Source organism: Streptomyces sp. NPDC051913 (assembly GCF_044593635.1).
Taxonomy (GTDB): Bacteria; Actinomycetota; Actinomycetes; order Streptomycetales; family Streptomycetaceae; genus Streptomyces.
The window spans coordinates 166,486-221,258 of record NZ_JBIUCI010000011.1 but is presented as its reverse complement, the minus strand read 5'-3'; the positions used below and the strand labels follow the sequence as shown (position 1 = coordinate 221,258).

Genomic DNA, 54,773 nt, shown 5'->3' with positions numbered 1-54,773 from the left:
TGAACGCGTACCGCTTCTCGGTCTCCTGGTCCCGGGTGCAGCCGACCGGACGCGGCCCGGCGGTCCAGCGCGGCCTGGACTTCTACCGCAAGCTGGTCGACGAACTGCTGTCGAAGGGCATCAAGCCCGCCGTCACCCTCTATCACTGGGATCTGCCGCAGGAGCTGGAGGACGCGGGCGGCTGGCCGGAGCGGGACACGGCGTACCGGTTCGCGGAGTACGCGCAGATCGTCGGCGAGGCGCTGGGCGACCGGGTGGAGCAGTGGATCACCCTCAACGAGCCGTGGTGCAGCGCCTTCCTGGGCTACTCCTCCGGTGTCCACGCGCCCGGCCGCACCGACCCGGCGGCCTCTCTGAAGGCCGCGCACCACCTCAACCTGGCGCACGGGCTCGGCGCCTCGGCCCTGCGGGCGGCGATGCCGGCCCGCAACTCGGTCGCGGTGAGCCTCAACTCGTCCGTGGTCAGGCCGCTTTCGCAGGACCCCGCCGACCTGGCCGCCGTACGGAAGATCGACGACCTGGCCAACGGGATCTTCCACGGCCCGATCCTGCACGGGGCGTACCCGGAGTCGCTGTTCGCGGCGACGGAGCTGCTCACCGACTGGTCCTACGTCGAGGACGGCGACCTCGCGCTGATCAACCAGCCGTTGGACGCGCTGGGCCTCAACTACTACACGCCGACGCTGGTCTCGGCGGCCGACGCCGACCTGGCCGCGCCGCGCGCGGACGGCCACGGCTCCAGCGACCACTCCCCGTGGCCGGCCGCGGACGACGTCGCCTTCCACCAGACGCCGGGCGAGCGCACGGAGATGGGCTGGACGATCGACCCGACCGGCCTGCACGACCTGATCATGCGCTACACGCGCGAGGCCCCGGGTCTGCCGCTGTACGTGACGGAGAACGGCGCGGCCTACGACGACAAGCCCGACCCCGACGGCCGGGTCCACGACCCGGAGCGGATCGCCTACCTCCACGGCCATCTGCGCGCGGTCCGCCGGGCCATAGCGGAGGGCGCGGACGTCCGCGGTTACTTCCTGTGGTCCCTGATGGACAACTTCGAGTGGGCGTACGGCTACGAGAAGCGCTTCGGCGCGGTGTACGTCGACTACGCGACCCTCGCCCGTACGCCGAAGTCGAGCGCCCTGTGGTACGGGCAGGCGGCACGGACGGGGACGCTTCCGCCGGTCACCGCGGAGCTCTAGCCACCGGGATGGGGGAACGGGGAAAGGGGCGCGGCATCCGAGGGGGATGCCGCGCCCCGCTTTTCTCGTGGGGGGAGGGTCGGTTGCAGGTCAGTTGTAGGCCGCGAAGGCCTTCGAGAAGGCGTGCTCGTCCTGGACGATCGAGCTGCATGTGGCGTCGGCGTAGGTCTTGGCGCCGCCGGAGCACTGCTTGTCGCGGGTGGCGGACCACATGGAGAGCCAGCCGAGGCCCTTGGACTTCGCGAAGTTCACCAGCTGGGTGGCGTCCTCGACCTTGAAGATCTCGCTGGTGACGTCGTTGACGCCGATCATGGGCGTCACGGCGACGGCCTTCCAGGCGGCGCTGTCGCTCAGCCCCAGCACGCTCTTGACCTGGGCCTGCGTGGCCGTCGCGGCCTGCTCGGCGTAGGTGCCCATGTCGCCGCTGTAGGCGGGGCCGTAGTCCATCGCCATGATGTTGACGGTGTCGATGCCGACGCCGTTGCTCTTGGCGTTGGACAGGAGGTTCACGCCGTCCTGGGTCAGGCCCTCGGGCATGACGGGGAGGGTGAAGGAGACGTCCAGGTCCGGGTGCTGGGCCTGGAGCTTGGCTATCGCCTTGGCGCGGTTGGTGTTCGCCGTGGTGTTGGGCAGCGCGCCGCCCTCGACGTCGAAGTCGACCTTGGTGAGGTCGTAGGCGTCCACGACCTTGCCGTACGCCGTCGCCAGGGCGTCCGCCGAGGAGCAGGTCGTGGCCAGTTCGCTGCCCGCCGCGCCGCCGAAGGAGACGCGGACGTCGCCGCCCTTGGCGCGCAGGGCCCCGATCTGTGCGGCGACCGCGTCGCTCGCGAGGTCGGTGACGCCGCCCCACTTGGGGGTGCAGCCGCCGCCGTCGGTGACGAACGCGAGGTTGTAGTCCTTCACGCCGGTGGCGGTGGCGCTCGCGACCAGGTCGAAGGCCGGGTAGAGGGAGGTGTCGACGTAGGGGGCGAAGCCGGCGCTGGTGGTGGTTCCCGTGCCGGTGCTCTGCGAGGGGTCGGCCGTGGCGGTCGGGGTGGGAGTGGGGGTTGCCGTGGCGGTGGGCTTGCTGGTCGCCGTCGGGGAGGGGGAGGCCGTCGCCGTCCCCGTGGGGCGGCCGGTCGGTTCCGGGGTGGCGGTGGCGTCCGTGGAGCAGGTGGTGCCGTCGATGCGACAGCCGGTCGGGGCGCCGGTGCCGTTGACGACGAAGCCGACGGTGACGGACTCGCCGGCGGCCAGACCGTCGGTGTCCCACTTGGCCGAGGTCACGGTGATGTGCTGTCCGCTCGCGCTCGACTCGGCGTTCCACAGCGAGCTCAGCTTGGCGCCCGAGGGCAGGTCGAACTCCAGCTTCCAGTCCGTCCTGGCCGCGCCGCTGTTGTTCGTCACCACGTACTGGGCGGTGTATCCCGTCGACCAGTCACTGGTCTTCGTGTACGCGGCGCCGACCCCGGCGGCCTGGGCGGTGCCGGTGAGCAGGATCGCGCCGCCACCGACCACGGCCGTGGCGACGGCCCCGGCGATCACCTTGTTTCTGCCGCTCACCTTGCGCCGGTGCGTGCTCATGGCGTGCCTGCCTTCGTTGTTCGGGGGTGTGGTGCGGCAGCACGCTAGCGAGCCGGAAACGGGCAAAGCGCCTGATCCGGGCGACGGTTGGCGATCTTAGGGTGCGCTTAAGGAAGGGATCGGGGACGGTTAAAGGTCGAGACCAATCGTCCGGTACGACGCCGTCGCACCCGGTGCCCCCGGCGCTCGGGCACCCGCCCGTCCAACTGGATCCAGATCCGCACCTCGGTGCCGCCCAGCACGGACGACCCGATCCGTACGTCTCCGCCGGTCTCCTCCGCGAGCCGGCGCACGATGTCCAGGCCCAGCCCGGTCGACCCCGCGCTCCCCGAGCCCCGCCCGCGGGCCATCGCGGCCTCGGGGTCCAGGATGCCGGGCCCCGCGTCGGAGACCAGCACGATCACCGCGTCCTCGCCGTTGTGCACGTCGACCGCGAAGGCGGTGCCCTCGGGGGTGTGCCGGAAGACGTTGCCGAGCAGGGCGTCCAGTGCGGCGGCCAGATCGGCGCGGGCCACGGGTATGCGCACCGGCCGCTCCACCCCGGCCACCCGCACCTTGCGCCCCTCGTCCTCGGCCAGCGCCGACCAGAACGCCATCCGCTCGCGCACCACTTCGGCGGCGTCGCACCCGGCGCCGGGCCCGGCGGCCGCGGTCTGCGGCTTGGCCTCCCGCGCGGTCCGGATGATCGTGTCGACCTCCCGCTCCAGCTGGGCGACCGCGGCCCGGGTCTGCTCGGCGGCGGGCCCGTCCCCGAGCGAGGCGGCGTTGAGCCGCAGCACGGTGAGCGGCGTACGGAGACGATGCGACAGGTCGGCCGCCAACTCCCGCTCGTTGGCCAGCAGTTGAACGACCTGATCGGCCATGGAGTTGAACGCGACCGCGGCCAGCCGCAGTTCGTCGGGCCCTTCCTCGGGCACCCGCGCGCCCAGCTTCCCCTCCCCCAGCTCGTGCGCGCCCTCGACCAGCTTCTGCGCGGGCTGCACCATCCGTACGCCCAGCCGGTCGGCGACCGCGACCGAGCCGACGATCAGCGCGACGCCGACCCCGGCGAGCACCGCCCACGCCGTGGCCACCCCGTTGCTGACCTCGGCCTCGGGGACGTACACCTCGACGACCGCGATCTCGCCGGAGCTCAGCGCGACGGGCTGGAGCAGCGTGGAGCCGCCCGGCACCTCGGTGGTGGAGGCGCGGCCGAGTCTGCGCACGGTCGCCACGTCGTCGGCGGCGGCGCGCCGCCGTCCGATGTCGACGGCCTGGTCCTGGCCGCTCGCCGGTATGTGCACGGCCATCCCGTCCTCCGAGCCCGCGGAGGCGACGACCCGCTCCAGCTGGTCCCGGTCGGTGGTGATGGACAGGGCGGGGGCGACGGCGGCCGCTTCCCGTTCGGCGTTGGAGAAGGCGCGGTCCCGGGCCATCTCCTTGATGACGAGGCCGAGCGGGATCGCGAAGGCGACCACGACCATGGTGGTGACGGCCAGACAGACCTTGACGAGTGCCCACCTCACAGCGGCAGCCCCCCGCCGGGTGGCTCCAGCTTCACCCCGACGCCCCGCAGGGTGTGCAGATAGCGGGGCCTGGCCGCGGTCTCCCCCAACTTCCGGCGCAGCCAGGACAGATGGACGTCGATGGTCTGGTCGTCGCCGTAGGACTGCTGCCACACCTCGGCGAGCAGCTCCTTGCGGGGGACGACCACACCGGGGCGGCCGGCGAGGAAGGCGAGCAGGTCGAACTCGCGGCGGGTGAGGTCCAGACGGACGCCGTCCAGCTCGGCCTGGCGGCGCAGCGGATCGACGGTCAGGCCGCCCACGCGCAGCACTGACTCCGGCGCCGCCTCCCCGACGACGGCCCGGGAGCGCCGCAGGACGGCGGCCATCCGGGCGGAGAGGTGTTCCACCGAGAAGGGCTTGGTCAGATAGTCGTCCGCTCCCGCGTTCAGCAGGCGCACGATCTCCGCCTCGTCGTCCCGCGCCGTGGCGATGATCACCGGTACGTCGGTGATCCCGCGCAGCATCTTCAGCGCCTCGGACCCGTCCAGGTCGGGCAGACCGAGGTCGAGGATGACGACGTCGAAACGGAAATGGGCGACCTCGCGCAGCGCCTCCAGCGCCGTACCGACACTCCGCACCGTGTGGGCGGCGTCGGTCAGCTGCCGGATCAGCGCCGAGCGTACGAACTGGTCGTCCTCGACCACGAGCACACTTGCCATGCGCCGCACCGTACGCCATCCGGCCGAGCCGCATCCCGGCCTGTGGATAACTCCCCACGCATGCGGCTGGTGGTGCTCGTGAGGCAGTATGACCGGCGATGCGCAGAGGACTCGTACACGTACTGGCTTGGCTGCTCGCCACGGGCGCGGCGGTCACGCTGTCGTGGTGGGGTGTGCACACGGTCATGGCGGGGACGGCCTACGACCCACCGCGCGCCCTGCCCATCACGGTGGCGGAGCAGACCACGCAGGAGTCGAAGCCGCTGGCGTCGTCGACGGCCCGGCCGTCCGCGTCCCCGTCGAGGAGCACGGCGTCACGGGAGCCGTCCCCCACGCCGGCCCCCTCGAAGACCCCGACCAAGTCCCCGAGTCCCTCCCCCACCGTCTCCGGCGAGGTCAAGAGCTACGACACCGAGGGCGGCCGGGCGGTGTTCTCGCTCGGCGAGAGCTCCGCGACGCTGGTGTCGGCGACGCCGGCCGCGGGCTGGTCGATGCAGGTGTGGAAGACGGAGACGTGGATCCGGGTGGAGTTCGCCTCCGGCGCGGACCGGGTGTCGGTGTTCTGCACCTGGCACGACAGCGCGCCGCGGGTGGACGTCGGGACGTACTAGCGACGTCCCTAGCGGAACACCGAGGGCGGTGGCGCGGGCGAGGCGATGGCCGACGCGTCCGTGACGGGGGTAGCTCCGCCGGTGAAGTCCAGGAGGGCGCGGCCGTGTTCGACCCGGCCCGGGTGGGGGTCGCCGGCCGCCCTGCGGGTCAGTTCGGCGATCGGGAGCGGGGTGTCGGAGGCGACGAGGACGGCGTTGCCGAAGCGTTTGGCGCGCAGGACCGTCGGGTCGGCGATCAGGGCGAGGTGCTCGAAGCGGGCGGCGGCGGTGGCGATCTGGCCGCGCAGATGGGCCAGCGGGGGGCCGTCGGCGAGGTTGGCGGCGTAGCAGCCGCCCGGCTTGAGGGCCCTGCGGACCTCGTCCAGGAACTCGGTCGAGGTCAGGTGGGCCGGGGTGCGCGCCCCGCTGAACACATCGGCGATGACCAGGTCGGCCCAGCCGTCGAGCACCTTGCCGAGCCCCTCGCGGGCGTCGGTGGAGCGCACCCGGATCCGGGCGTTCGGGTCCAACGGCAGTTCCCGGCGGACCAGTTGGACGAGGGCCGCGTCCCGCTCGACGACCTGCTGGGTGGAGCGGGGCCGGGTCGCGGCGGTGTACCGGGCGAGGGTGAGGGCGCCACCGCCGAGATGCACGGCGTGCACCGGTTTGCCGGGCGGGCCGACCAGGTCGATGACATGGCCGAGGCGGCGCTGGTACTCGAAGGAGAGGTGGGCGGGGTCGCCGAGGTCGACATGCGACTGCGGTGCCCCGTCGATGAGGAGCGTCCAGGCCCGCGCGCGTTCCCGGTCGGGGATCAGCTCGGCGAGCCCGCCGTCGACGGGTTCCACGACGGCTTCGACGGAAGCGGCCGCACGCCGGGAACTACGGGACCTTGCCATGCGCCCATTGTCGCAAGCCGCACGGTGTCAGGCTCGCGCAGCCTCGCCACCGGAGGTCACTGGCAGCCGTCCGCCGCCTCGATCAGCCGGGCCGCCTCCCCCAGCGCCGCCCGCAGCACCACCGGGTCGGTGGCCAGGTCGGCCTCGCCGGGCGGCAGCAGCCAGTCCGAGCCCGCCACCGGCGGCTCGGGGTTGAGTCGCAGTCCCCGTCCGTTGGTCTCCGTACAGGTGCTGCCCGGGACGTCCCACGCGGCGGCCGTCCCCGGCGGAACCACGAAGCCGAGGGTGTCGCCCCCGTCGTCGTGCAGTACGGGCCCCACCGCCTCCCCGGCCCCCCGCCGCAGGATGTCGACCGCCTCCAGCCCCTGCCGGGTCGGCACCGTGACGAGGTCACAGCCGACCTCGGCGAGCGGCGGTTCGCTGTACTCCGTCAGCGGCGTACAGACCTCGATGCTCCGGCTGGTCTTCATCCCGGCCTCCACCACGGCACCCCTCCTTGGACGAGCGGCTCGGGAGTCGGGCGGCTCCCGGTCCATGGAGTTCAACGCACGGCGGCGTCAACGGCTACGGCGGAAGTCAGCCGCAAAGGATGGCAGTTCATGGCAGATCGTGGATGAGATATCCGGTTTGTAGCCAAACACTGCGTGGCGGGTCCGACACAGCAGGTACGTTCTTGCCCGCCGGAACCAGGGTGACGACAGTGACATACCACTCAACTCACCATGGATCCGGCATGGTTCGACGGTTCGCACGAGAGGACCCGGCCATGGCGACGTCAAAGGTGACCTCGTCCCAGCCCCCCAGGCCACCACGGCCGAACCTCGCGTTCCGGGAGTTGCGCGCGCAGCGCTCCCCGGCCGAGTTCGCCGCGGCGGTCCGACGGGCCGCGCGCGAGATCGGCGAGCGGGTCAGCTGCGACGCGCGCTATGTGGGCCGGGTCGAGGCGGGCGAGATCCGCTGCCCCAACTACGCGTACGAACGGGTGTTCCTGCACATGTTCCCCGGCCGCACGCTCACCGACCTGGGCTTCGCGCCCCGGGCGTCCGTACGCGGACGCGGGGCGCGCCCCACCGAGGACGCGCCCCCGGCGCACGTCACCACACCCGCGTACCCCGCGGGTGGCGCGACGGGTGAGACGTGGAGGGCACACGAGCCGTATGACACGCAGAACCCGTACGAGACGCACGACAACTACGAGGAGAGCGACGTGCTACGTCGCGCATTCATGACCGGCGGGGGCGCCACCGTGGCCGTCGCCTCAATGGGCACCATCGGGCTCGCCACGACCGCCGCGGCGGCCGAACGCCGCGTCCGGCGCCCGGGAGTCCCCGACGCGGACGCCCTGGAAGAAGCCGTACGACGGATCAGGCTGCTGGACGACCGGCACGGCGCGGACGGCCTCTACCGGCGCGCGGCGACGCCGTTGCGCGCCGCCTACGCACTGCTGGACGCGGGTGCGACCCGGCAGACCACCGCCGACCGGCTGCACTCGGGCGCCGGTGAACTCGCCATCTCCGTGGGCTGGCTGGCGCACGACTCGGGGCGGTTCGACGACGCGCGCTCGCACTACGCGGAGGCGCTCGCGACCGCGCGCATGACCGGTGACGCCGGTCTGGAGTCGCACGCCTTCTGCAACACCGCGTTCCTCGCGCGCGACGCGGGCCGGCCGCGGGAGGCGGTGCGGGCCGCGCAGGCCGCGCAGCGGGTCGGGCGTCCGCTGGGGTCCGCCCGGCTGATGTCGCTGCTCGCGCTGCGGGAGGCGGGCGGCTGGGCGGGGCTCGCCGACCGCACCGGCTGCGAACAGGCGCTGGTCCGGGCGCAGGCCCTTTTCGAGCGCGGCCCCTCGGACGCCGACCCCGAGTGGATGAGTTTCTACGGAGAGGCCGAGCTGGAGGGCCTTGAGGCGCAGTGCTGGTCGACGCTGGGCGACTGGTCGCGGGCGGCACGGCACGCGCACCGGGCGGCGCAGCTCCAGGACCCGCACTTCACCCGGAACATCGCCCTGTACACGGCCGAGCTGACGGACGACCTCGCGCGCGGGGGACGCCCCGACGAGGCCGCGGCGGCCGGGATGCGGGTGCTCGACCTGCTGGGGCAGGTGCAGTCGTCGCGGATCCAGTCGATGCTGGCGGGGACCACGCGCGTGCTGCTGCCTCATCGGCGCGCCGCCGGGGTGGGTGCGTTCCTGGAGCGGCACGCCTCCCTGCCGCGTACGGCGTAGGGACCGGGCTAGCCCGCCAGGTGGCCCGTGTCGTTCCAGCTCTCGACCGCCGGCTCCCCGTACGCCCAGCCCAGCACCGACAGGGACGTCGGGTTCAGCCTGATCCGGGCCGCGAAGTCGAGAGGCAGGCCGAGCCAGCGGGCGCCTATGGAGCGGAGCATGTGGCCGTGGGCGAAGATCAGGACGTCGCGGTCCGCCTCGCGGGCCCACGCCACCACCTCGTCCGCGCGGGCGGTGACCTCGGCGAGGGTCTCGCCCTCGGGGACGCCGTCGCGCCAGATGAGCCAGCCCGGGTTCACGGCCTGGATCTCGTCCGGGGTCATGCCCTCGTACGCGCCGTAGTGCCATTCCATGAGCGCGTCCCAGTCGCTCGCGCGCTCACCGAACCCGGCGAGTTCGCAGGTCTCCCGCGCGCGTGCCAGCGGGCTGGTGCGCACCTCGACGCCGGGGAGGCCGTCCAGCGGCGACCGGTGCAGGCGCTCGCCGAGGAGTTTCGCGCCACGCCGGCCCTCCTCCAGGAGCGGCACGTCCGTCCGGCCCGTATGTTTGCCCGCCAGGGACCATTCGGTCTGTCCGTGCCGGGCGAGCAGGATGCGCGGTGCCATGAGGTGAGAAACCTTTCGAGGAAAAAACCGGGCGGACCCCACCCATCATCGCGCACCCTGTCCGGGGGCAACCCGTCGGTCGATCTCTGCGTCCTAGAGGGCCGGGGCCCCCGCACGGGCACGAGCACATACACCGTAAAGTGGTAAGACCGGGCAACCGGACGCCGCAACGAGAAGGGGGAGGCGATCGGATGCCGCACGCCGAGACACCGGGCAGCGAGACGGCCCCGCGTACCCGGCTGCGCTGGTGGACCGAGCTGCCGCTGATCCTCCTGGTGTACGCCTGCTACTCGGCGGGCCGGCTCCTGGCCCGGGGTGATGTCACGAGCGCCGTCGACCACGGCCTGACGATCCTGCGGGTGGAGAAGTTCCTCCACATCAACGCCGAGCACCCGCTCAACCGGCTGTTCACGAGCGAGGCCTGGCTCGGCGTACCGGCCGACTTCTGGTACGCGTCGCTGCACTACCTGGTCACCCCGGCGATCCTGATCTGGCTGTTCCGGTCTCGCGCCGTGCGCTACCGCGCCGCCCGCACCTGGCTGATGACGTCCACGTTCATCGGCCTGATCGGCTTCACCCTGCTGCCCACCTGCCCGCCCCGCCTCCTCTCCGAGGGCTATGGCTTCGTCGACACGATGGCCCAGTACAGCTCGTACGGCTGGTGGGGCGGCGAGGCGAGCGCGCCCCGTGGCATGGGCGGAATGACGAACCAGTACGCGGCCATGCCGAGCCTGCATGTGGGCTGGGCGCTGTGGTGCGGGGTCATGCTGTGGCGGTACGGCGGGACGCGTATCACCAAGGCCGCCGGTGTCGCCTACCCGCTGATCACCACGATCGTGGTCATGGGCACCGCCAACCACTACTTCCTCGACGCCGTCGCGGGCGCCGCCGTCATGGGCGTCGGACTGCTGCTGGCGCCGCTCGTGCTGCGGACCGCGGACCGGGTCAGGGGGCGTGTGGCGACGGCACTCACGCCCGTCACGGCGGGCACCGGAGCCGCACAGGCCTCAATTGTCAGTGGCGGATGCCAGACTTCCGCGGGTGAGCGATTTCCACGGCAGCGCGAGTCACGGGTCGGAGCGGGAACCGAGCCGAGTGCCTCTCCCACGGACGCGGGGGACGGCGCTCCGGCAGCAGCTCGCTGAGCTGCGCGGTCCCGACGTACCGGCCAAGGCGCTGGATGCCCGCGCCCTGGCCGCCCTCGCCGCCAACCCGGGGTGCAGACGGCGCGCGATCCTCGACGGTGCCGGGGTGAACAAGGCGACGCTGGCGAGCGCGCTGGGCTCCCCTTCCGCGTTCGGCCAGTCGCAGTTCGCGCTGACCCGGGGCAACGCCTTCGAGGCGAAGGTCAAGGCCGACGGCGGCGCCGAACTGCTGCGACTGGTGCACGACAGGTTGGACCCGGCCGCCGAACCCCCCGCCCACGCGCGTGTGCCCGACCTCACCGCGATCGGCCCCGAGGGCCGTACCGCCCGCACCGCGCTGGCCCTGCGCGAGGCCGGCGAGGCGCGCGGCGAGTGGACACTGCTCGACCACCCGATGCTCGCCCTGGACGTCGCGGGCTCCCCCGCCTTCCTGGAGCCGGACGCGGTGGTGGTGCACCCGGACGGCAGCTGGACGGTCGTCGAGATCAAGTCCTTCCCGCTGCTGGACGGCTCAGCGGACCCGGCGAAGGTGGGGGCGGCGGCCCGCCAGGCCGCGGTCTACGTGCTGGCGCTGGAGGAGGTGGCAGCGCGCATGGAACCCTCCCCCGAGGTACGCCACCGCGTCCTCCTCGTCTGCCCCAAGGACTTCTCCAACCTGCCCACCGCCTCCGCGGTCGACGTCCGCAAGCAGCGCGCGGTCACCGGCCGCCAACTGGCGCGCCTCACCCGCATCCAGGACATCGCCGACACGCTCCCCGAGGGCACCTGCTTCGACCCCGGCCGGCCCGCCGAGGAACTGACGGCCGCCGTGGAGTCGGTCCCGGCGACCTACGCGCCCGAGTGCCTGGCCGCGTGCGAGCTGGCCTTCCACTGCCGCGACCGCTCCCGCGCGGCGGGCGCGGTGACACCCCTGGGCCGGTCCGTCCGGGCCGAGCTGGGCGGCCTCACCACCGTCCCGGACGTCCTTGCGGCGGCGCGCGGGGAGGCCGGCGACCCGGAGGACCCGACCGTCGCCGCCCTGCGCAAGGCCGCCGCCCTCCGTGCGGAGGCACTGGGAGCCGCCGCATGTCGCTGATCGCCACCCTCGCCCGCCTGGAAGCCGTCAGCACCGGCCGCGCGCAGCCCGCCGCGACCGTCCGCCACCGGCATCTGGCCGACCGCCCCCTGGTCCTCGTCCCGCTCACCACCGCCGGTGAGGCCGGTGCCCCGCTCGGCGCGCTCGTCGGCACCGACCGGGACGCGCCGCGCCTGCTCGTCGTCCCGCAGCCGCGCGACCGCGACCTCAGGTTCCAGTTCCTGTCCGAGCTGGCGGACGTCGTCCTGCCGTACGTGGACACCTACGCCGAGGCGGTGGAGGCCGCCGAGCGCAGCGAGACCGACCCGGAGACCGGCAAGCGGGTCAAGGTCGAGGTCGAGCTGTGCGCGGACGCCCCGCAGCTGATCGTGCCGAGCCGCGCGGGCATCGACTTCGTACGGCTGCTCGGGCGCTCCATGCGTTTTCGCCGTACGGCCGAGCAGGATCCGGAGGCCCCGCACCCGGCGCCCCCGCGCGTGCCGTTGCTGGGCCGGTGGCTGACCCATTTCGGGGAGCGGGCCCGCGTCCCCGGCTCCTCGCTGCTGCTCGCCGCGACGGAGCTGTTGTCCCGGCACTGGGCGACCGGCCAGTCCAGCCTGGAGGACCAGCATCTGGGCGCGCTGCTGGCCTGGATCGACCCTCCGGAGGGCGCGACCGGCGCCGAGGCGGCCCTCGCGGCCGAGCTCGCCCGGGACGCCAAGGGCCAGCTGCTGCACCCGCCGGCCGGCCCGGCCACCGACCCGGCGTTCGACAACAAGCTGCTCGCCCCCGCCATCGAGCGCTACAACCGCGCGCGTACGGCGCTCGCCGCCGCCGAGGACGGCCTGGAGGCGGACGACCGGCTCGGTGAGCTGACCGCCGCCGAGCGCGCGATCAGGGACCTCGTCGAGAGCCGGACCCGCCCCACCTGGGACGCGGTGTGGCGCGGCCTGGACCTCCTGCGAGTACTGCCCGAGGGCGCGCGCGTGGAGGAGCGCTGGACCCGCGACCGCTGGTCGTTCACCTCCCACCGCGACCGCATCACCGCGGGTGAGCCCCCGCAGCCGCGCCGCGACGACGCGGTGACCGCCGCCAACAAGCTCGCCACGCGCGAGCGCGAGCAGGCCCGCCTGGAGGCGCAGGAGGCCCTCGACGACCCGCTGGTGATGGCGGGTCGACGGCTGTCCGGGGAGGCGTTCGCGGGCGAGGTGACGGATGTCGTCATGACGTACAGCGAGGGCAAGCGCCCCAGCCCGCGCCCGCTCGTGACGCTGCGCACGGACGACCGGCCGCATCTCGGGGAGCGTGTGAAGGTCTACCGCTCCCTGGGCGGCAAGCCGCAGTCGGCCGAGTTCGTGGCCCTCGACGACGAGGGCGCCCTGGTCGTGCTCCGCGTCCTCGACAAGATGGGCCGCGGCAAGGAGCCCGAGCCGGGGTCGGTCCCCGAGAAGGGCGACCGGCTCTGCTTCACCCTCTTCGAGCACGAGCAGCGGGGCGGCGCCAAGCTCCCCGACCCGGAGAACACGCCCTGGACGCACGGCGGGCCGCCCGGTGAGGCCGTCCAGGAGGCCGCCGATCCCCTGACCGCGGAGGACGTCCTGTGACCACCGTCTCCGACCTCTCCGGCCGCTTCGACCCCGGTGCGGCGGCCGGCCGGGCGACCGACGCGATCCTCCGCGACACCCTGCACGGCGACGCGCGCGGTGTCGTCGTCGACTCCCCGCCCGGCGCCGGCAAGTCCACGCTGGTCGTCCGCGCGGCCCTCGAACTGGCCGACGCCGGGCGCCCGCTGATGGTCGTCGCGCAGACCAACGCCCAGGTGGACGACCTGGTCCTGCGGCTCGCCGAGAAGAACCCCGAGCTGCCGGTGGGCCGGCTGCACAGCAGTGACGCCGACGCGTACGACAAGGCGCTGGACGACCTGCCGAACGTACGGAAGTCGGCGAAGGCGACGGACCTCGCCGGTCTCCCGGTCACGATCTCCACGGCCGCCAAGTGGGCCCACGTCAAGGTGGACGAGCCGTGGGAGCACGCGATCGTCGACGAGGCGTACCAGATGCGCTCGGACTCCCTGCTCGCCGTCGCGGGCCTGTTCCAGCGGGCGCTGTTCGTGGGCGACCCGGGCCAGCTGGACCCGTTCGCGATCGTGGGCAGCGAGCAGTGGGCGGGCCTGTCGTACGACCCCTCGGCATCGGCCGTCACGACCCTCCTCGCCCACAACCCGACCCTCCCCCAGCACCGTCTCCCGGTGTCCTGGCGGCTCCCGGCGTCCGCGGCCCCGCTGGTCTCGGCGGCGTTCTACCCGTACACCCAGTTCCGCAGCGGCACCGACCACGGCGACCGCGCCCTGTCCTTCGCGGTCCTCTCGGACGGCTCGGGCCCCGACCGGGTCATCGACGAGGCGGCGGAGTCCGGCTGGGGCCTGCTGGAGCTGCCCGCCCGGCACACCCCGCGCACGGACCCGGAGGCGGTCCGGGCGGTGGCCACGGTGGTGCGCCGTCTGCTGGACCGCGGCGGCGCGGCAACGTCGGAACGCTCCCCCGACCCCACCCCCCTCACCCCCGACCGCATCGCCGTCGGCACGGCCCACCGCGACCAGGCGGCGGCGGTCCGCGCGGCCCTCACCGACCTGGGCGTCACGGACGTCACCGTCGACACGGCGAACCGTCTCCAGGGCCGGGAGTACGACGTCACGGTCGTCCTGCACCCGCTGTCGGGCCGCCCCGACGCCACGGCGTTCCACCTGGAGACGGGCCGCCTCTGCGTCCTCGCCTCCCGCCACCGGCACGCGTGCATCGTGGTCTGCCGGGCGGGCGTGGGCGACCTCCTGGACGACTACCCGTCGACGGAGCCGGTGCAACTGGGCACGCTGGTGAAGTTCCCGGACGGTTGGGAGGCGAACCACGCGGTGCTGGCACACCTGGCGGAGCACCGGGTGACCTGGCAGCCCTGACTCACGGCGCGAGACCGGGTGACCTGGCAGCCCTGACCTGTGGGATTCCCCCGTCCTTACGGGGCCCTTGCGCGGGCGCGCGACAATGGACGATGGTCCGCTACCTACGGAGGTGGCATCAGCGACGTACGAGGAGGAGAAGACATGGCGGAGCCCACGCCGCGTCGGAACGAACCGCGGCTACGCCCCGCGCCCCTGCTCTTCGAGCCCGCGCAGGCGGCCGGCGACCCGGAGCACTTCTTCGACCTGGAGTCCATCGACGACCCCAGGGAGCTGCTGGCCCGGGCGACGGAGCTGACGCAGGCCTTCCGTGCGGCGACGGACCGTGCCGTGGAGTTCCAGGCGATGGCGGCGGCCCAGCTGGCCGACCCCCGGCGGTTCGACCGGCTGACGCCGGCGGACATCGCGGAGCGGGCCGAGTGGACCGAGGACTATGCCAAGAAGATGGTCGAGTTCGGGCGGGACCTGATGCGCGGGACGGCCGAGGGCGCGGCGGAGAAGGGGCTCGCCGACCCGGCGTAGCCGTTGGGGCTCGTCACCGGGGGTTCGTCTATTCAGTTCTGGCATATGCCAGGCGGGCAAGATACCCCTCCTCACCCCCTCCCGTCCCGGTTTTCGGCAACTCTCGGAAACAGAACGCTCACGCCCAGTACATCTGGATGCATGAGCGACACACGCACCGAGCCGTTCTCCGACCGTTCCGACGTCTGCGGGGTCACTGCGGACGGTGCCTCCTGGCTCGCCTCCGCAGGAACGTATCCGCGCAGCACGCTCGCCCTCTGGGAGGACCGTCCGGACGCCCCGGTGGTCCTGCCGTGCGGCGCCGCGTTCGACGTCGTGAACGCGCCCGGCATCTTCGGCCGCCGGATGCTCGACCGCTTATGGGACGACGGGCCCGGCTCGGGGCCGGTCGCGGTGTTCCGGGGCCGCATGCTCCTGTTCGCCGCGCCGGGCACCGCGCATCGGCTGACGTCGCTGTTGCAGTGGGAGGAGTGCGGTCGCACGGGCGCGATCCCGCCGCTGCTGTGCCACGGCAACGGCGACGCGGTGACCCTCCCGGCACCCCTGCCGACACGCGCGACACCGACCCCGTTCGACAGCCGCTGGCTGGTCGCCCCGGACACCCGTCACCCCTGGCTGCCGGGCCCCGAGATCCTGCTCTGGGCGGCCGTACGAGCGGCCCGCACGGCGGTGCGGATATCGATTTTTCCTCCCGCCGATCAGGATGCTAAGGTCTACGACGTCAGCAGGCGCCGCTAGCTCAGTTGGTTAGAGCAGCTGACTCTTAATCAGCGGGTCCGGGGTTCGAGTCCCTGGCGGCGCACAGACGAACAAGAAGCCCCTCGCGGAAGCGAGGGGCTTCTTGTGTATCCGCGTCCGCCCGCTACGGCGTGATCTTCACCGTCCACGCCCCGGAGGCCGTCCGGCTCTCCACCTTCACCCTTACGTCGTCCCCCGGCACCGTGAAGCTCTCGCCCAGGGCGACCGGGGCGTCCGCGAGGGGTGGGTAGACCGAGCCCTCCCAGCAGGCCTCCGTGTGGGGGTGGGCGTCGATGACCTGGATCGGGCCGCCGCCGGACGCGGCGCCGGCGCGTACCCGGTAGACCAGGACCCCTTCCTTGCAGGTCCCCGCGTCGTTGCCGGCCGGGCCGCGGGCCTCGAAGGCGAGGGCGCTGTCGGGGCCGGTGCGGACCACGGCGAGTTTGGTGCCGCGCCCCAGGCCGAAGGCCGCGCGGCCGCCGACCGGCGTTCCCGGTCCCGCACCCAGCGGCTCCAGCGTCAGCCGCGTCGGCCGCTGCACGCACGCCACCTGCCGCGGCTCCAGCCAGCCCAGCTTCCACTTGTGCCAGCCGAACAGGTCGGGGGCCATCCCGAACTGGCTGCCCATCAGGTCCCAGTCGCCGACGTACGTGTCCCAGTCGCCCTTGCCGTCGGCGGGGCGGTGGTAGAGGTCCGGGAGGTCGAAGACGTGGCCGGTCTCATGGGCGAGGACCAGCCGGTCCGGCGGGTGCTGCTCGAACACGGTGACGACGCGGCGGATGTCCGTGCCGTCGGCCCGCAGTGGAGCGTCCAGGTTGACCACCTTCGTGGCGTCCGAGTCCACGCCGGGCGCGTCCGGGTCGGCGACGAAGTAGACGACGTCGTACCGCGAGAAGTCCACCTGCCCGTCCGCGGCGGCCAGCGCGTCGCGCAGATAGGCCGCGCGGTGCGACGCGTTCCAGTCACGCTCTATGACGTACGACGTGGAGGGCTGCGGCATCCGGATCCAGTGCCGCAGCGGATGCGGGCGCAGCGTGAACCTGCCGTAGGAGGCCTGCTCGAAGAAGCGGCTGGTGGCGGGGAAGTGGTCGGCGGTGAGCTGGTCGGGCGTGGTGCGCGGGGTCGCGTCCGGGAAGGACAGGAAGACCATCACCGCGTTCAGGGTGCGGGTCGGCCGGGGGTAGGCGGCGTTCCAGGTGTCGAGGCCCTCGGAGTGGTGGGCCTCGGTGCGGGTGAGGGCACAGGCTTCGGCGGAGAACGGCTCGGCGACCGAGGGGCCGGTGATGAGCGAGGTCGCGGCCAGCGCCGACATCGTGGTGAACACGGCCGCGGTGCTGCGCAGTCGGGGGCGCGGGAAGGGGCGCGGCACGGGGACCTCCGGATGCGGTTCACGGGACACCGCACCCAGCCTGTGTGAGATTGTCGTACTACGCCCTGTTTGTCTGCACCAGAAGAGTGAGTCAGCCGAAGAACCGTCAGAATCGACACCCCGAATCGCTCACGGAACGTCACACCTGGTCGGGCGGCCCAACAAGCCGTCCAGGTGCGGGCAGAAACGATCTGTCAGAAGGGCCCGTGTTTCCGGGACACTGGGCAGTGGCTGGAAGGGGTGGGGGCCAGCCTCTATGATCGGCACACTTTCCTGCACGGACAGCGATCGAGTGCACTGCGGGAGCGAACGGTGAGCGGAACCTCCGAAGGGCCGGCGCCCGCGACAGACCTCGACCGGGCGGCCGTCACAGACAGTGACTTCAACACGTCATCTCGTACGGACCCCCAGGCGTACCCGGAACCCACGGCGTACCCGGAACCCACGGCCTACCGGTCGGCCTTCGTGGCCGCGCCGCTCGCCATGGCCGTCGTCGACCGTGAGGGGCTGGTCGTCAGCGCCAACGGCACCTGCGGCGAACTCCTCGGCTGCCCGTCCGACGCGCTCGTCGGACGGATCGCCGCCGATCTGGTGGACCTGGCCTCCGACGCCCGGACCTGGCACGCCTATCGAGAGGTGCTGCGCGGCCGGCAGGCCCGGCTGCGCTGCACCCGGCGGATGAAGAACCCCGACGGCCAGTCCCTGTGGGTGCAGGTCACCGTCGCGCCGCTCGGCAGCGGCGAGCCCGGGGTGCTGCTGTCGATCGCCGACGTCAGCTCCCAGCGTGAACTCCAGGCCCGGCTGCGGCACTTGCAGATGCACGACCCGGTGACCCGGCTGCCCAACCGCACCCTGTTCTTCGAGCGGCTGTCGGCCGCGCTGGAGCCGGAGGCGTACGAGCAGGGCGGCACCGGCCGGATCGGGCTGTGCTATCTGGACCTCGACGGCTTCAAGGCCGTCAACGACACCCTCGGCCACCGGGTCGGGGACCGGCTGCTGGCCGCCGTCGCGGAGCGGCTGACGCGGTGCGCGGACGAGGCGGGCTTCGCCCGGGGCAGCGCCCCGCTGGTGGCCAGACTGGGCGGCGACGAGTTCGCGCTGCTCGTCGAGGACTCCACCGGCACCGACCAACTCGCCGATCTCGCCGAGGCGGTGCTGAAGGCGGTGCAGAGCCCCTTCGACATCGCCGGGCACCGGCTGTCGGTCTCCGCGTCGATCGGTGTCGTGGAGCGGCACGCGGCCGGCACCACCCCGACCGCGCTCGTGCAGGCGGCGGACACGACGCTGTACTGGGCGAAAGCCGACGGCAAGTCCCGCTGGACGCTCTTCGACCCGGAGCGCAACGCCCACCGCATGACCCGCCAGGCCCTCGCCTCCACGCTCCGACCGGCCATCGAGCGCGGGGAGTTCGTCCTGGAGTACCAGCCGCTGGTCGGCATGGAGGACGGGCGGCTGCGCGGCGTCGAGGCCCTCGTCCGCTGGAACCACCCGCAGTTCGGGATGCTGACGCCGAATCGGTTCATCGCACTGGCCGAGGAGGACGGCTCGATCGTGCCGCTGGGGCGCTGGGTGCTGGCGACCGCCTGCCGGCAGGCGCGGCAGTGGCAGCTCGACCATCCCGGGGAGCCGCCGATCTTCGTCAGCGTCAATGTCGCGGTCCGTCAGGTGTGGGACTCCGACCTGGTCGCGGACGTGGCGGACATCCTCGCGGAGACGGGCCTGGCCCCGGGGCTGCTGCAACTGGAGCTCACGGAGTCCGCGGTGATGGGCTCGGCGGGCCGTCCGCTCCAGGCGCTCCAGGCGCTCAGCGACATGGGCGTCCACATCGCCATCGACGACTTCGGCACCGGCTACTCCAACCTCGCCTACCTCAGCCGGCTGCCGGTCGCCGTCCTGAAGCTGGACGGGTCCTTCGTCCGGGGCTTCCAGTACGAGGGGACGGGCGCCCCGCCCAACCCGGCCGACGAGGTCGTCGTCGAGGCGATGATCCAGCTCGCCCACCGGCTGGGCCTCACCGTCACCGCGGAGTGCGTGGAGACGTCCGCGCAGGCCTCACGGCTGCGGCGGATCGGGTGCGACACCGGCCAGGGGTGGCTGTACTCACGGCCGGTGGCGCCGGATCGTATCTCCGAGTTGATGGCGCGTCAGGCGGTCGGCAACCCGTAGGCGTCCGCGATCAGTTCGTACGAACGCAAGCGCAGCGCTCCGCCGTGGGCGTGGGACGTGATCATCAACTCGTCGGCGCCGGTGCGCTTCTGGAGGTCGTCGAGGCCGGCGCGGACCTCGTCGGCGGTGCCGTGGACGACGTTGGCGTTCCACGACGTGATGAACTCGCGTTCCATCGGGCTGAATTCGTACGCCTCCGCCTCCTCCGGGCTCGGCACGAGGCCGGGGCGCCCGGTGCGCAGGCGGACCATGTTCAGCGCGGCGGCCAGGACCTGGCGGCGGGCCTCCTTCTCGTCGTCGGTGGCGAGGGCGGAGACGCCGATGAGGGCGTAGGGCTCGGCGAGGATCTCGCTCGGGCGGAAGGACTCGCGGTAGAGGTCCAGGGCCGGGATCGTGTTCTGCGCCGAGAAGTGGTGGGCGAAGGCGAAGGGCAGGCCGAGGGTGGCGGCGAGGCGGGCGCTGAAGCCGGAGGAGCCCAGCAGCCAGACCGGCGGGCGGTGCGGGGACTGGACGCCGCCGGGGGACGTCGACTGGATCGGGCCGGGGACCGCGTGGATACGGCGGTAGGGGTGGCCGTCGGGGAAGTCGTCGTCGAGGAACCGGGTCAGCTCGGCGAGCTGCTCGGGGAAGTCGTCGGCGCCCTCGTTGAGCTGCGTGCTGCGGCGCAGGGCCGCCGCGGTGGCGCCGTCGGTGCCGGGGGCGCGGCCGAGGCCCAGGTCGACCCGGTTCGGGGCGAGGGCCTCCAGGGTGCCGAACTGCTCCGCGATGACCAGCGGCGCGTGGTTGGGCAGCATGACGCCGCCCGAGCCGAGGCGGATACGGTCGGTGTGGGCGGCGAGGTGGGCCAGGATCACGGCGGGCGACGACGAGGCCACGCCGGGCATGGAGTGGTGCTCGGCGACCCAGTACCGGTGGAACCCGCGCGACTCCGCCAGCTTGGCGAGCTCGACGCTGGTGCGCAGGGCTTCGGTGGCGGTGTGCCCGGCGCCGACCGTGACCAGGTCCAGTACGGAGAGGGGGACGGGGGCGGTGCCGTGTGCCGTGCCCCGGGTCTCGTCTGACGTCACGGTGTGTGCCTCCTGCTTTCGGGCCGTGCGGTGTCCGTCCGGTGCTAACAGGAGGGGGTCTCCGGTTTATTCCCCGGGGTCAGGTGGTGGCCTTCTCCCAGACCTTGACCGTGAGGTTCACTATCTCGGTCTCCGGATTCGCTGAGTCCACCCTGACCACGGCGACCCTCCCCTCGTCCGTGAACAGGCAGACACTACGGCCCGCGGCGACCGAGAGTTGCGGCTGCGGCTTGGTGGTGGCGAGCAGCTTGCACTCGCTGAAATCCGGTTCTTCCCCTTCGGGCACGAGCGCATAGTTGTTGTAGATGAGCGTCGCTTTTTGTCCGTCGAAACCCCAGGGATCAATATCGTCATCCCCGACGGCGGGCGGCACCAGGTCGAGATCGAATCCCTGCTGCTGCGAAAGCAGGGGACCGATCCATTGCACCTCCGGCGATTCCACGTCTGACGGTGTCGAATCATCACCGCCACTACCGCCCGGCTCCGCGCTCTGTACGGCGGGACCGGCAGAGGTCGTGACCGTCGCCGTCACCGTAGCCGTCTCGCGGGCCGCCGCCGGTGAGGGGACGCCCGCCGCCGGGAGGCCGATGAATCCGACCGCGAAGGTGAGGGCGCCGACCCCCGCGCTGATCAGGGCAGCGAAGGTCTGCCACTTATGGGACGCCCCGGGCGGCTGCGGCGGGCGCGGTGGGCGTGGCGGATGTGGCGGCGGCGTGAATGACGACATGTGAATCCCCCGATGACGGCGCAGGCGGCAATTGTCGCGCTGTCACAGTCACCTCGGCGGCGGAATGCCCACATCCGTGCGTGAAGGGCGTTTCCGTCTGTCACACCTGCACAATCGGCTCCTTCGTGAACAGCGTCCCCAGCCGTGGCGCGTTCACCCGGCGGTCCGTGAGGCGCAGGCCCTCCCAGACGGTGACCTGGTTGGCGGTGAGGACCGGCTTGCCGAGTTCCTTCTCCAGGGCGGGGATGTGGGCGACCGTGTGCAGGGCGGTGTCGGGGAGGAGCAGGGCGTCCGCGTCCGGGGTGTCGGCCTGCCTCGCCAGGGCGAAGACCTCCGCCTCGCCCCAGGTGCCGACCTCGGCCGCCGTGATGATCCCGGCGCCCTTGACCCCGCTCACCTCCAGCCCGGCGGCCCGCAGGAAGTCCGCGAACAGGCCCGCCACGTCGTCCGGGTACGTCGCCCCGATCGCGACCCGGCCGGCCTTGATCTCCTGGGCCGCGTGCACGAAGGCGAAGGACGTCGAGGAGGCCGGCATGCCCGCGGCCCGGGCCAGGGCGCGGACCTGGCCGTGGGCGCCCTCCCAGCCGTGCACGAAACTGCCGCTGGTGCAGGCCCACACCACGGACTCGGCGCCCGCCATGCGCAGTTCCTCGACGCCGGCCGCGAGGCGTTCGGGCGAGCCCATCTCCAGCAGGGCGTCCTCGCGGTGGGCGTCCTCGCCGATGTCGGTGTGCACCACGTCGACCCGGATGTCACTGCCCAGGAGCTGCTCGATGCGTGGATAGTCGTCCTCGCCGGAGTGGCCCGGGTAGAGGAGTCCGAGTGCGGTCATGTCCAGCCTTCCTGCTGCTGTTCTTCGTCGGGCAGTACGGGACGCAGGGGGCTCTGGCGCGCCGCCGGATCGATCAGCGCCTGATAGGGCCCCAAGGCCCGGGTACCCAGTCGGCGCAGTGCCGCCCATATCGTCACCTGGTTGGCAGACAGCACCGGGAGGCGCAGTTCCGCCTCCAGTTGCGGGATGACGTCGTACGTCGGGAGGTTCGTGCAGCTGATGAACAGGGCGTCGGTGTCCCGCCGGGCCGCCTTGTGCGCCATGGCGACCACCTGGCGGTACGGCACCTTCCAGATGTGCCTGGTCAGGCCCATGAAGGCACGGCCGGTGACGGTGACGCCCGCCTCCGCGACGTACTCCTCCAGGGCGCGCGTGACCGACACGGTGTACGGCGTCACCAGCGCCACCCGGCGTACGCCCAGCTCGGTCAGGGCTTCCAGGAGCGCCCCGGACGTGGTGACGGACGGGACCGCGCCGGCCCGCGTCATCGCCTCGCACATCGCGCGCTCGCCCGCGACGCCGCCGACGAAGCTGCCGGAGGTGCAGGCGTAGGCGACGACCTCGGGGGCGACGGCGTGCAGGGTGCGCACCGCGTCGTGCAGCGTCTCGTGCTCGCTGACGAGACGGGCCAGGTCGAGGCTGACCTCGACGGGGACGTACGGGGTCCGGGTGAGGTGGAGCGAGATCTCGTCCGGGACCCAGCGCCACAGCTCGCGATCCAGTGCGAAGTCGAACGGGGCGACGACGCCGACACCGCGCTGGGGGCGCGGTCCGCCGAGAAAGGAGACGTCCATGGCAGCACCGGCCTCACAGTGAGAGACAGGGGGACAACGGACCGTGCGCGCGCCCGTGTTGACGAAGGTAGGTTCGGGTGCGAGCGTGGTCAATCCGCGCATGTCAGACGCCCGTGGAGGAACGGCTTCGGATGACTTCCCCCACCCCGACCTCCCCCACCCTGGCCTCCCCCACCCTCCTCGTCCTGGACGCCGATCCCCTCCCCCGCCTCGGCCGCCTCACCGGCCGCGTCCGGGTGGCGCACGCGGACGCGTCGACGCTGGCCGAGCGGCTGCCGTCGGCCGATGTGCTGCTGGTGTGGGACTTCACCTCGCACGCGGTACGGCACGCCTGGCCCGGCGAGGGTCCGCGGCCGCGCTGGGTGCACACGGCGAGCGCGGGCGTGGACCATCTGATGTGCCCCGAACTCGCCGCGTCCGACACGGTGGTGACCAACGCGCGCGGCATCTTCGACCGGCCCATCGCCGAGTACGTGGCCGCGCTCGTCCTCGCGATGGCGAAGGACCTGCCGCGCACGCTGGACCTCCAGCGGGAACGCACGTGGCGGCACCGGGAGTCCCGTCGGGTGTCCGGTACGCGTGCCGTGATCGTCGGCACCGGGCCCATCGGGCGGACGATCGCCCGCACGCTCAAGGCGCTGGAGGTGACCACCGCGCTCGTCGGCCGCACCCCGCGCACCGGCGTCCACGGCCCCGACGACCTGGACCGGTTGATCGCCCGCGCCGACTGGATCATCGCGGCGGCGCCGCTGACCGAGCAGACGTACGGCATGTTCGACGCCCGGCGGTTCGGGGTGATGCAGCCCTCGGCGCGGTTCATCAACATCGGGCGGGGCGGCCTGGTCGTCGAGGACGCGCTCGCCGAGGCACTGCGCAGGCGGTGGATCGCGGGCGCGGCCCTTGATGTCTTCGAGCACGAACCCCTGGGTCCCGAGAGCCCGTTGTGGCAGGTGCCCGATCTGATCGTGTCCCCGCACATGAGTGGCGACACGGTCGGCTGGCGGGACGAACTCGGTGCGCAGTTCCTGGAGTTGTACGAGCGGTGGGAGGCGGGCAAGCCACTGCTGAACGTGGTCGACAAGAAGCGCGGGTACGTACCCGGACACTGACCTGGGGGTGTGCATGAGGGACCTCACCGCACTCGGCGCCGTACAGCTCGTCGAGGGGTACCGCAAGGGCGAGTTCAGCCCCGTGGAGGCGACCCGGGCGGCGCTGGAGCGGGCCGAGGAGATCCAGCCGGAGGTCAACGCGTTCGTGCGGCTGACCGGCGAGGAGGCGCTCGCGCAGGCGCGGGAGTCGGCGGACCGCTGGCGGCGCGGTACGCCGGCCGGTCTGCTGGACGGGGTGCCGGTCACGGTGAAGGACATCCTGCTGATGCGCGGGTCCCCGACCCTGAAAGGGTCCAAGGTCCTGTCGGAGAAGGGCTGTTGGGACGAGGACGCGCCCTCCGTCGCCCGCCTGCGCGAGCACGGGGCCGTGTTCCTCGGCAAGACCACGACCCCGGAGTTCGGCTGGAAAGGCGTCACGGACTCCCCGCTGTCGGGGGTGACCCGCAATCCGCACGACCCCACCCGCACCGCGGGCGGCTCAAGCGGCGGCGCGGCGGCAGCCGTCGCCCTCGGTGCGGGACCCCTGGCGCTCGGCACGGACGGGGGCGGCAGCGTCCGGATCCCGGCCGCGTTCTGCGGGATCTTCGCACTGAAGCCGACGTACGGGCGGGTGCCGCTGTACCCGGCGAGCGCGTTCGGCACCCTCGCGCACGTCGGTCCGATGACCCGGAACGCGGCGGACGCGGCGCTGATGCTGGACGTCATCGGAGCGCCGGACGCCCGGGACTGGTCGGGAGCGGCGGCAAGTGCGGTCTCCTACCGGGGTGTTCTCCAGGACGGCGTACGCGGTCTGCGGATCGCCTACTCCCCCTCCCTCGGCGGACAGGTCCGGGTCCAGCCGGGGGTCGCGGCGGCGGTGCGGCGGGCGGTGGAGCGCCTGGCCGGGCTGGGGGCGTACGTCGAGGAGGCCGACCCCGACTTCACCGACCCGGTGGACGCCTTCCACACCCTGTGGTTCAGCGGCGCGGCCCGGGTCACCCAGCAGCTGGGGCCGCATCAGCGGGAGTTGCTCGATCCCGGACTGCGGGAGATCTGCTGGCTCGGGGCGCGCTACAGCGCGCTGGACTACCTCGCCGCCGTCGATGTCCGGATGGACCTCGGCCGCCGGATGGGCCGCTTCCACGAGTCGTACGACCTGCTGGTGACGCCCACTCTGCCGGTCACGGCGTTCGAGGCGGGCGCCGAGGTGCCGAAGGGCTCGGGGTACCGGCGGTGGACGGGGTGGACGCCGTTCACCTACCCCTTCAACCTGACGCAGCAGCCGGCCGCGTCCGTCCCGGTCGGGGTGGACGCGGACGGGCTGCCCGTGGGGCTCCAGCTCGTGGCCGCCCGGCACCGGGACGATCTGGTGCTGCGGGCGGCGCACGCTCTGGACGGGGTCACGCCCTCCGGAAGCTGAGCGTCTCCCCCGCCGCCCCCGACCGCCAGAGGTCGTTGCACGCCTCGGCCATCTCCGCGAGCCCCTCGACCACCTCTCCCCAGACGATGCCGGGCACCCAGCCCACGTCGCCGTTGAGGAGCAGGTTGTTGCGCTCGTAGAAGAGGGCCAGATCGACCACGGTCGTACCGGCGCGGACCTCGCGGTCGTAGCCGTAGGACTTGGTGCCCAGCTCGGTCCCGGCGAAGGAGAAGTAGCAGAGGTCGCCGGGGACGGGGGTGACGGTCGGGTTCTCCAGGGGTGGCTCGGTGGCGGCGAAGGGCGGGAAGAGGGCGTAGATCTCGTTGCGGGCGTACTTGGCGTGGTAGACGTCGCCGGCCAGGGGGAGGGCGTCCCAGACGGCCGCGCAGGTGACGGGCGCGCGGTCGTCCAGCAGCTTTGCGGTGCAGGTGACACCGCGCTTGACCAGCGAGACTTCTATGTGTCGGTCGGCCATGCAATCCATGGTGCATACATCGCATGGTCTCGGGTAGCCGCGCCGCCATGGCTCCACCGATTCGGAACGACAGAAACACATCACAGACCGGAACCACGCGCCGATCGCTGCTCGCGGGGGTGGCGGCGCTCGGTGCGCTGGGGGCCGCCGGCTGCTCGCGGGTGGCCACGGCCTCGACGACGGACGGCGGTGATCTGCTGGAACGGATGAAGGCGGCGGGGGTCGTACGGCTCGGTATCGCCGGTGAGATCCCGTTCGGCTACATCGACAGGAACGGCGAGCTGACCGGTGAGGCGCCCGAGCTGGCCAAGGCGGTCTTCAAACGGCTCGGGGTGGACCGGGTCCAGCCGGTGCCGACGGAGTTCGGCTCGCTCATACCCGGGCTGAACTCCCAGCAGTTCGACGTCGTCGCCGCCGGGATGTACGTCAACCCCGAGCGGTGCGAGCAGGTGATTTTCGCCGACCCGGACTACCAGATGCTCGACTCCTTCATCGTCCGCAAGGGCAACCCCAAGGGGCTGCACGACTACAAGGACGTCGTCGAGAAGAAGGCCAAGTTCGCCACCGGGACCGGCTATGCGGAGATCCAGTACGCCGTGGACGCGGGGTACGAGGAGAGCGACATCCTGATCGTCCCGGACCAGGTCGCCGGGCTGAACGCCGTCGAGGCGGGCCGGGCCGACGTGTTCGCCGGTACGGCGCTCACCACCCGTGAGGTGGTGAAGAAGTCCGCCAAGGCCGAGGCCACCAAGGCCTTCGCGCCCCTCGTGGACGGCAAGCCGCATGTGGACGGCGGCGCGTTCGCGTTCCGGCACACCGAGACCAGGCTGCGGGACGCCTTCAACGTGGAGCTGCGGAAGCTGAAGAAGAGCGGGGAGCTGTTCCGGATCCTCAAGCCCTTCGGATTCACCGAGGCCGAGATGACCGACCTCACGGCCAAGGAGCTCTGCGGCGGATGACCTCAGGACTCTGGGACCTCGTACTCAAGGGCGTGTGGGTCACCGTCCAACTCCTCTTCCTCAGCGCCCTGCTGGCGGGGGCCGTCTCCTTCGTGGTCGGCGTCGCCCGCACGCATCGGCTGTGGGTCGTGCGCTTCCTCGCCGGCTTCTACACCGAGGTGTTCCGCGGGACCTCCGCGCTGATCATGATCTTCTGGGTGTACTTCGTGCTGCCGCTCGCCTTCGGCTGGCAGCTGGTGCCGCTGTGGGCGGGCGCGCTGGCGCTGGGGCTGACGTACGGCGCGTACGGCTCGGAGATCGTGCGCGGCGCGCTGAACTCGGTGGACCCGGCACAGAAGGAGGGCGGGATCGCGCTCAGCTTCACGCCCTGGCAGCGGCTGCGGCTGATCCTGCTCCCGCAGGCGGTGCCGGAGATGATCCCGCCGTTCTCCAACCTGCTCATCGAGCTGCTGAAGGGCACCGCGCTGGTGTCGGTCATCGGCATGGGCGACCTGGCGTTCAGCGGGAACCTGGTGCGGCTCGCGCTCCAGGAGAGCGCGGAGATCTACACGTATCTGCTGGTCATCTACTTCGTGATCGCCTTCGCCCTGACCCGGGTGATGCGCGGTCTGGAGAAGAAGTTGAAGGCGGGGGTCGGCGGGAAGCCGGAGAAGAAGCCGGCCCTGGTGCGCGTACCCGAGGGAAGTGGTGTGTCGTGAAGTGGGACTGGGGAGCGGTCGGCGACTTCATGCCGCAGTTCTGGGACGGTCTGCTGGTCACCCTTCAGGCGCTGGCCCTCGGCTCGGTGATCTCCTTCGCGCTCGGGCTGGTGTGGGCGCTGCTGATGCGGGCGCCGACCCGCTGGGTGACCTGGCCGGTGGGCGCGGTCACCGAGTTCGTGCGCAACACCCCGCTGCTGGTGCAGCTGTTCTTCCTCTTCTATGTGCTGCCCGAATGGGGTCTGACGTTCTCGGCGCTGACCACCGGTGTCTTCGCGATCGGCCTGCACTACTCGACGTACACCATGCAGGTCTACCGGGCCGGCATCGAGGCGGTGCCGGTCGGCCAGTGGGAGGCCGCGACGGCGCTGAACCTGCCGGTGACCAGGACGTGGCGGGTGGTGATCCTGCCGCAGGCGATCCGCCGGGTCGTGCCGGCGCTCGGCAACTACGTGATCGCGATGCTCAAGGACACGCCGCTGCTGATGGCGATCACCGTCCTCGACATGCTCGGACAGGCGCGGCTCTTCTCCCAGGAGCACTTCCAGTTCACCGAGCCCCTGACCGTCATCGGCGTGGCCTTCATCCTCATCTCCTATCTGGCCTCCCTCCTCATGCGAGCCCTGGAGCGACGTCTTGTCCACTGACATTCAGCCCGAGAACAACCCCACCGACCATCGCGCTCCCGGTGAGCTGATCCGTCTGGAACAGGTCACCAAGCGGTTCGGGGACAACACCGTCCTGGACCACCTGGACTTCGCCGTCGAGGCCGGAAAGCACGTCACCCTCATCGGTCCCTCCGGGTCGGGCAAGACCACGATCCTGCGGCTGCTGATGACGCTGACCAAGCCCGACGAAGGGATCATCACCGTCGACGGGCAGCGGCTGTTCCCGGCGCCGGAGAAGCAGGTCCGTGAGGTCCGCAAGCAGATCGGGATGGTGTTCCAGCAGTTCAACCTGTTCCCGAACATGTCTGCGCTCCGGAACATCACCGAGGCGCCGGTCACCGTGCTCGGCATGTCCAAGGACGAGGCGGAGGCGCGCGCCCGCGAGCTGCTCGACCTGGTGGGTCTGGCGGACAAGTGCGACGCCCGTCCCTCCCAGCTCTCCGGCGGCCAGCAGCAGCGGGTGGCGATCGCGCGGGCGCTGGCCATGCGGCCGAAGGTGCTGCTGCTCGACGAGGTGACCTCCGCGCTGGACCCGGAGCTGGTGGCGGGCGTCCTCGACGTGCTCCGGGACATCGCCCGCACCACCGACATCACGATGCTCTGTGTGACCCACGAGATGAATTTCGCCCGGGACATCTCGGACCAGGTTCTGATGTTCGACTCGGGGCGGATCATCGAGGCCGGGTCGCCGGAGAAGATCTTCAGCGAGCCGGAGCAGGACCGTACGCGGGAATTCCTGAGCGCGGTGCTCTGAGTACAAGGGGTGAAGGCACCGATCCGCGAGGTAGGGGCGCTGGTTCATGACTTTGGCATATGCCAGCGGGTCAGCGCCCCTGCTGAGAGGGATGGAATCTCGTCAACAGGCCCTCGCTTCAAGCGTCTTGCCCGTTATCGTGGTAGGGATCGCTGTCCGGAATACGGCCCAACTGTAGAGCGACTTAGCGAGCGCAGGGGGAACCACCGTGGCGCTGAAGCACGAGCCGACCGCGCCGTACCACTCGGCCCAGGACGCCCTGCGCGTCCTGGAGACGGTGGCGCGGCACACCACCGGAATCACCGACGCCCAGCTCGCCAAGCACACCAGCATCGAACCGGAGCGGCTGACCACCCTCCTTCGCATGCTGCGCCGCGAGGGGTACGTCGAGCAGGTCGCCGACGGCGCGTACGTCACGGGCGACGCCCTGACCCGTCTCGGCTCCGCCCATGACCGTGACCAGGCGCTGCGCGAGACGCTCCAGCGCACGCTGGACCGGCTGCGCGACTCGGTCGGCGCGGCCGTGTATCTGAGCCGGTACGTCGACGGCGAGGTGAGGATCGCCCAGTACGCCGACGGGCCGTCGATGCCGGTGGTCAACGAGTGGGTGGACTTCCGCTACTCGGCGCACGCCACGGCGATCGGCAAGAGTCTGCTGGGCCAGCTCGACCACAACAGCCGGCGTGACCACCTCTCCCGCCACAAGATGGCCCGCCTCACCTCCAGGACCATCACCAGCGACAAACTCCTGCTGTCCCGCCTGGAGTCCCAGCCGCCCACCGTCCCCCACCTCGATCTCCAGGAGTACGCGGTGGGCACGGTCTGCGCGGCCGTCCCCATCACCGCGGGCTCCTCGGTGGGCTGCCTGGCCCTCTCGCTCCCGGTCGAGCACGCCCACCGGCTCCGTCAGGCGGCGGACGCCCTGAACCGCAACGCGGCCCCCGTCCTCCTCAGCCTGGCCATCTGACCCCCCTACCCACCGGTGGTCAAAAGCACCCCTCGGGACCGGGTAGTATTTTCTCTGTCGCCAGCCGCGGGAAACAAAACCCGAGGTCGGCGAGGGTCATGCGCCGCTAGCTCAGTTGGTTAGAGCAGCTGACTCTTAATCAGCGGGTCCGGGGTTCGAGTCCCTGGCGGCGCACCTCAGAAGGGCCTCTCGTGGGAGCGAGGGGCCCTTCGAGCTTTTCGGCCGGGGGTCTGGGGGTCGCCCCCCAGATGGATGCAGCATCAGCGGGTCCGGGGTTCGAGTCCCTGGCGGCGCACCTCAGAAGGGCCTCTCGTGGGAGCGAGGGGTCCTTCGAGTTTTTCCGTGTCGTTTCCGGTCAGGGGGCGGTACGTCGACTCGCCCGGTGGGCGCCACCAGACCCGGTCCGTGCAGTGGAGCCCCTCCCGCCTCAGCAGTGCTCGGTGGATCTTGTTCGTGGCTGTCACCGGCATCCGGTCCACGACTCGCACGAACCGGGGTGCCATCTTCGTGCCGAGGTCGGGCTGGGCCAGGAGGAACTCGGCGAAGGTGAGGGGGTCGAAGGTTCCGGCCAGCGCCGCCATCACCTGGTCCCCGGTCACCGGGTCCGGCACCGCGTACACGGCGACGGCGTCGGCCCCCTCGTACCGGGCGAGGATGTTCTCGATCATCGCGGCGGCCAGGTTCTCCCCGTCGACGCGGATGCGGTCGTCCGCGCGGCCGGCGAAGTAGAGGAAACCGTCGGCGTCCCGGCAGAACAGGTCGCCCGTCCAGTACCAGCCTCCCCCACTCCCGGCCTCGCTGGAGCCGGGGGACCCCCATCGGCGCCGCTCCCGCTCCGCCTCCGGGTTGCGCCAGTAGCCCTCGAAGGGGTTCGGGGCCCGGTTGACCAGCTCCCCTATCGCCTCGTCCCCGTTGAGCAGCCGCCCCGCCGCGTCGAACACGGCCGCCGGGCACTCGGCCCACGTCTCCGGATCGAGTACGACCAGACCGGGCCCCGCCCGCCCCACCGCCCCGGCCGGCGTCCCCGGCGACCACTGCACCGCCGCCCCGCCCTCCGAGGACCCGTACCCTTCCACCAGCCGCACCCCGAACCGCCGCTCGAAGGCCGCCGCGTCCACCGCCCCCGCCTCCGTGCCGAAGCCCGTCCGGAGCGGGTTGTCCCGGTCGTCCTCGCGCTCCTCGGTCGCGAGGACGTACTGGATGGCCCGGCCCACGTAGGTGAAGTACGTCGCCCCGTACCGGCGCACGTCCCCCAGGAACCCGGACGCCGAGAACCGCCGCCGCAGCGCGACCCCCGCCCCCGCCACGAGCGCGGGCGCCCAGTCGGCGATCACCGCGTTCCCGTGGAACATCGGCATGCAGACGTAGTGCACGTCGTCGGCGCGGACCCCGAACTGGTCGGCGAGCGAACGCCCCGCGGCGGCCAGCCGGCCCTGGGAGCAGATGGCCGCCTTCGGTGCGCCGGTCGAACCGGAGGTGAAGTAGAGGAGGAGGCGGTCGCCCGGAGTGGCCCGGGAGGGGTCGGGGCGGGCGTCCGCGTACGGGGCCAGCAGGGCTTCGTACTCCTCGGAGTCCGTCGACAGCCTGATCACGCCGGGGAGTTCGAGGTCCTTGAGGAGCGGTTCGTAGGCCCGCTCGGTGATCAGCAGGCGGCACTCGGTGTGCAGGACGTCCCGGGCCAGTTCGGGGCCGCGGCGGGTGGGGTTGACGCCCGCGACGGCGGTACGGGCCAGGGCCGCCGCGCTCAACCACAGGGGGTATTCGGGGGTGTTGTCGAGGAGGACGCCGATGTTCCCGGCGCCGGGCGGCACCAGGTCGGCCAGCAGCGCGGCACGCGCCGCGGCGCCGGCCGCCATGTCGTGGTGGGTGAGCGTCCGCTCCTCGCACCACAGCCCGGGCCGGTGGTCCCCCCACCGTTCGGCGACGAGCTCGGCGACCGTGCGCACCTTGGACTCCATGGCCGCGCACGGTAGTTGATGGACCGTCAGATGTGGAGAGGCGTCACGGAGTCATCGTCACGCCGTCCACGACGACGACGTTGGTCGTGTCGTCCACGTCGTCACCGAAGCCGAACTCGTCCGACATCTGGCTGAACGTGATCATGAAGACGACGCAGAAGCCCGCGACCACCCCGAGGAAGGCCAGCACACCGATCGTGGACGCCGCGAGCACGGTCCGGCGCGGGACCTTGGCCGTGGCGACGACGGTGGCACCCTCGGCGTAGTACACGGTGACGAAGTCGCCCTCCAGGATCGTCCCCGGGCCGTCCTCCTCCTCGAAGCGGACGGTACGGCCGTCGCGGGCGGTGAACTCGAAGACGTGGTGCAGCGTGCTGTGCACCGAGGTGTCGCCACCGCCGCCGTGGGTCGTGGTGTACATCCGCAGACAGCGGGCCTCGGCCGTCAGCCCGCTGTTCCAGGCCCGCCGGATCTGCACCGCGCGGCGCAGCACGCGGTACGCGGCGAACAGGACCAGGGCCAGGATGAGGCCGGGTACGAGGTAGAAGAAGACGTCCATGGTGTTCCCCCGAGTTCTGAGTGCTGGTCGCGTGGGGAACGTACCCGCCGGTAGGGGCGGAATTGCTCAAGCGATGCTCAGAGTTCGAGTCCCTGCTCAGATCTCGGGCAGGGTCGCCCAGACGTACAGGAGCACGAGGACGGCGGCCCCGATGAAGAGCAGTCCGAAGACCGTGCCGGCCATGTCCTTGCCCGGCTGGGGTTCGGACGCCGTGGCCTTCTCGGGGTCGGCGGGGGCGTAGTGGACGAGGACCTCCTCGCCGGCCTCCCGGTCCCGGGGGCCGCCGCTCTCCTTGAAGCGGACCGCGACGCCGTCGCCCGTGGTGTAGTCGTACTCGTGCCACTGCACGCGCCGGGCCACGTTGTTGACCATCTGGGTCGTGGCCCAGGCGCGCACCACCCTCGCCGTCGCGGTCAGCCCGCTCTCCCAGGCGGCCCGCCGCTCCCTGGTCCGGCGTACGAGCGCGTACCCGCCCCAGATCAGGAAGGCGATCAGCAAGGGCATCACTATGTTGAAGAAGGAGTCCACGGACAGCGGACCCTACCCGAGCGAAGATCGACGCGGTGGGTCAGAACGTGACGTCCGAGCAGGCGTAGAACGCGTTGCCCGTGTCGGCGACCGTCCACACCGCGAGGATCACGTGGTGGCCGCTCAGCCCGGACGGCAGGGTGCCGCTGTGGGAGAGGGTGGACGGCGGACGCTGACCGTTGTAGGGGACGGTCAGGAACGGGGTGAGGTTGAGGTCGGAGCGGGCCAGGTTGTGGTTCTGGTTCCAGCCCGCCTTGGTGACGTAGTACTTGAAGTCGGTGGTGGCGTGCATGGCGGTGAACTGCCAGCGGAACGTGTAGCTCTGACCGCCCGTCACCTTCGTGGTCGGCCAGGCGCCGCCGGACGGCTTGGTGGGCGAGCTGAGCTGGCTGAAGCGGCTGACGCCGCCGTTGCATATCGTGCCGTCGGCCGGTCCGGAGCCGGGGAAGCCCTTGGGGCCCTCGACGCTCTGCGGCTCCCACTGGATGTCGCCGCAGTTGGTCACGGTGCCGTTCTGACAGAGCTTCTGCCGGCTGATGGGCAGGTCGGTGTAGCCGTGGCCGCTGGCGCCGCCGGAGGAGAGCACGAGGGCTCCGGCCGTGCTCAGGCCGAGCACGGCGGCGTACCACTTGGTCTTTTTGCGCATGCTGCCGCTCCCTGGAGAACGTGGGGGAAGTTCAGTGAGGAGGTTCAGTGAGCTGTGCAGGTCTAGACCAAGTCCCAGATTATTGCGACCACTTGAGCATGTCCAGACCAATTACTGACCCGTCTCTCCGCGCCCCGCGCAGAACGCCACCGTCAGGTCCTTCACCAGCGCCTTGCGCTCGTAGTCGTCCAGCTCCACCAGGCCGCGCATGGTCAGCCGGGTCACCGTGTCCTCCACCGAGTCCACGACCGAGGTCAGCACGGTCGCCCGGTGCTGGGCATCCAGCGCGGCGATCCGGCGACGGTGCATCGCGGCGGCGACCTCCGGGGCGTACTCCACCCGTACCGGCTGCACGGAGAACACCTCCAGGCCGACCGGCGCCGCGTCCGCCGCGACCAGCCGGGTCAGCGCGTCGGTCGCCGAGTCCACCGACGTCCGTACCGAGCCCGGCGGCTCCACCGGCACCCGCACCAGGGCCGCCTCCACGCACTCGCGCAGATAGCCCTCGTGGTCCTCGACGCCCAGCGTGGCCCGCGCGGTGTCCCGCACCCGCCACACCACGAGGACGACCACCCGCAGCGCGACCCCGTTGCCGTCCGCGGCCGGCATCGGCTCACCGCGCCAGTGCCGCAGCCGTACGTCGACCCGGCGGCGCAGCAGCAGCGGGTTGACCCACATCAGGCCGGTGCGCCGGACCGTGCCCCGGTAGCGACCGAACAGCCCGAGCACCCAGGCCCGCCCGGTCCGCCCGCGCGCCAGCCCGCCGAACCCGAACATGCCGAGCGCACCCGCTGCCGCGTAGGCCGCCCACTGCGCCGGACCGAGTCCCGCGCCCGCGTACTCCGGCAGTCTGAGCGCCTCCACCGCGAGCGTCGGCAGCGCGCCCGCCCACCAGGAGGTCGCCACACAGCCCGCCACCCCGCAGGCGCCGGCGAGCACGCCCGCCGAGCCCGGCAGCACCCGTGCGGGCCGTTCGGCCAGCTCGGGGTCGACCTGCGGGGCGGAACGCGGCGCGGGCCGGCCCGGGCGCCGGAAGCGGGGCTGCTCGCCGGTGCCCTGGCGGCGTCCGACGACCGCGGGGCTGAGCGGAACGGCCCCGGTCTCGGGGTCGTCGCGGAACAGCAGATGAACGGGGATCTCGGTGGTCGCCTCGTTCTGGATCAGCCGGGTGGGCCGGGAGACCGCCGTGGTCTCGGTGGGCCCCTCGGGCTCTTCCGTGGATGGGGTGATGGTGCTCATGCGTGCCTCCAGCCTCCGCGCCAGAAACGTCATGACAGTGGATGGGTGTCGCGGGAATGGTTACTTGAACAGCCGCCGCCAGGTCTCCGGCCCCGGATAGCCGTCCGCCGCGCCGCCCCGCCAGCCCTGGGCGCGTTGGAAGGCCTCCACGGCCCTGCGGTCCGCCTCGCCCCAGCGGGGTCCCGGACCGGTCGTGTACGCCTTGCCGAATCCCTTCTTCACCAGCTGCTTGCCGAGCTGGGTGACGTACTTGTTGTGGGCGCCGGGCCGGAACATCGCCCGCCCGGGATAACCGGGAACGCCGTGGGACGAGGAGGCGGGCGCCGGTGGTCCGGCCGCGCCGGTCCGGATGTCGTTGCCCTTGCCCGTCACCAGCAGCGCCCAGGTCTGCGGCCCCGGCAGCCCGTCGGCGTCCCGGCCCGTCCAGCCCTGTGCCTGCTGGAAGGCCTGGGTGGCGCGCCGGTCGGTGTCCGTCCAGCGCGGCCCCGGGCCCGAGGAGTAGAAGCGCCCGGCACCCCGCTCGACGAGCAGGCGGCCGAGCTGGGTGACGTACTTGTTGTTGGCGCCGGGACCGAAGTAGGCGGCGCCGGGGAACGGGGTGGCGAGCGGTTCGGCCGGTTTGTCGCTGCCCGCCGTACCGGCCACGAGCCCCTTGTAGCGGTAGGCGGTGTAGCGGGCGGAGTTGCTCCAGTACGCGTACGGGGTGGCCTGCTTGCGGGCGCGCGGCGGGGTCTCCTCGTAGGCGATGTAGTAGGTGTGCGTGTAGTCGGTCCAGCCGCCGAAGATGACGACGTGCGAGCCCTTCTCGGGGTCGGCCGGATTGTGGAAGAGCAGGATGTCGCCGGGCTGGAGATCGTCCTTGGCGATCTGCACGCCGTACTGGTCGAGGCTGCCGGTCCACTCGTTGCCCGGCAGGCTCCAGGCCATGGAGACGAAGCCGGAGCAGTCCTGGCGGTAACCGTCGGTCCAGTACTCGTTCATGCTGTACGGCACCTGCGCGGCGACCCAGGTCTTGGCCCGCTTGATGATCGCGGCCCGGGTGGTGGCCGGGGCCTTGATCCCGGCGGGTTTGCCACCCGGGCCGTGCAGCGGGGCCTTGTCGCCCTGGGGGGTGTCGGGCTCGTCGGCCGCGGGGAGGTTCGGGCGGTCGGGGGCGTGGGCGGCGGCGAAGGCGGGGGCGGCCTGGGTCACGCCGATGGCCGCACCGGCCGTCGCGGCGAGGACGACGGCTCGGTGGGCCGCGGGGTGGCGGCCGGTGCGGGAATGGGGCAGTACGCGCCTCCAGTGAACGCATCCGGGGCAGTCGCAGTCGCTCGCGGGATCGAACTCCTCGAAAACTGGTTCCTTGGATCCCGGAGTCTCCATGCGATTCCCCTCACACTCCAGATGGAAATGTCCGCGACTGTGCACATTCGTCAGTTTCTCAACTGTCTTCCGGACGCGCATGTTGACGGTCCGAATGATGTACGTCCGCGACTCCGCCCCAGGTGGGAGCACCGGGCATGGTCAAAACCACCCTCCACCATCCGGTAGAGTTCTCTGGGTCAGCAGGCGCCGCTAGCTCAGTTGGTTAGAGCAGCTGACTCTTAATCAGCGGGTCCGGGGTTCGAGTCCCTGGCGGCGCACAGACGAACAGGAAGCCCCTCGTGCAAACGGGGGGCTTCCTGCTTGTGCAGGTTTCCACAACAGCTCCACACTCTTCCCACCGGTGCCACAATGAACGCGTATGACCGGTAAACACCGCGTTTCGCATCTTGCGATCATGCCTGGCACCGTAGAACCCTGGTTTTCAACATGCTGCGGATATGCGGCAGTTGGGGGGCACGGAGCCGGTTGCCGATACGGACGGGGTGAGGGGCCGCGTCCAGCACGAGATGCCGAGGGGGGCATCATGCAACCGGAAGGTCGCAGTTCCATGTCTATTGGTATGGAGAATGTGGTGACTGCGGCCCACCACTGATACGTCTGTGAAGGTCGAGGGGGACTCGAGCAGACGTAAGGAACCGACACAGCACGCGACGACACGCGCGTGTGGGGGGATGACTCATGACGTCGACGCCGACGGGCGCCCGGCAGAACTTCGACCCGTCTCAGACCACCCAGCTCAGGGTGGCCTCACAAACCCGGACCGGCACCTTCCGCCGGATCAAGAAGACGCTGCCGAAGTACGACTACGAGCACTACAGCCGGCTGGCCGGACCCCTCACCCAGCCGGACCCGACCAAGCCGTACAAGGTGCAGTACCGCTCGCTGATCTCGCAGGAGCCGCACCGCATACGGGTCGCCCTGATGCTGGCCGCCGCGCCGGTGCTCTCGCTGGTCCTGCTGTTCTGGCTGCTCCAGCCCGAGCACTGGACCGAACGCGACTACCCCGCCTTCGACTTCCTGCCGGCCCTCGACATCGTCATGCTCGTCTCGATCGGCCTGATCGAGTTCTTCCGCTGCATGAACGTGCTGTCCAACGCGCACGCCACCCTGGTCGCCCGCGATCCGATCCCGGTGGTGCCCGAGACCGGCACGAGAGTCGCCTTCCTGACCTCCTTCGTGCCCGGCAAGGAGCCGCTGGAGATGGTGACCAGGACCCTGGAGGCGGCCGTCAAGCTGCGCCACCGGGGTCTGATGCATGTCTGGCTGCTCGACGAGGGCGACGACCCCGAGGTCAAGGAGGTGTGCGCCCGGCTCGGCGTACGCCACTTCTCGCGCAAGGGCGTCGCGCAGTGGAACCAGGCCAAGGGCCCGCACCGCGCCAAGACCAAGCACGGCAATTACAACGCCTGGCTCGACGCACACGGCGACGACTACGACTACTTCGCCTCCGTCGACACCGACCACGTCCCGCTGCCCAACTATCTGGAGCGGATGCTCGGCTTCTTCCGTGACCCGGACGTCGGCTTCGTCATCGGCCCGCAGGTCTACGGCAACTACGACAACTTCGTCACCAAGGCCGCCGAGTCCCAGCAGTTCCTCTTCCACGCCCTCATCCAGCGAGCCGGAAACTACTACGGCGCCCCGATGTTCGTGGGTACGTCGAACGCCGTACGGATCAGGGCGCTCAAGCAGATCGGCGGCCTGTACGACTCGATCACCGAGGACATGGCCACCGGCTTCGAGATCCACCGGCACAAGAACCCGGCGACGGGCCGCAAGTGGCGCTCGGTCTACACGCCGGACGTGCTCGCGGTCGGCGAGGGTCCGAGCGCCTGGACGGACTTCTTCACCCAGCAGATGCGCTGGTCGCGAGGGACGTACGAGACGATCCTGAAGCAGTACTGGAAGGGCTGGTACTCACTGCCGCCCGGCAAGCTCTTCAACTACACGATGATGATCATCTTCTACCCGATGTCCGCCCTCAACTGGATCCTCGCGGCCGTCAGTTGCGCGCTCTTCCTGGGCCTCGGCGCCTCGGGTGTGAACATCGACCCGACCGTGTGGCTGATGCTCTACGGCAACGCCTCCGCGCTCCAGATCGGCCTGTACGTCTGGAACCGCCGCCACAACGTCTCGCCGCACGAGCCGGAGGGCTCCGGCGGTGTGGCCGGCATGGTGATGTCCGCGCTGTCCGCGCCGCTGTACGCCAAGGCCCTGATCGACTCCGCGCTGCGCAGGAAGAGCAAGTTCGTCGTCACCCCCAAGGGCGACTCGGCCAGCCCGGACCGCTGGTTCGCGACCTTCCGCTACCACTGGTACTTCATCGCCATCTTCGGCGGCTCGATCGCGGCCGGCTTCGTCTACGGCCACTCGCACCCCGCGATGATCACCTGGGCCATCTTCGCCATGCTGATCACCGCGACCCCGATCTTCGTCTGGCGGCACATGCTGCGCCAGGAGAGGAAGCGGCCCGCGACGCCGCCGCAGGACCCGGCGGTCCCGTCGGCCCAGCAGCAGTACCAGCCGCAGCCGCTGCCGACCACTCCGCACGCCCCGGCACAGAAGCCGACCTGGGCCGCCTCCGGGCCGGACGGCGGAGGCAACGACCAGACCATGCAAATTGCCCTGGGTGGACTTGGGGGACGTAAGGAATGAACGACCAGGCCGGACGCCGCCGTGCCCGTCGCCTCGCGATCGGCACGGTGGTGGTACTCGCACTGGCCGGGATGAACGGGCCGTGGCTCTATCGCTTCGGCACCGAGAAATACCACCAGTACCAGATCAACAAGCCGGAGTACAAAGCCGAGAACGGCAAGTGGGAAGTCGTCGAGTTCCCCGAGGAGTACCGGCAGAACACCATCCACGCGGCGCTGCTGCGCACCGGCAAGGTGCTGCTCGTCGCGGGCTCCGGCAACAACCAGGACAACTTCGACGCCAAGAAGTTCGACACCCGGATCTGGGACCCGGTCAAGGGCACCATCAAGAAGGTGCCCACCCCCAGCGACCTGTTCTGCACCGGCCACACCCAGCTGGCCAACGGAAATCTGCTGATCGCGGGCGGTACCAAGCGGTACGAGAAGCTGAAGGGTGACGTCACCAAGGCCGGCGGCCTGATGATCGTCCACAACGAGAACCCGGACAAGCCGATCACCCTGCCCGCCGGCACGAAGTTCACCGGCAAGGAGAACGGCAGGACGTTCGTCTCCAAGGACTCGGTCATCGTGCCGCGCGCGAAGAAGAACTTCGACAAGACGACCGGCGAGTTCCTCGGCAACACCCCCGGTATCTACCGGGTGTACGTGGAGGCGCAGAAGTCCGGCGAGAAGTACGCGACCGGCACGCAGGACAACTACCGCATCCAGGGGCTGTCCGGCACCGACGCGCGCAACACCTACGGCATAGCCCAGAAGCTCGCCCTGGACAAGAAGGACTTCCAGGGCATCCGGGACGCCTATGAGTTCGACCCGGTCGCCGAGCAGTACATCAAGGTCGACCCGATGAACGAGGCCCGCTGGTACCCGACGCTCACCACCCTGAGCGACGGCAAGATCCTCAGCGTCTCCGGTCTCGACGACATCGGCCAGCTGGTGCCGGGCAAGAACGAGGTCTTCGACCCGAAGACCAGGAAGTGGACCTACCTCGACAAGACCCGGCAGTTCCCGACCTACCCCGCGCTGTTCCTCATGCAGAACGGCAAGGTCTTCTACTCGGGGTCGAACGCGGGCTACGGACCGGACAACGTCGGCCGTGACCCGGGCATCTGGGACGTCGACACCAACAAGTTCACCAAGCTGACCGGGCTCAGCGACGCCAAGCTGATGGAGACCTCCGGCACGGTGCTGCTGCCGCCCGCGCAGGACGAGAAGTTCATGGTGGTCGGCGGTGGCGGGGTCGGCGAGTCCGACCAGTCCAGCAACAAGACCCGGATCATCGACCTGAAGGACGACAACCCGAAGTTCGTGGACGGTCCGACACTGGAGAAGGGCACCCGCTACCCGAGCTCCTCGATCCTGCCCGACGACACCGTGCTGGTGTCGGGCGGCTCCGAGGACTACCGCGGGCGCGGCGACTCCAACATCCTCCAGGCCCGGCTCTACCACCCGGACACCAACACCTTCGAGCAGGTGGCGGACCCGCTGGTGGGCCGGAACTACCACTCCGGCTCGCTGCTGCTGCCCGACGGCCGGGTGATGTTCTTCGGCTCGGACTCGCTCTACAGCGACAAGGCCAACACCAAGCCGGGCAAGTTCGAGCAGCGCATCGAGATCTACACGCCGCCGTACCTGTACCGGGACTCGCGGCCCTCCCTCTCGGGCGGTCCGCAGACCATCGAGCGCGGCGGGGAGGGGACGTTCACCTCCCAGCACGCCTCGACGATCAAGAAGGTGCGGCTGATCCGGCCGAGCGCCTCCACCCATGTCACCGACGTCGACCAGCGCTCCATCGCGCTGGACTACAAGGTGTCCGGGGACAAGATCACGGTGACGGTGCCGAAGAACAAGAACCTGGTGCAGTCGGGGTGGTACATGCTGTTCGTCGATGACGATCAGGGAACGCCCAGCAAGGCGCAGTGGGTCAAGGTTCCCTAGTTCGTAAGTGGTTGAGGGCGCCCGCCGGTGATCCGGTGGGCGCCCTCGTCGTCGTAGCGACCAGTAGGGCTACTTGCTCGCCTTGGCCAGACCCAGCGCGTACTCCGCCCACCACTCGCCCGCCTTCGGGCCGCCCTTGCACTCGCCGTCCGACTCGCCCGGCCGCTTGACCCAGACGTAGGCGTCCACCAGTCCGTCCGCCGTCTTGGTGGTCGGGGTCTCGCCGAGGGCGCGGCCGGGTGGGTTGCACCAGCGTTCGTCGGCCTTGCCCTCGGTGTAGGGGCCGTTGCCGTTGCGGCTGGTGTCGATGACGAAGTGCTTGCCGCCGACCTTCTCGGAGAGCTGTTTGCCGTAGGCGATGGAGTCGGCGGTCGAGTAGAAGTTGGAGACGTTGACCGAGAAGCCGTCGGCGCGCTCCACGCCCGCCCACTTCAGCGGCTCGAAGATCTGGTCCGGGTGGCCCCAGCCCGCGTTGCCGGCGTCGAGGTAGACCTTGGTGTTCTTCAGGGCCTTGAGCTTGTCGACGGCGCCGCCGAGCAGGTCGTAGCGCTCCTCGTGGAACTCGTCCTGGGTGCAGCCGTCGACGAGGTGCAGGACCGCGTCCGGCTCCAGGATCACCGTCGCCGGGCGGTCGCCGATGCCGGCCGCCACGCCGTCGATCCAGCTCCGGTAGGCGTTGCCGTCGGCGGCGCCGCCCTGGGAGTACTGGCCGCAGTCGCGGTGCGGGATGTTGTAGAGGACCAGCAGGGCCGTGCGGTCCGCCTTCGCGGCGGCCTCGGTGAAGCCGCGGGCCTCCTGCTCGGGGTTCTCCGGTCCGATCCACTCGCCGGTCGGCTGCTCGGCGATCTTGCGGATCTGTTCGGCGTCGGTCTTCTTGCCCGCCTTCTCGTACTCGGCGACCTGCTGGGCCGCGTTGCCGGCCGGGTTGACCCAGAACGGGTCGGTGCCCTTGGGCTGTTGAGTGATCCGGGCGCCGGAGCTGTCCTCCGGATCGTCCTTGTCCCCGGACGAGGAGCATCCCGCGATCAGCAGCGCCGCCCCCAGCACCATCGCGGACGTCCTCGCTCCGGCCCCCCTCATGCCGTACATGCAGCTCCCCCTCGGGTGCACTGGTCCAAGTCTCAATCCTGACATAGGTGTCGTGGGGCACACGAGATCGCCCGAGCCTTGTCGGGGAGCTGTTACAGCGCCCATGGTCGAGGTAGGCGCGCGCTCACGGGGGCGGGCCGGGAGGGGAAGGGAGTGCGCGCACATGCACCACACCACCCGGGAACTCCGGCTGGCGGCGGCGCTGGTGGAGGCGGCCGACACCCTCGCCGACGGCTTCGACGCCGGGAACCATCTGCAGCGTGTGTCCGACCACTGCGTGGAGCTGCTGGCCGCGCGGACGGCGGGGGTCATGCTGGTCGACGCCGGGCGAGCGGTGTCCTTCGCCGCGAGCAGCCGACGGCGGGAGGTGGCGCTGGAACTGCTCCGGTCGCAGCACACCGGCGGGCCCTGCCTGGACAGCTACGAGTCCGGCGAGCCGGTGGAGCCCGTCTCCATCCGGGTGGCCCACGCGGCCGCCCGCTGGCCCGAGTTCACCGAGCGGGCGCTGCGCCACGACATCGTCGCGACCTTCGCGGTCCCCTTACGCCGCCACGAGACGCTGTTCGGTGTGCTCAACGTGTTCGTGCCGACGCTGCCGGACCGGCCGCCCCCGCCTGCCCCGCCGGCCGCCGGCAGGGCACCCGCCTTCGGGTCGGAGGTGCTGGTGGCCCAGGCGCTCGCCGACGCCGCCGCCGTCGGGCTCCAGCACCATCGCGCGTACACGCGGTACCGCACCCTGTCCGCGCAGTTGCAGGAGGCGCTCTCCAGCCGGGTGCGGATCGAGCAGGCCAAGGGCATGCTCGCCGAGCGCTGGGGTGTGCGGGCCGACGACGCGTTCGTGGCCCTGCGCCGGTTCGCGCGCCGGCACCGCCTTCCCCTCGACCAGGTGGCAAGCGCTGTCATCGACCGGGCCGTGGACGACGCCGCGTTGCGTGCGGCGGACGGCGGATCCCCCGGCGGAAGGGCCTAGCACCCCGTACGACCTGGCCGGATGACAGAGCGCCGTCAGCCTCTGACTTGGCGTCAATCTCCCTCTAGGCCGGGGCGCTCATACGTTCTAGAGTTTTCCCCAGAAGGCCCCAGCCCCCGGCCTGTGGTCCACCCACCCATGGCTGATGCAGCCTCCCGCGTCGGACGCCGGGTTACTCCCGCAGCCCGTGCGCGCGCGGTTGAGGACCAGCCCGGTCGGCGGCTTCGGGGGGAGCGGGCCGTCGACCGGGCCAGGTGCCCTACAGACCGGTGCCCGTGAGGTAGGCCGAGACGATCACGTTCGCCGTGTAGCTGCGGCTGGCCCGGTCGAAGGTGCCGCCGCAGGTGATCAGCCGGAGTTCGGCGCGCCCCGTCTGCCGTGACCCGTAGGCCTGCTGTGCGTCGAAGTGGTCGCGGGCGACGACCTGGACGTCGTCGACGGTGAACTCGGCGACCCGGCCGTCGTCCCGGATCACCCTGACCGTCTGGCCCGGCTTCATCGTGCTGATCTTGTAGAAGACGGCGGGCCGGGTCTCGGTGTCCACGTGTCCCACCAGCAGCGCGGTCCCGGCCGCCCCGGGCCGTGTCCCGCCCTCGTACCAGCCGACGACACCCGCCTGGTCGTACGGCGGTGGATCGATCGCCCCAGCCGTATCGAGCCCGCGGGCGACCACGGGCGCCTGCACCCCGAGCCCCGGGATGTCGACGCGCTGCGGCCGGGCGGCGGCGAGCGGATGCGCGGCGGGCGGCAGCTCCACGTCGGGCGGCCGGCCGACCGCGGCCACGTCGCCGGTGGTCGGCGCGGATATCCCGTGCCGTACGTCGGTGACCTCGCGCCCCCACAGCCACAGCCCGAGGAGCAGCAGCACCCAGGCCACGCCGGTCAGCAGCCGGCCGGAGGTACGGGTGCCGCGGTCGGCGGAGTCGGTCTGCTCGGACATGACGGTCAGTCGCTTCCGCGGCCCCGCCGGGACCTGCGCAGCGCCACCGCCGTCGCCGCGACCCCGGCCAGCACCAGGCCGGTGACGGCGTGCGCGGTGCCGGGTCCGGTGGCGGAGGCGAGATGCTGAGCGGTACCGCCGCCGCCCGCGTGGACGGGGGCGACCGGAGACGCGTACGGCGAGGGCCGCGTGCCGTCCTCCATGGGAGAGGGCGGGGCGCCCTCCTCCACGACGGTCAGCGCGCCCTTACGGGACACGTCCCCGCAGCTGATCCTGACGTCGTAGCTGCCGGCCTTGAGCTCGGTACGGACCCGGGTCTCGCCGACGAGGGTGCCGTCGGCGCCCGCCAGGCGCACCTCGGCGACGAACGCCGCGGAGACCGCCGTACCGGTTCTGCTGCTCGCGCAGCCGCTCACCCGCAGGGCCACGTCGGTACCGGGGGCGGGGGACGAGGGGGTGACCGCCACGTCACCCCCGTCCGCCGCGTAGGCCGCCGGGGTGAGGAAGGCGACGCCGAGGAGTCCGGCACAGAGAGTGAGACGTAGTGAGCCCATCGTGAACCTCCAGATATCTGGAGACTCCCCCCGTCACGGCGGTCCCGCATCCTCAGGGGGGCCGTCGCTGCTCCGAATGGGGTGGATTCGGTCGGGGAGGGGTTTCGCGGGGCCGTTGCTTACCATGGCCGTCCAGTAGATCGAGAGCGTAGGAGTCCGCGCCCATGACAGAGCTCAAGCCCATCGAGTCGTGGCTGACCGACATGGACGGCGTCCTGATGCACGAGGGTGTGCCGATCCCGGGCGCAGACGCCTTCATCAAGAAGCTGCGCGACTCCGGCAAGCCGTTCCTCGTCCTGACGAACAACTCCATCTACACGGCCCGCGATCTGCACGCCCGCCTCAACCGCATAGGCCTTGAGGTGCCGATCGAGAACATCTGGACCTCGGCGCTGGCCACCGCGAGGTTCGTCGACAGCCAGCGCCCCAACGGCACGGCCTATGTGATCGGCGAGGCCGGTCTCACCACGGCCCTGCACGAGGCGGGCTACATCCTCACCGACTCCGACCCCGACTTCGTGATCCTGGGCGAGACGCGCACGTATTCCTTCGAGGCCCTCACCAAGGCGATCCGGCTCATCAACGCCGGTGCGCGCTTCATCGCCACCAACCCGGACAACACCGGCCCCTCGCACGAGGGCGTGCTGCCCGCCACGGGCTCGGTGGCGGCGCTGATCACCAAGGCGACGGGCAAGGAGCCGTACTTCGTCGGCAAGCCGAACCCCCTGATGATGCGCACGGGGCTGAACGCCATCGGTGCGCACTCCGAGTCCAGCGCCATGATCGGCGACCGGATGGACACCGATGTGCTGGCCGGCCTGGAGGCCGGGATGACGACGTTCCTCGTGCTGACGGGCCTGACGACCGAGGCGGACATGGACCGGTTCCCGTTCCGGCCGACGAAGGTGGTCGACTCGATCGCGGACCTCGTCGACCTCGTCTGACCCACCCCGTCCCGTCAGCGGCGCCTGCGGGCCACCAGCAGGGCTGCGCCGCTGATCAGGAGCGCGACGGCAGCGGCGACGGCGGGGCCGGCCGGGCCGAGCCCGGTGCGGGCGAGTTCCTCGACGTACGGAAGACGGTCGCCTCCCGTCGCGGGCCGGCCCTCCGGGTCGGTACCGGTGCCGGCCTCGGCGTCGGTGCCGATGTCGACGCCGGTGTCGGTGTCGGTATCGCTGCCAGTGTCGGTGTCGTCGGCGACGGCGAACCGGTAGTCGTTGGACTGCCCGACCCAGTCGCCGTCGTCGTTGTGGCGTTGTACGACGGCCGCGTTGACGGTCACCTGGTTCGGCACGGCGTCCGAGGTCAGGGCGAGGCGCACCTTGACGGTGACGGTCCTGCCGGGGCCGACGGTGAGGCCGGCGCCGCCGAACGCGCCGACGAGTTCGTCCTCGTCGGTGCTCTCAAGACGGACGGGCCGCGGGCGACCCCTGTCATAGAACTCCAGCCGGGGCTGAGCGGCCTTGAGGGCGTGTTCCTTGTCCACGAGGACGACGACCGGGTGGATGTCCGTGCAGGTGCGGGTGGTGGTGTTGGTGAGGTCCAGATACCAGGTGCCGTATCCACCGCCGGGCGCGTAGGCGGCGGGGCCGCCGTGGATACGGGTGGCGAGGGGGAAGGCCCCGGGGTCGGGGGCGTCGCAGGCGGGGGCGGCCTGAGTGGGGGCGGCGTGAGCTGGGGTGAAAGGTGCGAGAAGGGCGGCTGTCGCGGCGAGCGGGAGGACGAGGGACGAGAACAGTCGCATAAACACATGACCATGACGGGTGGGTGCGGCTTACGGGGGGTGCCGCTCCGAGCGGGGGCGGAATCCCGCCCGATCGGCGGGCGTGGGGGTGGGGGTTGGGGTCGGGGGGTTGGGGTCGGGGGGTTGGGGTCGGGGGGTTGGGGTCGGGGGGTTGGGGTCGGGGGGTTGGGGTCGGGGGTCGAGAGCCGGGACCGGGGGCCGGGGCTGGCGCCGAAAGCCGGGGGCCTGGATCGGGACCGGGGCCTTGGACCGGGGACCGGGGCCTGGACAGGGACCGGGGCCTTGGACCGGGGGCCTGGACCGGGGGCCGGGGCCTGGACCGGGGGCCGGAAGCCGAAAGCCGGGGCCAGAAGCCGGGAGCCGGGGACCGGGGACAGGGCCGGGAGCCGAAGGCCTGGACCGGGGCCTGGACCGGGGGCCGGAAGCCGAAAGCCGGGGCCAGAAGCCGGGAGCCGGGGACCGGGGACAGGGCCGGGGGTCGAGGACCGGGCCCAGGTCGGGGACCGGAGACCGGGTCGGAGGTCGGGGTCACGGGTTGGGACCCGACCGGTGGAGTCACCCATCCACCCGGTCGACGAGCGAAATGAGCCCCGCCAGCCGATCCGCTCCACCGCCAAACGAAACCAGCCCCGCCAACCGATCCGCTCCACCGGCGACCGAAACCAGCCCGGTCAGCCCTCCGCCCGGCCGAACAGCGGGGCCAGCAGCAGCTGGGCCGCGCCCTCCGCGACTCCCCGCACCCCGCCGGGAGCGACCCGCACCGGTACCGCCTCCGCACCCCGGGCCCGCTCCTCCAGCACCGCGCGTACCCCGCCCACGAACGCCTCCGGCGCCGAGGTGACCGTACGGCCGCCCAGCAGCACCAGGTCGATGTCCAGGAGACCGCCCAGGTTCGCGGCGCCGACACCGAGCACCCGTGCCGCCCCGGCCAGGTCCCCGCGCCCCACCGCGCCCAGACACAGCGCCTCGATACAGCCCCGGTCACCGCACCCGCACACCGGCCCGTCCAGCTGGACCACCTGATGACCGAACTCGCCCGCACCGGTGCGGGCCCCCCGGTGCACCACCCCGCCGATGACCAGCCCGGCGCCGAGGCCGGTCCCGAGGTGCAGGTAGGCGAAGGAGGCACCCGCGTCCGCGACCGCCAGCCCCAGCGCGGCGGCGTTGGTGTCCTTGTCCACGACGACCGGCAAGCCGAGCCGCTCCGCGAGCGCGTCCCGCAGCGGAAACCCGTCCCACTCCGGAAACCCCGTGACCCGGTGCAACACACCCCGCACATGATCGAGCGGCCCGGGCAGCGCCACGCCCACCCCGAGCACGGACGCCACAGCCCCGGCCAGCCCCTCCACCACCCGGGCCACCCCCTCCACGACCGCCCGCGCACCCGCCCCCAGGTCCATCGGCACGCACCGCTCCCCCACCACGGCCCCGTCCAGATCGACCAGCACCGCCCGCAGCTCGTCCCGGTCCAGATGGACGCCGATCGCATGCCCGGCCCCGGGCACCAGCCGCAGCACCGTGCGCGGCTTGCCCCCGGTCGACGCCCGGCGCCCCGCCTCCGCCGCGAGGCCCTCCTCCCGCAACCGTCCGGTGATCTTGCTGACGGCCTGCGGGGTGAGCCCGGTGCGCTCGGCGAGTTCGAGCCGGCTGATGCCGTCGCCACCGGCGGTGCGCAGCAGGTCCAGCACCAGTGCGGTGTTGTGGCTGCGCAGAGCCGGAAGGTTGGCGCCGACGTTCGTCCTGTTCACGCCCCCCATTTTCCCCTGTGCTTGCACTTTGGCAACAGCGTTGCGAAAGTGGGAGGCATGACACGTACGACTCCTGGCACCCCCGGTACTCCTGGCAGCCCCGGCGCCCCCCTCCGCGTGGGCCTCATCGGATACGGCCTGGCAGGCTCCGTCTTCCACGCCCCGCTGATCGCGGCCACCGAGGGCCTCGCCCTCGACACGGTCGTCACCTCGAACCCCGAGCGCCAGCAGCAGGCCCGCGCCGAGTTCCCGGACGTACGCGTCGCCGCGACCCCCGACGAGCTGTTCGACCGCGCCGGCGACCTCGACCTGATCGTCATCGCCTCGCCCAACAAGACGCACGTGGCGCTCGCCACGACCGCCCTCAAGGCCGGCCTCCCGGTCGTCGTCGACAAGCCCGTCGCCGGCACGGCGGCCGAGGCGCGCGAGCTGGCGGCCCTCGCCGAGGAGCGCGGCCTGCTGCTCTCCGTCTTCCAGAACCGCCGTTGGGACAACGACTTCCTGACGCTCCGCAAGCTCCTCGACGAGGGCGCCCTGGGCGACGTATGGCGGTTCGAGTCCCGCTTCGAGCGGTGGCGGCCACAGCCGAAGGGCGGCTGGCGGGAGTCCGGCGACCCGGCAGAGATCGGAGGTCTGCTGTACGACCTCGGCAGCCATGTCGTCGACCAGGCACTCGTCCTCTTCGGCCCCGTGACCTCCGTGTACGCCGAGTCGGTCATCCGGCGGGCCGGCGCCTCGGTCGACGACGACACGTTCATCGCCCTCACCCACGCGAACGGCGTCCGCTCCCACCTCCACGTCTCCTCGACCACCGCCCAACTCGGCCCGCGCTTCCGGGTGCTGGGCTCCGAGGCGGGGTACGTGAAGTACGGCCTCGACCCCCAGGAGGCGGCCCTGCGGGACGGCAGGCGGCCGGGGACGGAGCAGGACTGGGGCCTTGAGCCCGAGTCGCTGTGGGGTCGCGTCGGCTCCGGGGAATCCCCGCTGACCGGCGGTGGACGCGCCGAACCGACCCTCCCCGGGGACTACCCCGCTTACTATGCCGCCGTGGCGAAAGCCCTGCTCGACGGCGGTCCCCAGCCGGTGACCGCGCATGAGGCGGCCGCCGCCCTCGACGTACTGGAGGCGGCCCGCCGTTCGGCCCACGACGGAGTGGTGGTGAAGCTGTGACGCACAACACCGAGCTGACCCCGAAGTTCCATCCGGAACTGACCCCGCCGATCGAGGAGTTGGAGGCCCAGGAACGCCGTCTGGTCTTCCGCCGGTTCACCCACGACGACGCCTGGGCGCTGGGCTCCCTGCTGGTCGACCTGGCCCGTGAGCGCCAGGCGCCGGTCGCGATCGACATCCACCGCGCCGGCCAGCAGCTCTTCCATGCCGCGCTGCCGGGTTCCACCCCGGACAACGACGCCTGGATCGCCCGCAAGCGGCGGGTGGTCGAGCGCTACAACTCCGCGTCCTACCTGGTGGGTGCCCGCTTCCGCGCCAAGGGCACGACGTTCGAGGACAGCTCCCGCCTGGACCCGGACGCGTACGCGGCCCACGGGGGTTCGTTCCCGATCACGGTGGAGGGCGTAGGGGTCGTGGGCGCGGTGACGGTGAGCGGCCTGCCGCAGCTCCAGGACCACAAGTTCGTGGTGGAGGCGCTGGAGGAGTTCCTGAGCAAGGATCAGTAGATGCCCAGGGGCGCGGGGAACTGCGCGGCCGGCCACGAACCACCCGCAGCCGCCACCCAACCCGCGCCCCACCCCCTTAGGCGTCCTTGAACTCCTGCCGCTGCCGACCGAGCCCCTCGATCTCCAGCTCCACCACGTCCCCCGCCCGCAGGAACGGCTTGGGATCCGGCGCCCCCAACGCAACCCCCGCGGGCGTCCCCGTGTTGATGACATCCCCGGGGTACAAGGTCATGAACTGGCTGACGTACCGCACCACTTCCGCCACCGGGAAGATCTGCTCGGCGGTCGTGCCGTCCTGCTTCAGCTCCCCGTTGACCCACAGCTTGAGCGACAGGTTCTGCGGGTCGGGAACTTCATCGGCCGTCACCAGCCACGGCCCCAGCGGATTGAACGTCTCGCAGTTCTTCCCCTTGTCCCACGTCCCGCCCCGCTCCAGCTGGAACTCCCGCTCGGACACGTCGTGCGCGACCGCGTACCCGGCGACATGCCCGAGCGCGGCCTCCGCCGACTCGACATAGCGGGCCGTACGCCCGATGACGACGGCCAGCTCGACCTCCCAGTCGGTCTGCACCGACCCGCGAGGGACCAGCACCGTGTCGTTCGGGCCCACGACGGTGTCGGCCGCCTTGAAGAAGATCACGGGCTCGCCGGGCGGCTGGGCCCCGGTCTCGCGGGCGTGGTCGTGGTAGTTCAGGCCGATGCAGACGATCTTGCCGATCCGGGCGAGCGGCGGTCCGATCCGCAGCCCGGTCGGGTCCAGCGCGGGCAGCGTGCCCGCCTCGGCCGCGGCCCGGATCCGGCCCAGCGCGTCGGCGTCGGCGAGCAGCGCTCCGTCGAGGTCGGGGACGACTCCGGAGAGGTCCCGCAGGACACCCTCACCGTCGAGCAGCGCGGGCGTCTCCGCTCCCGCCGTACCGACTCGCAGCAGCTTCATGATCACAATCTCCCTCGATCGCGGGGCGCCCTCCGAAGGGTGCAGCCATCGGATGACTGGTCGATCCTCCAAGGTCGACGTCCCGTCCGCAATACCCGGTTCACGGACTGGACCCCGAGCTCCACCGGGTCAGCGGTAGAGCACCGCCCGCTCCACCGCGCTCCAAGTCGTACTGGTCACGACGTACAGCGCCGCCGCCAGCGGCACCACCGCCACGGTGAACAGCGTGAAGAAGGACATGAACGGCATGACCTTGGTCATCGCCCCCATGCCGGGCACGGCCTCCCCGTCGGCGACCGGCGTCACCGGACTCGCGGCCATCGTGCGCCTGGTGCGCCGGTAGTTGAACGCGGCGACGACCGCGACGAGCGCGAACAGCCCGGCGTACACCAGCCCCGCGCCGCCGAGCATCCCGCCGTCACCGAGCGCGTCGGACCAGCGGCCACCGAGGGGCGCGGCGAACAGTTCATGGGTCAGCAGCGGGTTCGTGGTGTTGGAGAAGAGGTGGTAGAGGAGGAAGAAGGCGGGCATCTGGAGCAGGCTCGGCAGACAGCCGGAGAGGGGTGACACCTTTTCCTCGGCGTGCAGTTCCAGCACCGCCTTCTGCAGCTTCTCGGGGTTCTTCGCATGCTGCTTCCGCAGCTCGGCGATCTTCGGCTGGAGTGCGGTACGGGCCTTCTGGCCGCGGGCCGCCGCCCGGGACAGGGGGTGGACGAGGAGTCGCACGCAGGCGGTGAACAGGACGATCGCGCCGGCCGCGGCGGATGCGCCGAGCAGCGGGTGGAGCAGGTCGGCGAGGTGTTCGACCAGATTGGCGAAGACGGACATGGGTGAGCCCTCCGGGGGTCTCGTCGGTGCCGGAACGTTCCGGGAGTGTGCGGAAACGGCATGACGACCCGCGCGAGGGCAGGCGGAACGGGGTGCGGGGCCCTACGCGGTGGTCGCCGGGAGGGCGTGTCCGGGGGCTCGGGGCCTGGTGCGGCCCCGGGCGTCGGGGTCGCGTTGCGCCAGGAAGGCCGTACGACGGGCGCGGTCCCTGATGGCCGTACGCACCCGGGTGGGTGGCACGGCGGGCGCGCAGCGGGCGGCGGCGAGCGAACAGAGCGCGAAGGCGGAGCCGGCCGCGGCGGTCGCGGCGAGCGCGACGGTGGCGGAGAGGCTGCCCGCGTCGAGGACGGCGAGCTGGAGGAAGAGGAGGAGAAGGGCGACGGCGGGTGCGGGCCGCGGAGTGCGGTTCACCGGTATCCCCCTCTGTCTCGCTGTCCGTGTGTGCTGCCTGTGTGCGCTGTCTCGGTTATACCTGACCGGTCTCCAGCGGTTGCAGGAGCCTCTTCGGCTTCAGCAGCGCGCGGCTGACCGGATCTGCCGGGTCCGGGTCGAGTCCGGGTCCCGGTTCCATCAGAACGTCCGCGACCGGTACGACGGTTCCGCACGCGGCGCATTCGCCGTACGGCCCCAGTTCGGTGCCGCAGTCCACGTGCCGGAACCAGCGCAACTGGACGTCGCCGTGGTGCTCGCGGCCCCAGCGGCCCAGTGAGCGGAGGGTGGGCCACAGTCCGATGCCGTCGTCGGTGATGACGTACTCGTCCCGCGGCGGCGACTCCTGGTAGCGACGCCTCTCCAGGATCCCCTCCTCGGTGAGGGTCTGGAGGCGGGCGGCCAGGACGGCGCGTGGGATGCCGAGGTGGACCAGGAAGTCGTTGTAGCGCCGTACGCCGTAGAGCGCGTCGCGGACGATCAGCAGGGTCCAGCGCTCGCCGACGATCTCCAGCGCGCGGGCCATCGAGCATTCCTGCGTCGCGTAGTCCTTACCCAGTGCCATGCCGTCCACCTTAGCCACTTTGCGAGCGGTTGGTTCAGTGACCGAACCGACCCTGTTAGAGTACGGGACATGGCTAGGTTCAATGAACGAACCGTAACCGGTTCCCCATCGACGTCCCCCGCGACATCCCCCGTGATGACCACTTCCGCAGCCCCGGTGACAGTCCCCCACCCCGGCCGCACCCTCGCCCTGACCAGCGCCGCCACCGCCGTGGCGCTGATGACGTACACCGCGCCGATGGTCACGCTCCCCGAGACCGCCGCCGCGCTGCACACCCCGCTCTCCGCGCAGGCCTGGCTCATCAACGGCACCCCGCTCGGTCTCGCCGCCCTCCTCCTGGTGGCCGGCAGCCTCGCCGACGACCACGGCCGCCGCCGGATCTTCACGGCCGGCACCCTCGCCCTGGGCCTCACCACGATCCTCGGCGCGTTCGCGTCCACGACCTGGCAGTTCACGCTGGCCCGGATCGCCCAGGGCGCGGCCAGTGCGGGTCTGCTCGCCAGCAGCCTGGGCCTGCTCGTGCACGCCTTCCCCACCCCGCACGGCCGGCTGCGCGCGACCGGCGTCTGGGGCGCCTTCGTCAGCGGCGGCATAGCCCTCGGCCCGCTGGTCGCGGGCGCGCTGCCCGACTGGCGGGTGGCGTACGGGGTGTTGGGCGCCGCGGCCGTACTCCTGGCGGCCCTGGGCAGCCGTACGCTCACCGAGTCGCGGGCCCCGCGCCCCGGCCGCCCGGACGTGCTCGGCGCCCTGGCCTTCGGGCTGGCCCTGATCGCCCTGATCGCCGCCCTGACCCTGGGCCGGGACGGCTGGCTACGGCCCCCGGTGGCCCTGTTGCTGCTCGCGGCGGTCGTACTGGTGGCCGTCTTCACCCTGGTGGAACGCCGTACGGCGACCCCGATGATCGACCTCGGCCTGCTGCGCCGCCCCGACTTCCTCGCCTCCTCCACGGCAGGCCTGTTCACCGGCCTGGCCGTGATCGGCCTCTTCAGCTTCCTGCCGGCGCTGCTCCAGCAGACCCTCGGCCTGTCCGCGATGGACACGGCCTGGCTGTTCCTGCTCTGGTCCGGCCTCTCCTTCGCGGTGGCCCTCCAGGCCCGCCGCCTCGCCGGCCGCGTCCCGCCCCGCCTCCAACTCGCCCTCGGCTTCGCCCTGCACGCGGCCGGCGCGCTGACCATGCTCGGCGCTCTCTCCGCGCACTCCTGGACCCGCCTCCTGCCCGGCCTGCTCCTCGGCGGCGTCGGCAGCGGCCTGCTGAACGCGGCGCTTCCGCTGGTGGCGGTCGAATCGGTACCGGCGGCGCGGGCCGCGATGGGATCGGGCGCCCAGCAGACGTTCCGGTACGTCGGGTCGTGTGCCGGGGTGGCACTGACGATCGCGGTGTCCACGTCGACGGGCGGCGGCCTGGCGCACGGCGCGGACATCGCGATGGCGGTGTCGGCGGGGCTGGCGGTGGTGGCGGCGGTGCTGCTGGGGGTGCTCCGGGAGCGGCGGGCGTAGGCGCAGGGCCTGGCAGGGCCTGGTCAGCGGGGGTGCGTCGAGGTCAGCTCGGCCCACACCACCAGGCGGTACCGGGACGTGTACTCCGGGGTGCAGGTGGTGATGGTGAGGTAGTAGCCGGGGGTGGAATAGCCGTAGGCGGGACGGACGGTGGAGCGCGGGACACGGTTCAGCACGCCCGAGTCGCGGGCGGAGGTCTGGGCGAGGGTCTTGTCGACGGTGTACGTGTAGACGACGGACCTGGTCTCCACCTGGACGGTGTCCCCCTCGGCCAGCCGGTTGACGTACCGGAACGGCTCCCCGTGCGTGTTCCGATGCCCCGCGAGCGCGAAGTTCCCGGCCTGGCCCGGCTGTTGGGTGTCGGGATAGTGGCCGACGTACCCCTTGTTGAGCACCTCCTGCTTGCCGACACCCTCGGCGACGGGGACACGGAGGTGGAGACGGGGGATGGTGAGGATGGCGTAGGCCTGGGACCAACTGGGTTGGGTGGAGCGGGTGGTGGACTGCCGACGGGTGGTTCGGGCCTTCGGCTCGTCCGAGGCGTCGGGCTCCGGCGCAGTACTGGGAAGGTCGGTTGACGGCTCGGCCGCCCACTCCCGCTCCAGCGCCTCCACCTTCCGCTCGGCGCCGCGCCGGGCCTCCCGGTTGGTCCACCACAGCTGATGGACGACGAGGAGCAGCAGCACGACCCCTACGGTGACGAGGAGTTCACCGGTCGCCCACACCACACGCCGCCGCCGCGCCCGCCGACGCCGGGTGTCGTGCCGTACGACGGGCGTGCGTGATGGCCGTACGACGGAAGTGCGTGATGGCCGTACGACGGGAATGCGCATGCGCCCACCTGCCCACCCGGCTGTCCACCTGACCTGCACCGGGCCCGCACGATAAGCCCTGCTTGCACAAGTCACCAGCCCCATAAGCTGCTTGGCCATGAGCAAACTCTGGTTCCTGGCCGCGATCCCGTTCCTCGGCGGGCTCGCTCTGATGGTGTACCAGGCCGAAATCGCGATCACCGAGATCGTGCTGCGCCGCATGGGTCGCCGCGCCGAGGCCGTGGTGAAGGGTCACTTGACCACCCGGTCGGGGACGGACCCGTACCGGCACCCGATCGTCCGCTGGACCGACGAGACGGGCATGGAGCGCGAACACGCCGTGTCGGCCGGCTCCCGTCGCTTCGCCGAGGGCAACGTCGTCGGCGTCATCCACAACCCCGGCGCCCCCGACACCGTG

53 protein-coding genes and 3 tRNA genes (2 of these 56 only partly in view) are annotated in these 54,773 nt (G+C 71.5%); 28 read left to right on the top strand and 28 right to left on the bottom strand.

Annotation, left to right across the window (positions count from 1 at the left end; translation table 11 throughout):
• A protein-coding gene (locus ACIHIX_RS30840; RefSeq protein WP_399961830.1) for a GH1 family beta-glucosidase crosses the window boundary here: on the top strand, window positions 1-1,202 show its 3' portion. 238 nt of this gene lie to the left of the window's left edge; 1,202 of the gene's 1,440 nt are visible here — the last part of the coding sequence; its start codon lies beyond the left edge, outside the window; its stop codon occupies window positions 1,200-1,202.
• A gap of 90 nt (window positions 1,203-1,292) precedes the next feature.
• Here ACIHIX_RS30840 and ACIHIX_RS30835 read toward each other — a convergent pair whose 3' ends face one another.
• The 3 genes from ACIHIX_RS30835 to ACIHIX_RS30825 form a co-directional block, all read right to left on the bottom strand.
• Window positions 1,293-2,765 carry a cellulose binding domain-containing protein gene (locus ACIHIX_RS30835; protein ID WP_399961828.1) on the bottom strand — a complete coding sequence of 491 codons (1,473 nt, stop codon included), beginning with the start codon at window positions 2,763-2,765 and terminating at the stop codon, window positions 1,293-1,295.
• Window positions 2,766-2,872: 107 nt separating this feature from the next.
• Window positions 2,873-4,270 carry an ATP-binding protein gene (locus ACIHIX_RS30830; RefSeq protein ID WP_399961826.1) on the bottom strand — a complete coding sequence of 466 codons (1,398 nt, stop codon included), beginning with the start codon at window positions 4,268-4,270 and terminating at the stop codon, window positions 2,873-2,875.
• Window positions 4,267-4,971, bottom strand: a complete 705-nt coding sequence (locus tag ACIHIX_RS30825; protein ID WP_329338855.1) for a response regulator transcription factor — start codon at window positions 4,969-4,971, stop codon at window positions 4,267-4,269. The genes ACIHIX_RS30830 and ACIHIX_RS30825 overlap by 4 nt, the downstream gene beginning before the upstream one ends.
• A 98-nt stretch (window positions 4,972-5,069) precedes the next feature.
• Between ACIHIX_RS30825 and ACIHIX_RS30820 the strand changes: the two genes are divergently transcribed.
• Complete coding sequence (locus ACIHIX_RS30820; protein ID WP_399961824.1) at window positions 5,070-5,582, top strand: hypothetical protein; 513 nt, start codon at window positions 5,070-5,072, stop codon at window positions 5,580-5,582.
• 8 nt (window positions 5,583-5,590) lie between these two features.
• Here ACIHIX_RS30820 and ACIHIX_RS30815 read toward each other — a convergent pair whose 3' ends face one another.
• Window positions 5,591-6,460, bottom strand: a complete 870-nt coding sequence (locus ACIHIX_RS30815; RefSeq protein ID WP_399961822.1) for a spermidine synthase — start codon at window positions 6,458-6,460, stop codon at window positions 5,591-5,593.
• A gap of 56 nt (window positions 6,461-6,516) precedes the next feature.
• Window positions 6,517-6,930 carry a hypothetical protein gene (locus tag ACIHIX_RS30810; protein WP_399961820.1) on the bottom strand — a complete coding sequence of 138 codons (414 nt, stop codon included), beginning with the start codon at window positions 6,928-6,930 and terminating at the stop codon, window positions 6,517-6,519.
• Between the two features lie 296 nt (window positions 6,931-7,226).
• On the opposite strand from ACIHIX_RS30810, the gene ACIHIX_RS30805 reads away from it, so the two are divergent.
• A complete protein-coding gene (locus ACIHIX_RS30805; RefSeq protein WP_399961818.1) occupies window positions 7,227-8,681 on the top strand; it encodes a hypothetical protein in 1,455 nt (484 codons plus the stop codon).
• 8 nt (window positions 8,682-8,689) lie between these two features.
• Here the strand turns inward: ACIHIX_RS30805 and ACIHIX_RS30800 are convergent, their stop codons facing one another.
• Window positions 8,690-9,286, bottom strand: a complete 597-nt coding sequence (locus tag ACIHIX_RS30800) for a histidine phosphatase family protein (protein ID WP_399961816.1) — start codon at window positions 9,284-9,286, stop codon at window positions 8,690-8,692.
• A gap of 191 nt (window positions 9,287-9,477) precedes the next feature.
• Between ACIHIX_RS30800 and ACIHIX_RS30795 the strand changes: the two genes are divergently transcribed.
• The 7 genes from ACIHIX_RS30795 to ACIHIX_RS30765 all read left to right on the top strand — a co-directional run bounded on the left by ACIHIX_RS30795 (window position 9,478) and on the right by ACIHIX_RS30765 (window position 15,762).
• A complete protein-coding gene (locus ACIHIX_RS30795; protein WP_399961814.1) occupies window positions 9,478-10,431 on the top strand; it encodes a phosphatase PAP2 family protein in 954 nt (317 codons plus the stop codon).
• Window positions 10,382-11,506 carry a hypothetical protein gene (locus ACIHIX_RS30790; RefSeq protein ID WP_399961812.1) on the top strand — a complete coding sequence of 375 codons (1,125 nt, stop codon included), beginning with the start codon at window positions 10,382-10,384 and terminating at the stop codon, window positions 11,504-11,506. Before ACIHIX_RS30795 ends, ACIHIX_RS30790 begins: the two co-directional genes overlap by 50 nt.
• Entirely contained in the window at window positions 11,497-13,089 is a 1,593-nt protein-coding gene (locus ACIHIX_RS30785; protein WP_399961810.1) for a hypothetical protein, read from the top strand. The genes ACIHIX_RS30790 and ACIHIX_RS30785 overlap by 10 nt, the downstream gene beginning before the upstream one ends.
• Complete coding sequence (locus tag ACIHIX_RS30780) at window positions 13,086-14,438, top strand: AAA domain-containing protein (protein WP_399961808.1); 1,353 nt, start codon at window positions 13,086-13,088, stop codon at window positions 14,436-14,438. Before ACIHIX_RS30785 ends, ACIHIX_RS30780 begins: the two co-directional genes overlap by 4 nt.
• Window positions 14,439-14,582: 144 nt before the next feature.
• A complete protein-coding gene (locus ACIHIX_RS30775) occupies window positions 14,583-14,960 on the top strand; it encodes a hypothetical protein (protein ID WP_399961805.1) in 378 nt (125 codons plus the stop codon).
• A gap of 141 nt (window positions 14,961-15,101) precedes the next feature.
• A complete protein-coding gene (locus ACIHIX_RS30770) occupies window positions 15,102-15,698 on the top strand; it encodes a bifunctional DNA primase/polymerase (RefSeq protein ID WP_399961803.1) in 597 nt (198 codons plus the stop codon).
• Window positions 15,689-15,762, top strand: a tRNA-Lys gene (locus tag ACIHIX_RS30765). The genes ACIHIX_RS30770 and ACIHIX_RS30765 overlap by 10 nt, the downstream gene beginning before the upstream one ends.
• Window positions 15,763-15,822: 60 nt before the next feature.
• On the opposite strand, the gene ACIHIX_RS30760 is transcribed toward ACIHIX_RS30765, so the two are convergent.
• Entirely contained in the window at window positions 15,823-17,067 is a 1,245-nt protein-coding gene (locus tag ACIHIX_RS30760) for a M6 family metalloprotease domain-containing protein (protein ID WP_399961992.1), read from the bottom strand.
• 312 nt (window positions 17,068-17,379) lie between these two features.
• Between ACIHIX_RS30760 and ACIHIX_RS30755 the strand changes: the two genes are divergently transcribed.
• Window positions 17,380-19,233, top strand: coding sequence for a putative bifunctional diguanylate cyclase/phosphodiesterase (locus ACIHIX_RS30755; protein WP_399961801.1), 1,854 nt, complete (start codon window positions 17,380-17,382; stop codon window positions 19,231-19,233).
• Here the strand turns inward: ACIHIX_RS30755 and ACIHIX_RS30750 are convergent.
• From ACIHIX_RS30750 to ACIHIX_RS30735, 4 genes are all read right to left on the bottom strand, one after another.
• Window positions 19,212-20,300, bottom strand: coding sequence for an LLM class flavin-dependent oxidoreductase (locus tag ACIHIX_RS30750; protein ID WP_399961799.1), 1,089 nt, complete (start codon window positions 20,298-20,300; stop codon window positions 19,212-19,214). The genes ACIHIX_RS30755 and ACIHIX_RS30750 overlap by 22 nt on opposite strands.
• 79 nt (window positions 20,301-20,379) lie before the next feature.
• Complete coding sequence (locus ACIHIX_RS30745; RefSeq protein ID WP_399961797.1) at window positions 20,380-21,027, bottom strand: hypothetical protein; 648 nt, start codon at window positions 21,025-21,027, stop codon at window positions 20,380-20,382.
• Between the two features lie 100 nt (window positions 21,028-21,127).
• Window positions 21,128-21,859: a decarboxylase gene (locus ACIHIX_RS30740; RefSeq protein ID WP_399961795.1), complete on the bottom strand. Its 732-nt coding sequence runs from the start codon at window positions 21,857-21,859 to the stop codon at window positions 21,128-21,130.
• The gene (locus tag ACIHIX_RS30735; RefSeq protein WP_399961793.1) at window positions 21,856-22,653 is read right to left on the bottom strand and encodes a decarboxylase; all 798 of its coding nucleotides are present in this window, start codon (window positions 22,651-22,653) and stop codon (window positions 21,856-21,858) included. Before ACIHIX_RS30735 ends, ACIHIX_RS30740 begins: the two co-directional genes overlap by 4 nt.
• 131 nt (window positions 22,654-22,784) lie before the next feature.
• Between ACIHIX_RS30735 and ACIHIX_RS30730 the strand changes: the two genes are divergently transcribed.
• Together ACIHIX_RS30730 and ACIHIX_RS30725 are read left to right on the top strand one after the other, a co-directional pair.
• Window positions 22,785-23,762, top strand: coding sequence for a D-2-hydroxyacid dehydrogenase (locus ACIHIX_RS30730; protein ID WP_399961792.1), 978 nt, complete (start codon window positions 22,785-22,787; stop codon window positions 23,760-23,762).
• A 13-nt stretch (window positions 23,763-23,775) separates the two neighbouring features.
• Complete coding sequence (locus tag ACIHIX_RS30725) at window positions 23,776-25,161, top strand: amidase (protein ID WP_399961790.1); 1,386 nt, start codon at window positions 23,776-23,778, stop codon at window positions 25,159-25,161.
• Here the strand turns inward: ACIHIX_RS30725 and ACIHIX_RS30720 are convergent.
• A complete protein-coding gene (locus ACIHIX_RS30720) occupies window positions 25,142-25,636 on the bottom strand; it encodes a DUF3830 family protein (RefSeq protein ID WP_399961788.1) in 495 nt (164 codons plus the stop codon). The genes ACIHIX_RS30725 and ACIHIX_RS30720 overlap by 20 nt on opposite strands.
• Window positions 25,637-25,683: 47 nt before the next feature.
• On the opposite strand from ACIHIX_RS30720, the gene ehuB reads away from it, so the two are divergent.
• From ehuB to ACIHIX_RS30690, 6 genes are all read left to right on the top strand, one after another.
• Window positions 25,684-26,595: an ectoine/hydroxyectoine ABC transporter substrate-binding protein EhuB gene (gene ehuB, locus ACIHIX_RS30715; RefSeq protein ID WP_399961786.1), complete on the top strand. Its 912-nt coding sequence runs from the start codon at window positions 25,684-25,686 to the stop codon at window positions 26,593-26,595.
• Window positions 26,592-27,293 carry an ectoine/hydroxyectoine ABC transporter permease subunit EhuC gene (ehuC, locus tag ACIHIX_RS30710; protein ID WP_399961784.1) on the top strand — a complete coding sequence of 234 codons (702 nt, stop codon included), beginning with the start codon at window positions 26,592-26,594 and terminating at the stop codon, window positions 27,291-27,293. Before ehuB ends, ehuC begins: the two co-directional genes overlap by 4 nt.
• Window positions 27,290-27,940: an ectoine/hydroxyectoine ABC transporter permease subunit EhuD gene (ehuD, locus tag ACIHIX_RS30705; RefSeq protein WP_399961782.1), complete on the top strand. Its 651-nt coding sequence runs from the start codon at window positions 27,290-27,292 to the stop codon at window positions 27,938-27,940. The genes ehuC and ehuD overlap by 4 nt, the downstream gene beginning before the upstream one ends.
• Entirely contained in the window at window positions 27,930-28,715 is a 786-nt protein-coding gene (gene ehuA, locus ACIHIX_RS30700) for an ectoine/hydroxyectoine ABC transporter ATP-binding protein EhuA (protein WP_399961780.1), read from the top strand. The genes ehuD and ehuA overlap by 11 nt, the downstream gene beginning before the upstream one ends.
• Window positions 28,716-28,923: 208 nt before the next feature.
• Entirely contained in the window at window positions 28,924-29,682 is a 759-nt protein-coding gene (locus ACIHIX_RS30695) for an IclR family transcriptional regulator C-terminal domain-containing protein (protein WP_329338815.1), read from the top strand.
• 100 nt (window positions 29,683-29,782) lie between these two features.
• A tRNA-Lys gene (locus ACIHIX_RS30690) sits at window positions 29,783-29,856 on the top strand.
• 86 nt (window positions 29,857-29,942) lie between these two features.
• On the opposite strand, the gene ACIHIX_RS30685 is transcribed toward ACIHIX_RS30690, so the two are convergent.
• From ACIHIX_RS30685 to ACIHIX_RS30660, 6 genes are all read right to left on the bottom strand, one after another.
• Window positions 29,943-31,640 (bottom strand): AMP-binding protein, encoded by a 1,698-nt coding sequence (locus ACIHIX_RS30685; protein ID WP_399961778.1) that lies wholly within the window; start codon window positions 31,638-31,640, stop codon window positions 29,943-29,945.
• Between the two features lie 43 nt (window positions 31,641-31,683).
• A complete protein-coding gene (locus ACIHIX_RS30680) occupies window positions 31,684-32,199 on the bottom strand; it encodes a hypothetical protein (protein WP_399961776.1) in 516 nt (171 codons plus the stop codon).
• A gap of 96 nt (window positions 32,200-32,295) precedes the next feature.
• Window positions 32,296-32,727, bottom strand: a complete 432-nt coding sequence (locus ACIHIX_RS30675) for a DUF3592 domain-containing protein (RefSeq protein WP_399961774.1) — start codon at window positions 32,725-32,727, stop codon at window positions 32,296-32,298.
• Between the two features lie 40 nt (window positions 32,728-32,767).
• Entirely contained in the window at window positions 32,768-33,373 is a 606-nt protein-coding gene (locus ACIHIX_RS30670) for a lytic polysaccharide monooxygenase (protein ID WP_399961773.1), read from the bottom strand.
• Window positions 33,374-33,484: 111 nt separating this feature from the next.
• Entirely contained in the window at window positions 33,485-34,612 is a 1,128-nt protein-coding gene (locus ACIHIX_RS30665; RefSeq protein ID WP_399961771.1) for an SPFH domain-containing protein, read from the bottom strand.
• A gap of 60 nt (window positions 34,613-34,672) precedes the next feature.
• A complete protein-coding gene (locus tag ACIHIX_RS30660; RefSeq protein WP_399961769.1) occupies window positions 34,673-35,977 on the bottom strand; it encodes a peptidoglycan-binding protein in 1,305 nt (434 codons plus the stop codon).
• Between the two features lie 186 nt (window positions 35,978-36,163).
• On the opposite strand from ACIHIX_RS30660, the gene ACIHIX_RS30655 reads away from it, so the two are divergent.
• The 3 genes from ACIHIX_RS30655 to ACIHIX_RS30645 all read left to right on the top strand — a co-directional run bounded on the left by ACIHIX_RS30655 (window position 36,164) and on the right by ACIHIX_RS30645 (window position 40,569).
• Window positions 36,164-36,237: transfer RNA gene (locus ACIHIX_RS30655), tRNA-Lys, on the top strand.
• A 421-nt stretch (window positions 36,238-36,658) separates the two neighbouring features.
• Window positions 36,659-38,635 carry a glycosyltransferase family 2 protein gene (locus ACIHIX_RS30650; protein ID WP_399961767.1) on the top strand — a complete coding sequence of 659 codons (1,977 nt, stop codon included), beginning with the start codon at window positions 36,659-36,661 and terminating at the stop codon, window positions 38,633-38,635.
• On the top strand, window positions 38,632-40,569 hold the full coding sequence (locus ACIHIX_RS30645; RefSeq protein WP_399961766.1) for a galactose oxidase-like domain-containing protein: 1,938 nt from the start codon (window positions 38,632-38,634) through the stop codon (window positions 40,567-40,569). The genes ACIHIX_RS30650 and ACIHIX_RS30645 overlap by 4 nt, the downstream gene beginning before the upstream one ends.
• Before the next feature lie 69 nt (window positions 40,570-40,638).
• On the opposite strand, the gene ACIHIX_RS30640 is transcribed toward ACIHIX_RS30645, so the two are convergent.
• A complete protein-coding gene (locus tag ACIHIX_RS30640; RefSeq protein ID WP_399961764.1) occupies window positions 40,639-41,658 on the bottom strand; it encodes a glycoside hydrolase family 6 protein in 1,020 nt (339 codons plus the stop codon).
• 163 nt (window positions 41,659-41,821) lie between these two features.
• Here ACIHIX_RS30640 and ACIHIX_RS30635 point away from each other — a divergent pair, with 163 nt between their 5' ends.
• A complete protein-coding gene (locus ACIHIX_RS30635; protein WP_399961762.1) occupies window positions 41,822-42,628 on the top strand; it encodes a GAF and ANTAR domain-containing protein in 807 nt (268 codons plus the stop codon).
• A gap of 259 nt (window positions 42,629-42,887) precedes the next feature.
• Here the strand turns inward: ACIHIX_RS30635 and ACIHIX_RS30630 are convergent, their stop codons facing one another.
• Window positions 42,888-43,568 (bottom strand): class F sortase, encoded by a 681-nt coding sequence (locus tag ACIHIX_RS30630; protein ID WP_399961760.1) that lies wholly within the window; start codon window positions 43,566-43,568, stop codon window positions 42,888-42,890.
• Window positions 43,569-43,573: 5 nt separating this feature from the next.
• On the bottom strand, window positions 43,574-44,122 hold the full coding sequence (locus tag ACIHIX_RS30625) for a hypothetical protein (protein WP_399961758.1): 549 nt from the start codon (window positions 44,120-44,122) through the stop codon (window positions 43,574-43,576).
• Between the two features lie 164 nt (window positions 44,123-44,286).
• On the opposite strand from ACIHIX_RS30625, the gene ACIHIX_RS30620 reads away from it, so the two are divergent.
• Window positions 44,287-45,066: an HAD-IIA family hydrolase gene (locus ACIHIX_RS30620; protein WP_399961757.1), complete on the top strand. Its 780-nt coding sequence runs from the start codon at window positions 44,287-44,289 to the stop codon at window positions 45,064-45,066.
• Window positions 45,067-45,080: 14 nt separating this feature from the next.
• Here the strand turns inward: ACIHIX_RS30620 and ACIHIX_RS30615 are convergent, their stop codons facing one another.
• Both ACIHIX_RS30615 and ACIHIX_RS30610 read right to left on the bottom strand, forming a co-directional pair.
• Window positions 45,081-45,866 carry a hypothetical protein gene (locus ACIHIX_RS30615; protein ID WP_399961755.1) on the bottom strand — a complete coding sequence of 262 codons (786 nt, stop codon included), beginning with the start codon at window positions 45,864-45,866 and terminating at the stop codon, window positions 45,081-45,083.
• A 671-nt stretch (window positions 45,867-46,537) separates the two neighbouring features.
• Entirely contained in the window at window positions 46,538-47,623 is a 1,086-nt protein-coding gene (locus ACIHIX_RS30610; protein ID WP_399961754.1) for an ROK family protein, read from the bottom strand.
• A gap of 48 nt (window positions 47,624-47,671) precedes the next feature.
• Here ACIHIX_RS30610 and ACIHIX_RS30605 point away from each other — a divergent pair, with 48 nt between their 5' ends.
• Window positions 47,672-48,784 (top strand): Gfo/Idh/MocA family oxidoreductase, encoded by a 1,113-nt coding sequence (locus ACIHIX_RS30605; RefSeq protein ID WP_399961752.1) that lies wholly within the window; start codon window positions 47,672-47,674, stop codon window positions 48,782-48,784.
• Complete coding sequence (locus ACIHIX_RS30600) at window positions 48,781-49,290, top strand: heme-degrading domain-containing protein (protein WP_399961751.1); 510 nt, start codon at window positions 48,781-48,783, stop codon at window positions 49,288-49,290. The genes ACIHIX_RS30605 and ACIHIX_RS30600 overlap by 4 nt, the downstream gene beginning before the upstream one ends.
• Before the next feature lie 76 nt (window positions 49,291-49,366).
• Here ACIHIX_RS30600 and ACIHIX_RS30595 read toward each other — a convergent pair whose 3' ends face one another.
• The 4 genes from ACIHIX_RS30595 to ACIHIX_RS30580 form a co-directional block, all read right to left on the bottom strand.
• Window positions 49,367-50,224 (bottom strand): fumarylacetoacetate hydrolase family protein, encoded by an 858-nt coding sequence (locus ACIHIX_RS30595; RefSeq protein WP_399961750.1) that lies wholly within the window; start codon window positions 50,222-50,224, stop codon window positions 49,367-49,369.
• A gap of 129 nt (window positions 50,225-50,353) precedes the next feature.
• The gene (locus ACIHIX_RS30590) at window positions 50,354-51,052 is read right to left on the bottom strand and encodes a YidC/Oxa1 family membrane protein insertase (protein ID WP_399961749.1); all 699 of its coding nucleotides are present in this window, start codon (window positions 51,050-51,052) and stop codon (window positions 50,354-50,356) included.
• A 102-nt stretch (window positions 51,053-51,154) separates the two neighbouring features.
• Complete coding sequence (locus ACIHIX_RS30585) at window positions 51,155-51,463, bottom strand: DUF6412 domain-containing protein (protein WP_399961747.1); 309 nt, start codon at window positions 51,461-51,463, stop codon at window positions 51,155-51,157.
• Window positions 51,464-51,518: 55 nt separating this feature from the next.
• Window positions 51,519-52,046 carry a winged helix-turn-helix transcriptional regulator gene (locus ACIHIX_RS30580; RefSeq protein ID WP_399961745.1) on the bottom strand — a complete coding sequence of 176 codons (528 nt, stop codon included), beginning with the start codon at window positions 52,044-52,046 and terminating at the stop codon, window positions 51,519-51,521.
• A gap of 135 nt (window positions 52,047-52,181) precedes the next feature.
• On the opposite strand from ACIHIX_RS30580, the gene ACIHIX_RS30575 reads away from it, so the two are divergent.
• Window positions 52,182-53,543: an MFS transporter gene (locus ACIHIX_RS30575; protein WP_399961743.1), complete on the top strand. Its 1,362-nt coding sequence runs from the start codon at window positions 52,182-52,184 to the stop codon at window positions 53,541-53,543.
• Window positions 53,544-53,566: 23 nt separating this feature from the next.
• On the opposite strand, the gene ACIHIX_RS30570 is transcribed toward ACIHIX_RS30575, so the two are convergent.
• Window positions 53,567-54,376 (bottom strand): class E sortase, encoded by an 810-nt coding sequence (locus tag ACIHIX_RS30570; RefSeq protein ID WP_399961741.1) that lies wholly within the window; start codon window positions 54,374-54,376, stop codon window positions 53,567-53,569.
• Between the two features lie 97 nt (window positions 54,377-54,473).
• Between ACIHIX_RS30570 and ACIHIX_RS30565 the strand changes: the two genes are divergently transcribed.
• Window positions 54,474-54,773, top strand: partial view of a DUF3592 domain-containing protein gene (locus tag ACIHIX_RS30565; protein WP_399961739.1) — the 5' portion only. It continues 135 nt past the right edge of the window; 300 of the gene's 435 nt are visible here — the first part of the coding sequence; the start codon lies at window positions 54,474-54,476; its stop codon lies beyond the right edge, outside the window.

Excerpts from the sequence above, each read along its gene's own strand:
- ACIHIX_RS30835 (WP_399961828.1), bottom strand. The coding sequence starts at position 2,765 with ATGAGCACGCACCGGCGCAAGGTGAGCGGCAGAAACAAGGTGATCGCC.
- ACIHIX_RS30825 (WP_329338855.1), bottom strand. The coding sequence starts at position 4,971 with ATGGCAAGTGTGCTCGTGGTCGAGGACGACCAGTTCGTACGCTCGGCG.
- ACIHIX_RS30820 (WP_399961824.1), top strand. The coding sequence starts at position 5,070 with ATGCGCAGAGGACTCGTACACGTACTGGCTTGGCTGCTCGCCACGGGC.
- ACIHIX_RS30815 (WP_399961822.1), bottom strand. The coding sequence starts at position 6,460 with ATGGCAAGGTCCCGTAGTTCCCGGCGTGCGGCCGCTTCCGTCGAAGCC.
- ACIHIX_RS30810 (WP_399961820.1), bottom strand. The coding sequence starts at position 6,930 with ATGAAGACCAGCCGGAGCATCGAGGTCTGTACGCCGCTGACGGAGTAC.
- ACIHIX_RS30805 (WP_399961818.1), top strand. The coding sequence starts at position 7,227 with ATGGCGACGTCAAAGGTGACCTCGTCCCAGCCCCCCAGGCCACCACGG.
- ACIHIX_RS30800 (WP_399961816.1), bottom strand. The coding sequence starts at position 9,286 with ATGGCACCGCGCATCCTGCTCGCCCGGCACGGACAGACCGAATGGTCC.
- ACIHIX_RS30795 (WP_399961814.1), top strand. The coding sequence starts at position 9,478 with ATGCCGCACGCCGAGACACCGGGCAGCGAGACGGCCCCGCGTACCCGG.
- ACIHIX_RS30785 (WP_399961810.1), top strand. The coding sequence starts at position 11,497 with ATGTCGCTGATCGCCACCCTCGCCCGCCTGGAAGCCGTCAGCACCGGC.
- ACIHIX_RS30775 (WP_399961805.1), top strand. The coding sequence starts at position 14,583 with ATGGCGGAGCCCACGCCGCGTCGGAACGAACCGCGGCTACGCCCCGCG.
- ACIHIX_RS30770 (WP_399961803.1), top strand. The coding sequence starts at position 15,102 with ATGAGCGACACACGCACCGAGCCGTTCTCCGACCGTTCCGACGTCTGC.
- ACIHIX_RS30745 (WP_399961797.1), bottom strand. The coding sequence starts at position 21,027 with ATGTCGTCATTCACGCCGCCGCCACATCCGCCACGCCCACCGCGCCCG.
- ACIHIX_RS30740 (WP_399961795.1), bottom strand. The coding sequence starts at position 21,859 with ATGACCGCACTCGGACTCCTCTACCCGGGCCACTCCGGCGAGGACGAC.
- ACIHIX_RS30735 (WP_399961793.1), bottom strand. The coding sequence starts at position 22,653 with ATGGACGTCTCCTTTCTCGGCGGACCGCGCCCCCAGCGCGGTGTCGGC.
- ACIHIX_RS30730 (WP_399961792.1), top strand. The coding sequence starts at position 22,785 with ATGACTTCCCCCACCCCGACCTCCCCCACCCTGGCCTCCCCCACCCTC.
- ACIHIX_RS30725 (WP_399961790.1), top strand. The coding sequence starts at position 23,776 with ATGAGGGACCTCACCGCACTCGGCGCCGTACAGCTCGTCGAGGGGTAC.
- ACIHIX_RS30720 (WP_399961788.1), bottom strand. The coding sequence starts at position 25,636 with ATGGCCGACCGACACATAGAAGTCTCGCTGGTCAAGCGCGGTGTCACC.
- ehuB (WP_399961786.1), top strand. The coding sequence starts at position 25,684 with ATGGCTCCACCGATTCGGAACGACAGAAACACATCACAGACCGGAACC.
- ehuC (WP_399961784.1), top strand. The coding sequence starts at position 26,592 with ATGACCTCAGGACTCTGGGACCTCGTACTCAAGGGCGTGTGGGTCACC.
- ACIHIX_RS30685 (WP_399961778.1), bottom strand. The coding sequence starts at position 31,640 with ATGGAGTCCAAGGTGCGCACGGTCGCCGAGCTCGTCGCCGAACGGTGG.
- ACIHIX_RS30680 (WP_399961776.1), bottom strand. The coding sequence starts at position 32,199 with ATGGACGTCTTCTTCTACCTCGTACCCGGCCTCATCCTGGCCCTGGTC.
- ACIHIX_RS30670 (WP_399961773.1), bottom strand. The coding sequence starts at position 33,373 with ATGCGCAAAAAGACCAAGTGGTACGCCGCCGTGCTCGGCCTGAGCACG.
- ACIHIX_RS30665 (WP_399961771.1), bottom strand. The coding sequence starts at position 34,612 with ATGAGCACCATCACCCCATCCACGGAAGAGCCCGAGGGGCCCACCGAG.
- ACIHIX_RS30660 (WP_399961769.1), bottom strand. The coding sequence starts at position 35,977 with ATGGAGACTCCGGGATCCAAGGAACCAGTTTTCGAGGAGTTCGATCCC.
- ACIHIX_RS30650 (WP_399961767.1), top strand. The coding sequence starts at position 36,659 with ATGACGTCGACGCCGACGGGCGCCCGGCAGAACTTCGACCCGTCTCAG.
- ACIHIX_RS30645 (WP_399961766.1), top strand. The coding sequence starts at position 38,632 with ATGAACGACCAGGCCGGACGCCGCCGTGCCCGTCGCCTCGCGATCGGC.
- ACIHIX_RS30640 (WP_399961764.1), bottom strand. The coding sequence starts at position 41,658 with ATGTACGGCATGAGGGGGGCCGGAGCGAGGACGTCCGCGATGGTGCTG.
- ACIHIX_RS30635 (WP_399961762.1), top strand. The coding sequence starts at position 41,822 with ATGCACCACACCACCCGGGAACTCCGGCTGGCGGCGGCGCTGGTGGAG.
- ACIHIX_RS30630 (WP_399961760.1), bottom strand. The coding sequence starts at position 43,568 with ATGTCCGAGCAGACCGACTCCGCCGACCGCGGCACCCGTACCTCCGGC.
- ACIHIX_RS30625 (WP_399961758.1), bottom strand. The coding sequence starts at position 44,122 with ATGGGCTCACTACGTCTCACTCTCTGTGCCGGACTCCTCGGCGTCGCC.
- ACIHIX_RS30620 (WP_399961757.1), top strand. The coding sequence starts at position 44,287 with ATGACAGAGCTCAAGCCCATCGAGTCGTGGCTGACCGACATGGACGGC.
- ACIHIX_RS30615 (WP_399961755.1), bottom strand. The coding sequence starts at position 45,866 with ATGCGACTGTTCTCGTCCCTCGTCCTCCCGCTCGCCGCGACAGCCGCC.
- ACIHIX_RS30610 (WP_399961754.1), bottom strand. The coding sequence starts at position 47,623 with ATGGGGGGCGTGAACAGGACGAACGTCGGCGCCAACCTTCCGGCTCTG.
- ACIHIX_RS30605 (WP_399961752.1), top strand. The coding sequence starts at position 47,672 with ATGACACGTACGACTCCTGGCACCCCCGGTACTCCTGGCAGCCCCGGC.
- ACIHIX_RS30595 (WP_399961750.1), bottom strand. The coding sequence starts at position 50,224 with ATGAAGCTGCTGCGAGTCGGTACGGCGGGAGCGGAGACGCCCGCGCTG.
- ACIHIX_RS30590 (WP_399961749.1), bottom strand. The coding sequence starts at position 51,052 with ATGTCCGTCTTCGCCAATCTGGTCGAACACCTCGCCGACCTGCTCCAC.
- ACIHIX_RS30580 (WP_399961745.1), bottom strand. The coding sequence starts at position 52,046 with ATGGCACTGGGTAAGGACTACGCGACGCAGGAATGCTCGATGGCCCGC.
- ACIHIX_RS30575 (WP_399961743.1), top strand. The coding sequence starts at position 52,182 with ATGACCACTTCCGCAGCCCCGGTGACAGTCCCCCACCCCGGCCGCACC.
- ACIHIX_RS30570 (WP_399961741.1), bottom strand. The coding sequence starts at position 54,376 with ATGCGCATTCCCGTCGTACGGCCATCACGCACTTCCGTCGTACGGCCA.